Genomic DNA, 57,671 nt, shown 5'->3' with positions numbered 1-57,671 from the left:
CAACCGCAGCGCCGGACCGGCCGCCCCGCCCGGCAGGGTGAGCGGCTGGATCGAGGACGAGCTGCTGTCCAACGGGGTCTTCCAGGTCGCCTGTTCGCTCGGCCGCGCGGTCCCGGCGACGATCCCCTCGATCGCCAGGCTCTCCAGCCGGGCGCTGTCGGCCCGGACCTACACCGACATCCCGTACAAGGTGTTCACCAGCCCGCGCCGGGTGCGGTTCGTGGAGATGGAGTACGCCGTTCCGCGCGAGCAGGCGGTGACGGTGCTTCGGGAGCTGAAGGCCATGGTCGAGCGGTCACCGCTGAAGATCAGCTTCCCGGTGGAGGTGCGCACCGCTCCGGCCGACGACATGGCCCTGTCGACCGCCTCGGGCCGGGACAGCGCCTACATCGCCGTGCACCTCTACAAGGGCACGCCCCACCGGTCGTACTTCACGGCGGTCGAGCGGATCATGACCGCGCACGCCGGCCGGCCGCACTGGGGCAAGATCCACACCCGTGACGCGGCCTACCTGGCGGAGGTCTACCCGCGCTTCGGCGAGTTCACCGCGCTGCGCGACCGGCTGGACCCGGACCGCCTCTTCGGCAACGACTACCTGCGGCGCGTGCTCGGCGACTGAGTCCGCCCGGTCCCCGGTCCCCGGTACGCCGTCGGCCCCGGCCTCTCCCGTGCGGAGGAGGCCGGGGCCGATGTGCTGTGCGCGGAGAGCCGGTGGGTCACTCGGCGCCGGTGCCGGGCGGGGCCTGCTCGCCCTGCCCCGGGGCGACACCCGTGCCGGTCGAGGGGGTGCCGGTTCCCGCGTCGCCGGAGGGCGACGGGGTGGGCTGCGCCGGGTCGGGCGCGGTCGGGCCGCCGGTCGCCGACGGCGTCGGCGTGGGGGTGGATCCGGTGCCCGGGTTCTCGCCGCCCGTGCCCGTACCGGGGTCGGCGCTCCCGCCGTCGCCGTCGCCCGGGACCGTGGCGGGGGCGGAGCCGGTGCCGCCGTCGGGGTCGGGGCGCCGTTCGCCGTCCTCCCCGTCCCGGCCGGTGTCCCCGGAGGGCGTGGGGTCGGCGGGGCCGGAGTCCCGGTCGCCGTCGTCGCCGCCGCGGACCACGGAGCTGAGGGTGGTGCCCTGGCCGCCGCTGAGGTCGTTGCCCGAGATCATCTCGAAGGCGGTGATCCCGGCCATGGAGACGGCGAAGACCGCGGCGGCCGCGAGCGCGGGGCGCTTCCAGCCGCGCATCCGGGTGCCGTGGGTGACGCCGTCGCTGAACGCGTCGTCGGGAACGACCCGGTCCGCCGCCCCGGCCGCCGGGAGGACGCGCGTACGGTCGTCGGCCCCCGAGGGCGTCTCCGTGCGGTCGCCGATCTGCCGCAGCGGCCGCGTGCGGTCGTCGGTCCCCGGACCTCCGGGGGGTCCGGGCGGCGGGACGCGGAGCATCCGGGTCCGCGCGTCGCCGAGGTCCAGCATCTGCGTCCGGTCGGTGTCGACCGGCTTCAGCAGCTGCGTGCTCTCCGCGTCCGGGATCACCTCCGGGACCGTGCCCGGGTCGACCGTGGGCAGCACCGTGGTGGCGTCCTCGGCCGGCTCCGGCTCGGACCGCCTGGCGGCGCCCCGGTGCCCGGCGGGTGTCGTCTCCTTGGTGCGCACCGTCACCTGGCGGCCCTCCGGGTGGGTCACCTGGACCGTCACCTCGCGGATCTGCTCGCCGGTGCGGCGGAAGAAGTGCTGGAAGACCGAGCCGCCGCAGGTGGCGACGACGCTCATCACCCCCGCTCCCGCGATCGTGCCGTACACGCCCAACTGCGAGGCCAGCACGGCCGCCGCGACGGCCGCCACGGCACTCCCGGCGACCTGCGGGAGACTCAGATCTATGCGCCTTTCCTTGGGTTCTGTGTCACTTTCCGGCTTCTGAACCATTACCAGCCCCTGCTTGACATCTCTCCCACCATGCAACAGGAAGGGACAAATGAGCGAAGTGGATAGTTCCATTTCCGGAGATTGTGTGAAGCACAACACGCATCAGGGGCATTTCGCGGAGAACTGGGTACCTCAACTCCCGCACCGCGCGAGAACTTCGGCGGCGCGCCGGTCCACCCCGGTGGCCCGAATGGAGTACTGTGACGAGCCCTGGGGCGGACTCCGACGTGGGAATCCGCGGCCACCGGAGGGTCCGGCGGCGGCACTCGAACCGGCGGAGTCAAGGCATCACACGGATGCCCACTGCACAGAGCGGCCAAATCGGTCACTTTGGGTCGCAATGGGTAACCGTGTCATGGTGGTGCACCAGGACCAGCGCCCGACACGCCGGGCAACTTGGCAAGGTTGTGGCAGGCTGCACCCGGGCAGGTCACACTCGACTAGCGGAAGCAGCGACGCACGTGACGTCGGCAGGCACCACCCGGGAGGTCCCCATGCCCGAACTGCGTGTCGTGGCCGTCTCCAACGACGGCACACGACTGGTGCTCAAGGCTGCGGACAGCACGGAGTACACGCTTCCGATCGATGAGCGGCTGCGCGCCGCCGTGCGCAACGACCGCGCCCGGCTCGGCCAGATCGAGATCGAGGTGGAGAGCCACCTCCGGCCCCGCGACATCCAGGCCCGCATACGGGCCGGTGCCTCCGCTGAGGAGGTCGCCCAGTTCGCGGGCATCCCCGTCGACCGTGTACGCCGCTTCGAGGGCCCCGTGCTCGCGGAGCGCGCCTTCATGGCCGAACGGGCCCGGAAGACTCCTGTGCGCCGTCCCGGCGAGAACACCGGCCCCCAACTCGGCGAGGCGGTGCAGGAGCGCCTCCTGATGCGCGGCGCCGACAAGGAGACCGTCCAGTGGGACTCCTGGCGCCGCGACGACGGCACCTGGGAGGTCCTGCTCGTCTACCGGGTCGCGGGTGAGCCGCACTCGGCGAGCTGGACGTACGACCCGCCCCGACGGCTCGTCCAGGCCGTGGACGACGAGGCGCGTTCCCTGATCGGCGAGACCGACGACGTCGCCGCGCCCGAGCCCAGCTTCCCCTTCGTGCCCCGGATCGCCCGGCTGCCCCGCGACCGGCCGCTGGACCGGAGCCTCGACCGGCAGATCGACCGCGACCGGCCGCTGGACCGGGCCCTGGACCGGCAGATCGAGCGGCCCGCCCCGGCCGCCGCCGAACCCGAGGAGTACGTCAGCAGTGCCTCGGCCGGTGAGCGCGACTCGCTGACCAGCCTGTTGGAGGCGGTGCCGAGCTTCCGCGGGGACATGGTCGTCCCCGAGCGGCCCTCCCAGCCCGAGCCGCCCGCGCTCGAACCGGCGGAGGAGGCGGAGGCGGACGAGCCCCCGGCCGCCGCCTCGGCCGGGGCGGGGTCCGCGTACGCGGATGTGCTGATGCCCCGGGCGGTGGCCGGTCACCGCGACCGGCTGACCGGAACGACGGACCGTCAGGCGGAGGCGGACGGCGTCCGGCCGGGCCGCCGGGCCGCCGTGCCGAGCTGGGACGAGATCGTCTTCGGCACCCGGCGCAAGAAGCAGGACTGACCGGGAATGACCACCGGTGGCAGCGGGGTCCGTACGCGAGCGCGTACGGACCCCGCTGTCTTACCGTCGGCCCCGCACCGGCCCCAGGGCGCGGTGGGGGCCGCGGGACTACCGGGGCTCGGGCCCCGTGGCCACCGGCCGGGAGGGGTCCGAGGACCACTCGGACCAGGAGCCGGGATACAGGACGCCCGTGAAGCCCGCGATCTCCAGGGCCAGCACCTCGTGCGCGCCGGAGACCCCGGATCCGCAGTAGACGCCCACGCCTCCGGGGCTCTCCGCCGCCCCCAGCCCGGCGAAGCGGGCGGCGAGCCGCTCGGCCGGCAGATAGCGCCCGTCCTCGTCGACGTTCTGCGTGGTCGGCGCCGAGACCGCCCCGGGGATGTGGCCGCCGACGCGGTCGATCGGCTCCACGTCGCCCCGGTAGCGCTCCGCCGCGCGCGCGTCCAGCAGCAGACCCGAGCGGGCGAAGGCCGCCGCGCTTTCCGCGTCCAGTGTGGGCAGGGCCCCCGGCTTCGGCCGGAAATCGCCCTCGGCGGGGTCCGGGATCTCGGTGGAGAGGCCGCCCGTCCAGGCGGCGAGACCGCCGTCCAGGACCCGTACGTCGCCGTGCCCCGTCCAGCGCAGCAGCCACCAGGCGCGCGCCGCGGCCCAGCCCTGGCCGCCGTCGTACACCACGACCGGGGTGTCCTGGCCGACCCCGGCCCGGCGCATCACGGCCCCGAAGTCCTCCGGGTCCGGGAGGGGGTGGCGACCGCCGTCACCCGCCGGTCCCGCCAGTTCCGTGTCGAGGTCGACGTAGACCGCGCCGGGCAGGTGACCGGCCTCGTAGTCGGAACGGCCGTTCGGGCCGCCGAGCTGCCAGCGGACGTCCAGGAGCACCGGCGGTCGCGACCCGGCCGACTCGCTCGCGTATGCGGATGCGGTGATGATGGGCTTCATGGGTGCCATCTTCGCGCAGCGGCGCCGGCGCCCGTAACAGCATCGGAAGGGACGGCCGGCGGGAATCCGGCCGTCCTTCGTCGAGAACGAGGACGACGCGGCGCGGCCGGTGCGCCTCCCGCGCCGGGGGGTGCAAGCATCTGCACGGGGCACACGGACAGCGTCCCGATCCGGGACGGCGTCCCCGCCCCGTCCCCCGCACGGCCACCCATACGGTCCGAGGAGAGAAGACGATGACCGAGGCCCACGCCCGGCGCACGCCCGGAACACCTTGCTGGGTAAGTCTGATCGTGCACGGCCTGACCACGACCCAGGAGTTCTACGGAGCCCTGTTCGACTGGGAGTTCCGGCCGGGCCCCGACCAACTGGGCCCCTACGTCCGCGGGCTGCTGCACGGGGAGGAGGTCGCGGGGATCGGCCAGCTGCCGCCCGACCGCCATCTCCCGATCGCCTGGACCACCTACCTCGCCACGGACGACGCCGACGCCACCGCGGAGGCCGTCCGTTCCTGCGGCGGCACGGTGGCGGTCGGGCCGCTGGACGCCGGCGAGGCGGGGCGGCTCGCCATCGCCTCGGACCCGGGCGGTGCGGTGTTCGGGATCTGGCAGGGCTCGGAGCACATCGGCACGATGAAGGCGGGGGTGCCCGGCACCCCGGTCTGGAACGAGCTGGTGACCCGGGAGACGTCGATGGTCGCGAAGTTCTACCAGACCGTCTTCGGCTATGAGACGGAGGCGGTCGTCTCGGCCGACTTCGACTACCAGACACTCCACCTGGACGGCGTCGCGGTGGCGGCGCTGCACGGGGTCGGCCACGCGCTGCCGCGCGACCGGGGGCCGCACTGGATGACGTACTTCGAGGTCGCCGACACCGACCGGGCGGCGGCCCGGGTGGTGGAGCTGGGCGGGCGCGTCCTGCAACCGCCGCGCGAGGGGTCGAGCGGCCGGCTGGCCACGGTCGCGGACCCGGAGGGCGCCGTGTTCACGGTCATCCGGTCCGCCCCCGGGGGCGGACCGGCGGAGGGGTCGGCCTGAGGGCTGCCGCCCCGTATCGCCGCCGGGCGCTCAGGCGTCGGAGGCGACCGGCAGGACGTCCGGGGAGAGGCTGCTCGCGCGGGCCGCGGTCGCGGTCGTGCGACGGCGGTGGTGCCGGCGGCACAGCACCTCGTAACCGACCTCGCCCGCCTGCCGGTTGACATCGCCGACGACGACCTGGGCGCCCTCGACGACCATCTCCCCGTCCACGGTGCGCGCGTTGTGCGTGGCGCGGGCTCCGCACCAGCAGAGCGCCTCGACCTGGAGGGCCTCTATCCGGTCGGCCAGCTCGATCAGCCGCTGGGAGCCCGGGAACAGCTTGGTGCGGAAGTCCGTGGTGATGCCGAAAGCGAAGACGTCGAGCCCCAGGTCGTCGACGACGCGGGCCAGTTGGTCGATCTGGTCCGGGGCGAGGAACTGCGCCTCGTCCACGATCACGTAGTCGACCCGGCCGCCACGGCTGACCCGGCCGACGATGTGCGCGTACAGGTCCATGCCCTCCTCGGCCTCGACGGCGTCCGTCACCAGGCCGAGCCGGGAGGAGAGCTTGCCCTCCCCCGCGCGGTCGTCCCGGGTGAAGATCACGCCCTGGAGCCCGCGTGCCGAGCGGTTGTGACCGATCTGCAGGGCCAGCGTGCTCTTTCCGCAGTCCATGGTTCCGGAGAAGAACACCAGCTCGGGCATGAGGGGTCGAGCACCTTTCGGAGGGGGGTGGGCACGGCGGGAAGGGTTACGAGCGTACTTCGAGGAGGGGGACGAGCTGTTCCACGGGGGTCAGGGAGCCGTGCACGCCCGCCATCGCCGACTCGTGCGGCTCGTTGACGGAGGCCGTGATGATCACGTCGTCGTGGGCGGCGGCGACGACGTCGCCGATCCGGCCGTACACCCGTTCGTCGACCGTCGGCCCGAACCAGCCGGCCGCGATGGCCTCGTCGCGGCTCGCCACCCAGAACTGCTCGCCGAGCACTTCGCGCCAGACGGCCAGGACGTCGGCCCGGGCGCCCGGCACCGCGTAGACGTGCCGGGCGCGCCCCTCGCCGCCGAGGAGGGCGACGCCGGCGCTCAGCTCCCAGTCCTCGTCGAAGTCGATCCGGGACTGCTCGTCGAAGGGGATGTCGATCATGCCGTGGTCGGCGGTGATGTAGAGCGCCGAGCGCGGCGGGAGCTGCTCGGCGAGGCGCCGGGCGAGCCCGTCGACGTACATCAGCTGGCCGCGCCAGGCGTCCGAGTCGGTGCCGAAGCGGTGGCCCTTGCCGTCGACCTCGCTGTAGTACGTGTAGACGAGCGAGCGGTCGCCGGCGGCCAGGCGCTGGGCGGCGACGTCCATCCGGTCCTCGCCGGAGAGCCGGCCGAGGAAGGAGCCGCCGCTGAGCGCGACCTTGGTGAGCGGGGTCTGCTCGAACGTCGGCGCGGAGACCTGCGCCGTGTGCACGCCCGCCGCGTCGGCGAGCTGGAAGACCGTGGGGTACGGCTGCCAGACCTTCGGGGCGGTCCACGGCTTCCAGCGGAGCTGGTTCATCAGCTCGCCGGTCTCCGGGTTGCGCGCGGTGTAGCCGGGCAGGCCGTGCTCGCCGGGCGGCAGCCCCGTGCCGACGGAGGCGAGCGAGGTGGCGGTGGTGGAGGGGAAGCCCGCGGTGAGCGGGCGGCCGGTACCGCCGCGCGAGGTGGGGAGGAGCGAGTGCAGGAAGGGCGCCTCGTCCGGGTGCGCCTTGATCTGCTCCCAGCCGAGGCCGTCGATCAGGAAGACGCAGTTGCGGTCGGCCGGGGTCAGCTCGGGGATCGCGGCCGTGAAGCCGGGGACCTCCTGTCCGGCGACGAGCGTCGGCAGCAGGTCGGCGAGCGAACCGCTGCCGTACTCGGGGACGGGCGCGGTGTCGAGGGACAGCGGGACGGGGTCCTGCCAGACGGGCTGGGCCATCAGCGGCCACTCGCCGCGGTGGCGGCCGTGGCCTCGGAGAGCGACTGGGCGAAGGCGAGGGTCTGGCGCACGGCGTCGGGGCCGTCGCCGGCCTCGCTGACCCGCAGGCTCAGGTCGTCGGCGGTGGAGCTGCCGGTGTAGCCGTGGTCGGCCTCGCAGTTGGAGTCGCCGCAGGCGGCGGGCTCCAGATCGATCCGGGAGACGGCGCCCCAGCCGATGGTGAGGACGACCTCGCGAGGCAGGGTGCCCGGGACGTACTTCTCCGGGTTGGCCACGACGCGGCTGACCACGACGGAGGAGATCCGCCCGAGCTTCACCGACTCGGTGGAGGTGGTGGCGTACGGCGTCGGGGAGCTGGTGTCGGCGGCCTGCTCGTCGGTGTGGCTGACGATGAACCGGTGCTCGGTCAGCACGAGGACCGTGACATGACGGCGCACCTCGTTGGAGTCGAACGTGGTCTCCTGGTGCACCAGGTACGAAGCGACCGGTTCCCCGCCGACGGCGGCCTCCACCGCCTCGGCCACGAGGGCCGGGTAGTAGCCGCTGCGCTCGATCGCCGCGCGCAGCCCCTGGGTCGTCGTACCGGTCTTTGCCATGAGCACCATCCTACGGCGGACCGGTGGCTGCCGGGGACGCCCCGGCGGGCACCGGCGGCTCTCAGTAGTTCGGAAGGCGGCGGGGGCCGAGGTCGTTCCGGGCGGGTGGCGGGGCCAGCCGGACGCTCGCGCCGAGCACTGTCAGCCCGTGCGGGGCGACGACGACCGGTTCGAGGGCGACGGAGACCACCTCGGGGTGGTCGTCGACCAGCCGGGACAGCCGCAGCAGCAGTTCTTCGAGCGCTGCCGTGTCGACCGGGGCGGAACCCCGCCAGCCGAACAGGACCGGGGCCGCCCTGATGGACCGGATGAGCTCGGCGGCGTCCCGGTCGGTGGCGGGGACCAGCCGGTGCGCGGTGTCGCCGAGCAGTTCGGAGGGCGCGCCCGCGAGGCCGAAGGAGAGGACGGCCCCGGCGGCGGCGTCGATGGAGGCGCGGACGACGGTGTCCACTCCGCGCGGGGCCATCGCCTGGACGACGGGGAGCAGTTCGGCGGGCTTGCCGAGGAGGTCGGTCAGCTCCCCGTACGCCCGGCGCAGCGCCTCCTCGTCGGCGACGTCGAGGCGGACCCCGCCGAGGTCGGCGCGGTGGCGCAGGTGGGGCGCGGTGGTCTTGAGGGCGACCGGGTAGCCGAGCCGGGCCGCCGCGGCGACGGCCGCCTCGGGGTCCGGGGCGGGGAGGGTGGGGCGTACGTCGATGCCGTAGCGGCCGAGCAGTTCGCGGGCCTCGTCGTGGGTGAGCGGGCGGCCGCGCGGGTCGGGGGCGGTGGCGAGCTGTTCCTCGATCAGGGCGGCGGCCCCGGGCTCGTCGATGGTGTCGTCGAGGAACTCGGGGATCTTGCCGGGCACGGCCGCCTGGCGCCGCCACTGGGCGTACTTCACGGCCTCGGCGAGGGCCCGTACGGCGCGTTCGGCGGCGGGGTAGGCGGGGATGCGGCCGGGGGCGTGGTCCCTGGCGGTGTCCGGGGTGGGGCTCGCCGCCGGGGTGGTCTCGGAGGGGGTGGCCGCCCGGGTGGCCGGGTCGGCGCTCGGGGCCCGGGTGGTCTCGGGAGGGGTGGCCGCCCGGGTCCGGTCGGTGGCGGGCGTCACCGTGCGGGGGCGCGGGGCGGCGGTGCTGGAGGCGGCGGCCAGTGCCTCGGCGAGGCCGCCGATCTCGACGTGGACGACGGCCACCGGCTTGGCCGCGCCTGCGGCGACGGCCTTGTGCAGGGCGGTGGCCAGCACTTGTCCGTCACCGGTCTCGGCCTCTCCGTTCTCCCCCACCCACGGGATGGCGGTGACGATCACGGCGTCGCAGGTCCCGTCCGCCAGCGCCTCGGCCAGCGCGTCCCGGAAGTCCTGCGGGGAGGCCGCGGTGGTGAGGTCGATCGGCGGGCGTGGGCGCAGCCCCTCGGCCAGGCAGGCGTCGTACGTCAGCAGGCCGAGGGACTCGGAGTTGCCGAGGATGGCGACCCGGGGGCCGGCCGGGAGCGGCTGGCCCGCCAGCAGGATCCCGGCGTCGACCATCTCCGTCACCGTGTCGACCCGGATGACGCCCGCCTGGCGCATCAGCGCGGAGACCGTGGCGTCGGGGATGCGGCTGACCGGGACGGCGTGGCCGGGCGGGGTGGAGCCGCTGTGCCGGGCCCCCTTGACCACGACGACGGGCTTCACGGCGGCGGTGCGGCGGGCGAGGCGGGTGAACTTCCGGGGGTTGCCGAGCGATTCGAGGTAGAGCAGGGCGACATCGGTGTCCGGGTCCTCGAAGGAGTACTGGAGGAAGTCGTTGCCGGAGACGTCGGCCCGGTTTCCGGCCGAGATGAAGGAGGACAGGCCCGCGCCGCGCCGGTGGAGGCCGGAGAGCAGGGCGATGCCGATCGCGCCGGACTGGGTGAACAGGCCGATCCGGCCGCGGGCGGGCGACTCGGGGGCGAGGGAGGCGTTCAGCCGGACGGACTCGGCGGTGTTGATGATGCCGAAGGCGTTGGGGCCGATGATCCGCATGCCGTACGAGCGGGCCTGGCGGACCAGTTCGCGCTGGAGCTCGCGGCCCTCGGCGCCCCGCTCGGCGTAACCGGCGGAGAGGACGACCAGGCCCTGGACGCCGTGTTCGCCGCAGTCGGCGACGGCCTCGGGGACCCGGTGGGCGGGGACGGCGATGACCGCGAGGTCGACCTGCTCGTCGATCTCGCCGAGGGAGCGGTGGGCGGGTACCCCGTCGAGGGTCGCGAGGCCCTCGTCGAAGGCGCGGTTCACCGCGTACGTACGGCCCCTGTAGCCGGAGGCGAGGAGGTTGCGCAGGACCGTGCGGCCCACTCCGCCGGGGGTGCGGCCGGTGCCGATGACCGCGACGGAGCCGGGGGCGAGCAGGCGCTGCACCGAGCGGGCCTCGGCGCGCTGTTCGCGGCCGCGCTGGACGGCGAGGGACTTCTCGGTGGGTTCGAGGTCGAGGGTGAGGTGGACGGAGCCGTCCTCGAAGCTGCGGCGCTGGGTGTAGCCGCCGTCCCGGAACACCTTGATCATCTTGGTGTTGGCAGGGAGCACCTCGGCGGCGAAGCGCCGGATGCCGCGCTCCCGGGCGACCGCGGCGATGTGTTCGAGCAGGGCGGAGGCGACACCGCGTCCCTGGTGGGCGTCCTGGACGAGGAAGGCGACCTCGGCCTCGTCGGCGGGGGCGGAGGCGGGGCGGCCCTGGTCGTTGATGCGGTCGTAGCGGACGGTTCCGATGAACTCGCCGCCGATCGTGACGGCCAGTCCCACCCGGTCGACGTAGTCGTGATGGGTGAAGCGGTGCACGTCCCGGTCGGATAGGCGCGGATACGGGGCGAAGAACCGGTAGTACTTCGACTCGTCGGACACCTGCTCGTAGAAGCTGACCAGTCGCTCGGCGTCGTCCGTGGTGATCGGCCTGATGCGTGCGGTGCCACCGTCGCGGAGTACCACGTCCGCTTCCCAGTGGTCGGGGTACGCGTGATGCGGACTCTGCTCCGGGGTGGGCTCCATGGGCAAAGCCTACGGCGGGGAGCCCGGTAGCGGACAGGTCGGCGTCCGGGCAGTCTTGGGGGCCCGGACCGGGGCCGTCGGAGCACGGGAGCGGACAGGAGGCCGGGCACAGGACCGGACAGGAGGCCGGGCACAGCACCACGCACTGCATGAGAGACTGGTCTAGACAACCGTTGATATGTGAAGGGCAGAACCATGGCTGAGCGCCGCGTAAACGTCGGTTGGGCCGAGGGCCTGCACGCCCGCCCCGCTTCCATCTTCGTCCGTGCCGCCACGGCTTCCGGCGTCCCCGTGACGATCGCCAAGGCCGACGGCAACCCGGTGAACGCCGCCTCCATGCTGGCCGTGCTCGGTCTGGGCGCGCAGGGCGGCGAGGAGATCGTGCTCGCGTCCGAGGCCGACGACGCCGAGGCCGCGCTGGACCGCCTCGCGAAGCTGGTCGCCGAGGGCCTGGAAGAACTCCCCGAGACCGTCTGACCCGCGCGCCCCGGCCCTGCCGGGGGCGCCGGGTGCGAGAGCCGTGACCCCTCGGAGGGATCACGGCTCTTTCGTGTTCTCGGGAAAGCACCGCGCATCGAAATTCGGGCAGCGCGCCCCGGGGCCCATAATTACTTCTCTTTGTTTACGCCTCTTCTGTTAATAGCGGACGCCCGCAATGTTTACGTCATGTTGCGAAGTGCTCACACGTGGAGCGGGCGCGATACGCCGCCCCGGCGGATGCGGGCGGCGCAGCCGATGGGTCCCGGTGGCGCGTTCCGCGTACTGGGCGGTCAGCGCCCTGGCCCGCTCCGCGTCGCCGCGGGCGACGGCGTCCACGATCGCGCCGCGCTCGGCCCAGGAGTCGACCGGGCGGGCCGGCTGCTCGACCGCGTACATCCAGGCGATCTTGTGGCGGAGCTGGGTGAGCAGGGCGATGAGCCCGGGGCTGCCGGAGGCCTGGGCGAGGGTCTCGTGGAACCAGCCGGCCAGTGAGCGCAGATCGTCGCTCTCGCCGCGGCGGGCCCGCTCCTGCCCCAGCCTGACCAGGCCCCGGAGCACCTTCAGGTGGGCTTCCGTGCGGCGGTGCGCGGCGCGGGCCGCGCCCAGCGGCTCCAGGAGCATCCGCACCTCCAGGAGATCGGCCGCCTCTTGCGCGGTGGGCTCGGCGACGCAGGCGCCCGCATGTCTGCGGGTGACCACGAAGCCCTCGGACTCCAGTGTGCGCAGGGCCTCGCGGACCGGGACGCGGGAGACCCCGTAGCGACGGGCCAGCAACTCCTCGGTGAGGCGGCTGCCCCGCTCGTAGACACCGGAGACGATGTCGTCACGGATTGCCGTGCATACCGAATGCGCGGGAATGCGCATATCCGAACCTCCGCCTTGATCCCCGCGAAACGCGGCCGCCCGATGCCTGTTCCGCGACTCTATGGCAATCTGCCGGAATTTCCGATGGCAGGCCGGAATCCCTGGATATCTTCGGGCCGGAATTACCGAAGGCCCCGGCGGGTGCCGGGGCCTTCGGACGGGGTGGCGCGGGACGGCTCAGACGTTCAGGCCGTGGGAGCGCAGGTAGCCGACGGGGTCCATGTCGGAGCCGTAGTCGGGGGTGGTGCGGGCCTCGAAGTGCAGGTGCGGGCCGGTGGAGTTGCCGGTGGATCCGGAGAGGCCGATCTGCTGGCCGGAGGAGACGCTCTGGCCGACGGAGACACCGATCGAGGAGAGGTGACCGTACTGGGTGTACGTGCCGTCCGTCATCCGCAGCACGATGTTGTTGCCGTACGCGCCGCCCCAGCCGGCCTCGACGACCGTGCCGGCGCCGACGGCGACGACGGAGCTGCCGGAGGCTGCCTGGAAGTCCACGCCGGAGTGGCTGCCGGAGGACCAGAGCGCACCGCCGGTGTTGTAGCCGGTGGTGACGTGGGAGCCGGCGACCGGGAGGTGGAAGGCGTTCAGGCGGGCGCGCTCGGCGGCGCGGGCGGCGCGCGCCTTCTCCTCGCGGACCTCCTTGGCGCGGGCCTCGGCCTTGCGCTCCGCTTCCGCCTTCGCCTTCGCCTTCGCGGCCTTCTCCCGGGCCTCCGCGGCGGCCTTGGCCTTCGCCTTGGCGATCGCGTCGGCCTGCTGCTTCTGGGCGTGGGCCTGCGCGTCTATCTGCTCGGCGAGGGTGGCGTCGAGGGCGACGGCCTGGGTGAGGCCGGTGTCGGCGACCTGGGCGGCCTCGGCGTCCGCGGCGAGGGCCGGGGAGGCGAGCGAGCCGAGGACTCCGGTGGTGGCCAGAGCCGCGATGCCGGCGGCCCGGGCGCTGCGGCGCGTGAGACGGCTCGGGGCACGGTGCTTCCCGGTGGCACGGGTGAACGCCATGGAGGTGCTGATCCTTTCCTTCCTTCTCGCCTACCGGGTTAGCTGACGGGTTCGGAGCAGGAAGGTCTCCTACGGATCCCCGCGCCGGTTCGCGGCACGGGCCTCCGATTCACCCCAGGGACTGCGTGGGTCCCCGGCTCCCCAGGCTCGCGCCTGACGGGGACTCGGCGATGACTGCCCGGCGCCGCGGCTGCGGCATACGGGTGGCGGACAGCCGAGCCGACGCTAGGCGGGGCGACTTCCCATCACCAAACGGACCAGGGGATTTGTCGCACATCCCACAGGGCAGACAGGCAACCTCTCCAACAAAAGGGGCAATCGGAAGCAAGCGCCCAAAAAGGGAAGAACCCCGACGAACATCCCTTCGTCGGGGTTCTCTTCGCGGCGGTGCGCCGCGGGTGGCGCGTCAGCCGGTGACGACGGACACCTCTCCGATGCCGAGGGCCTTCACGGGCTCCTCGATCCGCGCGGCGTCCCCCACGACGACCGTGACCAGCCGGTCGACCGGGAAGGCGCTGACCACGGCGGCGGTCGCCTCCACGGTGCCCGTCTCGGCGAGCCGGGCGTAGAGCTGGGCCTGGTAGTCGTCGGGGAGGTGCTGCTCGACCTGGTCGGCCAGCGTGCTCGCGACGGAAGCGGCGGTCTCGAACTTCAGCGGGGCGACACCCACCAGGTTCTGCACGGCCGTCTCCCGCTCGGCATCGGTCAGCCCCTCGGCGGCCAGCGTGCGCAGGACCTTCCAGAGGTCGTCCAGCGCCGGTCCGGTGGACTCCGTGTCCACCGAGCCGCTGATCGCGAGCATGGCCGCGCCGCCCGAGTCGGGGCCGCTGGAGCGCAGCACCTGGGCGAAGGCCCGCACTCCGTAGGTGTAGCCCTTCTCCTCGCGCAGCACCCGGTCCAGCCGGGAGGTGAGGGTGCCGCCCAGGCAGTAGGTGCCGAGCACCTGGGCGGGCCACACGCGCTCGTGCCGGTCGGCGCCGATGCGGCCGATCAGCAGCTGCGTCTGGACCGCGCCGGGCCGGTCCACGATCACCACGCGGCCGGTGTCGTCCGCGGTGATGGGCGGCACCGGACGGGCCTGGCCGGCGTTGCCCGACCAGTCGCCGAGGGTCTCCGCCAGCAGCGCGTCCAGGTCGACGCCGGTCAGGTCGCCGACGATCACGGCCGTCGCGGTGGACGGCCGGACATGGGCGTCGAAGAAGGCGCGCACGGCGCTCTCGTCGATCCGCCGGACCGTCTCCTCGGTGCCCAGCCGCGGGCGGGACATCCGGGCGGTGGCCGGGAACAGCTCCTTGGAGAGCTGCTTGGCGGCCCGCCGGGACGGGTTGGCGTGCTCGTGCGGGATCTCGTCGAGGCGGTTGCCGACGAGGCGCTCGATCTCGCTCGCGTCGAAGGCCGGGGCCCGCAGCGCCTCGGCGACCAGCCCGAGGGCCTTGGCCAGCCGGGAGACCGGGACCTCCAGGGAGACCCGGACGCCGGGGTGGTCGGCGTGCGCGTCGAGCGTGGCGCCGCAGCGCTCGAGCTCGGCGGCGAACTCCTCGGCGCTGTGCTTGTCGGTGCCCTCGGAGAGCGCCCGCGACATGATCGTGGCCACGCCGTCCAGGCCCTCGGGCTCGGCCTCCAGCGGCGCGTCCAGGAAGATCTCCACCGCGACGACCTGCTGGCCGGGGCGGTGGCAGCGCAGCACGGTCAGCCCGTTGGGAAGGGCGCCTCGCTCGGGCGCCGGGAAGGCCCAGGGGCGGGCCGTGCCGGGCGTGGGCTGCGGGTGGTACTCCATGGCTACTCCAGTCACGGCGGCGTCGCTCACTTGTCCGCCCCCTCGTGCGCGTCGGTGCCCTCGGTGCCTGCCGTGCCCTCGTCGGCCTCGTCGGCCGGCTCGATGGGCTCGTACACCAGCACCGCCCGGTTGTCGGGGCGCAGGCTCGCCTCGGCCGCTGCGCGCACCTCCTCCGCGGTGACCTCCAGGACCCGGCCCACCGCCGTCAGGGCGAGCTGGGGGTCACCGAACAGGACCGCGTACCGGCACAGTTCGTCGGCGCGGCCGGCGACCGTGCCCAGGCGGTCGAGCCACTCGCGCTCCAACTGCGCCTGGGCCCGCTCCATTTCCTCGGGCGTCGGCCCCTCGGCGGCGAACCGGGCGAGCTCCTCGTCGACCGCGGCCTCGATCGTCTCCACCTCGACGCCGCCGGACGTCTTCACGTCCAGCCAGCCCAGCGAGGGCGCCCCGGCGAGCCGCAGCAGGCCGAAGCCCGCCGCCACCGCCGTACGGTCGCGGCGGACCAGGCGGTTGTGCAGCCGGGAGGACTCGCCGCCGCCCAGCACGGTGAGCGCCAGGTCGGCCGCGTCACAGGCACGGGTGCCGTCGTGGGGGAGGCGGTAGGCGGCCATCAGGGCGCGCGCCGGAACCTCCTCGTGGACCACCTCGCGCAGCTGCTCGCCGATGATCGCGGGCAGCGTCCCGTCGCGCGGCGGCTGCTTGCCGTCGTGGGAGGGGATGGAGCCGAAGTACTTCTCGATCCAGGCGAGGGTCTGCTCGGGGTCGATGTCGCCGACCACCGAGAGCACCGCGTTGTTCGGCGCGTAGTACGTACGGAAGAACGCGCGGGCGTCCTCCAGCGTGGCCGCGTCCAGGTCGGCCATGGAGCCGATCGGGGTGTGGTGGTACGGGTGGCCCTCGGGGTACGAGAGGGCGGTCAGCTTCTCGAACGCGGTGCCGTAGGGCACGTTGTCGTAGCGCTGGCGGCGTTCGTTCTTGACGACGTCGCGCTGGTTCTCCATGGACTCCTCGTCGAGCGCGGCGAGGAGGGAGCCCATCCGGTCGGCCTCCAGCCAGAGCGCCAGCTCCACCTGGTGGGTGGGCATGGTCTCGAAGTAATTGGTCCGCTCGAAGCTGGTGGTCCCGTTGAGGGAGCCGCCGGCCCCCTGGACGAGCTCGAAGTGACCGTTCCCCTTGACCTGGCCCGAGCCCTGGAACATCAGGTGCTCGAAGAGGTGAGCCAGACCGGTGCGTCCCTTGACCTCGTGGCGCGAGCCGACGTCGTACCAGAGGCAGACCGCGGCGACCGGGGTCAGATGGTCCTCGGAGAGCACCACACGCAGGCCGTTGGCCAGGCGGTGCTCGGTCGCTGTCAAGCCGCCGGAACCGGCCTGTGCGGTGGCCGTGTGACCCATGGGCATGTACGTCCCTTCGATCGCGATACTGGACTTCCTGCCAGACCTGCCACTCTAAGCAAGCGCACCGGCACCTGGCGAAGTTCCCGATCCTCGGATGTTTCCGTCGATGGTGTCCCGGGCGCTGCCCGGGTGGACCGGCGCGGCCCGCTTCTGCCGGGTCGAGGTCGGCGTTGTCAGTCCGGCGGTCCACAATGGACCGCGTCAGTAGCTCGTGTCGTACCGAACAAGCCCAGGTTGTCCGAACAGAATCCGTGAAGGAGTCGCAGCCGCGATGGCCCGCCGTAGCACGAAGACCCCGCCGCCGCCGGACGACTTCGAGGAGAAGATCCTCGACATCGACGTCGTCGACGAAATGCAGGGCTCCTTCCTCGAGTACGCGTACTCGGTGATCTACTCCAGGGCCCTGCCCGACGCCCGCGACGGCATGAAGCCGGTGCACCGGCGCATCGTGTCCCAGATGAACGAGATGGGGCTGCGCCCCGACCGCGGCTATGTGAAGTGCGCGCGCGTCGTCGGCGAGGTGATGGGCAAGCTGCACCCGCACGGCGACGCCTCGATCTACGACGCCCTGGTGCGCATGGCGCAGCCGTTCTCGATGCGCCTCCCCCTGGTCGACGGCCACGGCAACTTCGGCTCCCTGGGCAACGACGACCCGCCGGCCGCCATGCGGTACACCGAGTGCCGGATGGCCGACGCCACCTCGCTGATGACCGAGGCGATCGACGAGGACACCGTCGACTTCCAGTCCAACTACGACGGCCAGGAGCGCGAGCCGGTCGTCCTCCCCGCCGCCTATCCCAACCTCCTGGTCAACGGGGTCTCCGGGATCGCCGTGGGCATGGCCACCAACATGCCCCCGCACAACCTGGGCGAGGTCATCGCCGCCGCGCGGCACCTGATCAAGCACCCGGGCGCCGACGTCGAGACGCTGATGCGCTTCGTCCCGGGACCCGATCTGCCCACCGGCGGCCGCATCGTCGGGCTGGGCGGCATCAAGGACGCGTACACGGCGGGCCGCGGCTCGTTCAAGATCCGTGCCACCGTCGCCGTGGAGAACGTGACGGCCCGCCGCAAGGGCCTCGTCGTCACCGAACTGCCCTTCACCGTCGGCCCGGAGAAGGTGATCGCCAAGATCAAGGACCTGGTCTCGGCGAAGAAGCTCCAGGGCATCGCCGACGTCAAGGACCTCACCGACCGGGCGCACGGACTGCGGCTGGTCATCGAGGTGAAGAACGGCTTCGTGCCCGAAGCGGTGCTGGAGCAGCTCTACAAGCTGACGCCGATGGAGGAGTCCTTCGGCATCAACAACGTGGCGCTGGTCGACGGCCAGCCGCTCACGCTGGGCCTCAAGGAGCTGCTGGAGGTCTATCTCGACCACCGCTTCGAGGTGGTGCGCCGGCGCAGCGAGTTCCGCCGCACCAAGCGCCGCGACCGGCTGCACCTGGTCGAGGGCCTGCTCGTCGCCCTGCTCGACATCGACGAGGTCATCCGGATCATCCGGGACAGCGACAATTCCGCGCAGGCGAAGGAGCGCCTCATGGCGCACTTCTCGCTGAGCGAGATCCAGACGCAGTACATCCTGGACACCCCGCTGCGCCGGCTCACCCGGTTCGACCGGATCGAGCTGGAGAGCGAGCGGGACAAGCTCAGCGGCGAGATCGACGCGCTGACCGCGATCCTGGAGTCGGACGCGGAGCTGCGCAAGCTGGTCTCCTCGGAGCTGGCCGCCGTGGCGAAGAAGTTCGGCACGGACCGGCGCACGGTGCTGCTGGAGTCGGCCGGCGCGCAGATCGCGTCGGTGCCGCTGGAGGTGGCGGACGACCCGTGCCGGGTGCTGCTCTCCTCGACGGGCCTGCTGGCCCGTACGGCGAACGCGGAGCCGGTCGAGATCTCCGAGGACGCCCGGCGGACCAAGCACGACGTGATCGTGTCGGCGGTGGCGGCGACGGCGCGCGGCGACGTCGGGGCGGTGACCTCCACGGGCCGGATGCTGCGGCTCTCGGTGATCGATCTTCCGCAGTTGCCAAACACGCACGCGGAGCCGAATCTCTCGGGCGGGGCGCAGATCTCCGAGTTCCTCAGCCTGGAGGCGGACGAGGAGCTGGTCTGTCTCACCACCCTGGACGAGTCCTCGCCCGGTCTCGCGATCGGCACCCTCCAGGGCGTGGTGAAACGCGTCGTGCCGGACTACCCGCCCAACAAGGACGAGTTGGAGGTCATCTCCCTCAAGGACGGTGACCGCGTCGTGGGCGCGACCGAACTGCGCACGGGCGAGGAGGACCTGGTGTTCATCACCTCCGACGCCCAGTTGCTCCGCTATCCGGCGGCGTCGGTGCGCCCGCAGGGGCGGCCCGCCGGAGGCATGGCGGGCGTCAAGCTGGCGGCCGGCGCCGAGGTGCTGTCGTTCACGGCGGTGGACCCGGCTTCCGAGGCGATCGTGTTCACGGTGGCCGGCTCGCACGGCACGCTGGACGACTCGGTGCTGACGTCCAAGCTCACCCCGTTCGACCAGTATCCGCGCAAGGGGCGGGCCACCGGCGGGGTGCGCTGCCAGCGGTTCCTCAAGGGGGAGGACGTCCTGGTGTTCGCCTGGGCGGGCCCGACCCCGGCCCGGGCCGCGCAGAAGAACGGCACCCCGGCGAAGCTGCCCGCGCCGGACCCGAGGCGGGACGGCTCGGGCACGCCGCTGCTGGAGCCGGTGGCCGTGATCGCGGGACCGCCGCTGTAGGCGGCCCCGGCCGCACGGCGGGGAGCGGTCGCGGAAGGTGTCACGCCTCCGCGGCGGCTTCCCGTACGTCCCCGGGGTCCTCCAGTCCGTCCGCGAGGCCCTCCGGTCCGTCCGCGGGGTCCGGCTCCTGGTGTACGTACCGGAGCACGCCCCACATCGCGCGTTCGGTGACCGAGCTGTCGACGGGGTCGGCGGGCGTCCCGGGAGCGGGATCATCCGTGCGGCAGGCGGCGAGTCCGGCCAGCAGCGCCCCGGCGTCGATGCCCGCGCCGATCATGACGAGCTGGGTGAGCCGCTCGTCGCCGCGTGCCCACGGGCGGGGCACGAAGCGCAGGAAGCGGCCCACGGCGTGCAGCGCGTAGGCGTTGTCCCGGTCCCCCGCGCCGAAGTCCGCGAACCCCTTGATCCGGTAGAGCCCCTCGGGCCGGGAGTCGAGGAACTCCATGAAGCGGCGCGGGTCCAGTGGCACGTCCGAGGTGAAGTCGACGCTCTCGTACGCGGCGTGGAGGTGGTCGTCGTGCCTCTCGTGCCCGTCGGCCGTCTCCTCCCGCAGCAGGTCCTCGAAGGTGAGCTGGCGGACCTTGTCCTCGTGGTCCGGCCGCAGGGCCGGGTCGAAGAGGAGCTCGGGGTCGATCCGGCCGTGGACGGCGGAGATCACGGCGGCCGGGCCGCTCAGCTCCGCGACCATCGCCCGCAGCCGCTCCCGCTCCGCCTCCCCCACCCGGTCGGTCTTGTTCAGCACGACGAGGTCGGCGACGGCGAGATGGCGGTCGAGCTCCGGATGGCGTCGGCGGGTGCTGTCGAACTCCGCCGCGTCGACGACCTCGACGAGGCCCCCGTACAGGATGTGCGGGTTGTCGCTGGCCAGCAGCATGCGGACGAGTTCCTGGGGTTCGGCAAGTCCGCTCGCCTCGATGACGATCACGTCCAGTCGGGCGGACGGCCGGGTCAGCGTCTCCAGGAAGGTGTCGAGTTCGCTCGCGTCGACGGCGCAGCACAGGCAGCCGTTGCCCAGCGAGACGGTCGAGCCGACCTGCCCCGAGACGGTCATGGCGTCGATCTCGATGGCCCCGAAGTCGTTGACGATCACGCCGATCCGGGTGCCCGCGCGGTTGCGGAGCAGATGGTTCAGGAGCGTGGTCTTGCCGGAGCCGAGGAAGCCCGCCAGGACGACGACCGGGATCTGCGGGGTGCGGGGCAGGGTCAACGGGGGCCTTCCTGGGGCGTCGTCAGGGTGCCGGGACCGGCTGCGGCGGGGGTGCGCCGACGTAGCGGGCCGCCGGGCGGATGATCTTCGAGTCCTCCGCCTGTTCCAGGATATTGGCGCTCCAGCCGATCACCCGTGCCGCACAGAACGTGGGGGTGAACATCGCGCGCGGCAGCCCGCACAGCTCCATGACCACCCCGGCGTAGAACTCCACGTTGGTGTGCAGTTCCCGGCCCGGCTTGAGCTCGGCCAGGATGGACTCGACCTGCCGTTCCACCTCGACGGCGAAGTCGACGAGCGGTCCGCCGAAGCCCTGTGCGAGGGACTTGAGCATGCGGGAGCGCGGGTCCTCGGTGCGGTAGACGGGGTGGCCGAAGCCCATGATGCGGCGGCCCGAGAGGACCTGTTCGCGGATCCAGCCGTCGATGCGGTCCGGGGTGCCGATGGCGTCCAGGGTGTCCAGGGCGCGGCTGGGGGCCCCGCCGTGCAGCGGTCCGGAGAGCGCGCCGACCGCCGCGACCAGGCAGGCGGCCAGATCGGCTCCGGTGGAGGCGACGACCCGGGCGGTGAAGGTGGAGGCGTTGAAGCCGTGGTCGACGGTGGAGACGAGGTACTGCTCGACGGCCCTGGCGTGCTCGGGCTCCGGCTCCGCCCCGGTCAGCATGTACAGGTAGTTCGCGGCGTGCGGCAGGTCCTCCCGGGGCTCGACCGGCTGGAGCCCCTGGCCCAGGCGGTGGAGGGCGGTGAGGATCGTGGGGACGGCCGCGCAGACCGTGAGCGCGTCCTGGCGCCGCCGCTCGGTTCCGATGTCGTACACCGGGCGGAATCCGGCCGAGGCGCCCAGCAGGGACAGCGCGGTGCGCAGTCCGGCGAGGGGGCCGGAGACGGCGCCGGCCCGGGCGATGGCGGGCAGCGCGTCGCGCACCTCGGCGGGCAGGGTGCGCAGCGCGGCCGTGCGGGCGGCGAAGTCGGCGGCGGCCGCCCGGTCCGGCAGTTCGCCGTGGACCATCAGGTACCAGACGTCCTCGAAGCCGCGCGTCCGCGCGAGCTCGATCGCCGAGTACTGGCGATAGTGGTAGAAGCCCTCACGGCCGCGCACATCGCCGAGGGCGGTGTCGGTGACGACGACGCCGGCGAGACCGCGGGGGACGGCAGGGGTGGTGGTCATGGCTGGTCTCTTCTCTCTTTCCGACCCACGGAACATTGATTCGACTGTCTATGCTTGACTCGAATTCTGTCAATGTTGATTGAATCAATACATGAGTGGGCCTCTTGCCTCTTCTCATGGATTCAGGATGGATACGGTGGTCGGCATGACGGATCGATCAGCACCCGACGAGCAGGGGCCGCCCCGGCTCACCACCCGGGAGGCCGCCGAGCTGCTGGGCGTGAAGCCGGCGACGGTGTACGCCTACGTCAGCCGGGGCCAGCTGAGCAGCGCCCGGGCGCCCGGGGGGCGGGGCAGCACGTTCGACGCCGACGAGGTCGCAGCGCTGGCCCGGCGCTCGGGGCGCAGGGACGCCTCCCCGGCCGGGGGCGACCTGTCCTTCCGTACCGGCATCACCCTCATCGAGGACGACCGCTGCTTCTTCCGCGGGGTCGACGCGACGGAGCTGGCCGGGACCCACAGCTACGAGGAGGTCGCCGAGTGGCTGTGGACGGGGGAGCCGAGCCCCGGCGCCCGGTTCACCGCGACCGCCGCGACCCTCGCGGCGGCTCGTCGGACGGTCGGCGCGCTGCCCGCGCACAGCGGGTCGACGGACCGGCTGCGGGTGGCGGTGACCGCCGCTGCGGCGACGGATCCGCTGCGGTTCGACCTGTCGCCCGAGGCGGTGCTCGGCAGTGCCCGGAGCCTGATCCCGACGCTGGTGGGCGCCCTGCCGGCAGTGGGCGACCCGGCGGACGGCGACGGCTCCCTGGCGCGTGGACTCTGGTCACGGCTCACCGCGGAGCCGGCCGACGCCCCGTCCCTGGCCGTGCTGGACGCCGCCCTGACCCTCCTGATCGACCACGACCTGGCCGCCTCCACCCTGGCCGCTCGGGTCGCCGCCTCCGCTCGGGCCCACCCGTACGCCGTGGTCTCGGCGGGTCTCGGCGTGCTGGAGGGGCCGCTCCACGGGGCGGCCAGCGGGCTCGCGCACCGGATGCTCCGGGAGGCGGTGGACCGGGGCAGCGCGGTCCCCGTGGTCGCCGATCACCTGCGGACCGGGCGGCGGGTGCCGGGCCTGGGCCATCGGCTCTACCGGGGCGAGGACCCGCGGGCCACGGCCCTGTTCGCCCTGCTGGAGGACGTGCCGCAGGCCGCCGGGGCGCTGTCGGCGGCCCGCGAGGTGGTCGGGACGACGGCGCGGCACGCTCCGCTGCACGCCAACATCGACCTGGCCCTGGCCGTCCTGTCCGTCTCCCGGGGGATGCCGGCGGACGCGGGCGAGACGGTGTTCGCGGTGTCCCGCACGGCGGGCTGGATCGCCCACGCGCTGGAGGAGTACGGGGAGCGCCCCCTGCGCATCCGCCCCACCGGGCAGTACACGGGCCCCCGGCCGCCCCAGCCGCTGCCCGGCCCCGAAACGGGCTCCCAGGTCCGGACCAGAGGCTCGGGCAGCGCAAATTAGCTACGGATCACAGGGAATTCTCGCGCGGCGGCTGCGCGGTGGACCCGCGCACCACCAGCTCCGGCTCGAACAGCAGCTCGTCCGAGGGGACGGTCCGCCCGCCGATCTGCACCGAGAGCAGTTCCACGGCCGCCCGCCCCATGGCCTCGATGGGCTGGCGGACGGTGGTCAGGGGCGGCTCGGTGCAGTTCATGAAGGCCGAGTCGTCGTAGCCGACGACCGACACGTCGGCGGGCACCGAGAGACCGCGCCGGCGGGCGGCGCGCACCGCGCCCAGCGCGAGCGGGTCGCTCGCGCAGATGATGCCGGTGACGCCCCGGTCCAACAGCCGCATCGCGGCGGCCTGCCCGCCCTCCAGCGAGAACATCGCACGGGCCACCCACTCGTCGGGCACGGTCGTGCCCGCTTCCTCGGCGAGCACCCGGGCGGCGGCCAGCTTGCGCTGCGAGGGCACGTGGTCGGAGGGGCCGAGGACCAGACCGATGCGCTCGTGGCCGAGCGAGACGAGGTGCCGCCAGGCCTGCTCGACGGCGACGGAGTCGTCGCAGGAGACGCCCGGGAAGCCGAGGTGGGCGATGGCCGCGTTGATGAGCACGACGGGGATCTTGCGGTCGGCGAGCACCTGGTAGTGGTCGTGCGGGGCGTCGGCCTGGTGGTAGAGCCCGCCCGCGAAGACCACGCCGGAGACCTGCTGCTGGAGGAGCAGTTCGACGTAGTCGGCCTCGGAGACGCCGCCCTTGGTCTGGGTGCAGAGCACCGGGGTCAGCCCCTGCTGGGCGAGCGCGCCGCCGACCACCTCGGCGAACGCCGGGAAGATCGGGTTCTGCAGCTCGGGCAGGACGAGACCGACCAGCCGGGCCCGTTCACCGCGCAGCTGGGTCGGGCGCTCGTACCCGAGGACGTCCAGCGCGGAGAGGACGGCCTGCCGGGTGGCGTCGGAAACGCCCGGCTTGCCGTTCAGCACCCGGCTGACCGTCGCCTCGCTGACTCCCACTTTCTGGGCCACCTGAGCAAGTCGTCGCGTCATGAGCGCAAGATTAGCGCAAGAAGTGCAAGAAGATTGCGTTGAGGGAGAACTCCTCGGAGACGCTCCAGGAACGCTCACAGAGACAGCGCCGCGAAGCAAGGGGCGCGGACGGCAAAGGCCCGCGGAGTCCGTCCGGAACCCGTCGGAATTTCCGCCCCGGCCGCCCGGCGCTTACCGTCTCTACGATGAACGCCCCACCGACCCCCGGCAGGGGACCTCGCCGGTTCGGCTGGCCCCAGCGGGTCTTCTCCCAGGTCCTGCTGATGCAGCTGGCCATCATCACCGGTGTGACGGTCCTGGTGACCGGCCTGTTCCTGGCCCCCCTCAGCGACCAGCTGGACGACCAGGCGATGCGCCGCGCCCTCGCCATCGCCCAGAGCACCGCCGCCCAGCCGGGGATCGTGAAGGACCTGAGCAGCACGGACCCGTCGGCGCGGGGCCCGGTCCAGTCGGCCGCCGAACGGATCAGGCGGGCGACCGGAGCGGAGTACGTCGTCGTCATGAACCAGCGCGGGGTGCGCTGGTCGCACCCCGACACCCACCGGATCGGCGCGATCGTCTCCACCGACCCCGGCGAGGCGCTGGGCGGCCGCGAGGTGATGGAGATCGACAGCGGCACCCTCGGCCGCTCGGCACGGGGCAAGGTGCCGTTGTTCGGCCCGTCCGGCGACGTGATCGGCGCGGTGTCGGTGGGCATCTCCTACGACAGCGTCCGCGCCCGGCTCCTCGGGGCGATCCCGGGGCTGCTCGCGTACGCGGGCGGAGCCCTGGCCGTCGGGGCGCTCGCCGCGTACCTGATCTCCCGCCGCCTGCAACGGCAGACCCACGACCTGGCGTTCTCCGACATCTCCGCGCTGCTGACGGAGCGCGAGGCCATGCTGCACGGCATCCGCGAAGGGGTCGTCGCCCTGGACGGGACCGGCCGCGTCCGACTGCTGAACGACGAGGCGCAGCGGCTGCTGGGCGTGGGCCCGGAGGCCGCGGGCCGGACGCTGGAGGAGGTGCTGGGCGAGGGCCGGACCGCGGACGTGCTGGCCGGGCGGGTGGTCGGCGACGACCTGCTGGCGGTACGGGGCAACCGGGTGCTGCTGGCCAACCGGATGCCCACGGACGACGGCGGGGCCGTGGTGACCCTGCGCGACCGGACGGAGCTGGAGAACCTGGGCCGCGAGCTCGACTCCACCACCGGGCTGATCGACGCCCTGCGCGCCCAGGACCACGAGCACGCCAACCGGCTGCACACCCTGCTCGGGCTGCTGGAGCTGGAGATGCACGAGGACGCGATGGAGTTCGTCACGGAGGTGGTGGGCGTACACCGGGCGACGGCCGAGCAGGTCACCGAGAAGGTCCAGGACCCGCTGCTGGCCGCCCTCCTGGTGGGCAAGGCGACGGTCGCCGCCGAGCGCGGCGTGGCGCTGCGACTGGCTCCCGGCACCCTGCTCCCGGACCGGGTGGTCGATCCCCGGGGCCTGGTCACCGTCATGGGCAACCTCGTCGACAACGCCACGGACGCGGCGGCCGGATCGGAGCGGGCGCGGATCGAGGTCGGGCTGTGCGCGGAGGGACGTACGGTGATCCTGGAGGTGCGCGACAGCGGCCCCGGCGTTCCCCCGGAGCAGCACGCGTCCATCTTCACGGAGGGGTGGTCCACCAAGGAGGTCCCGGCGCACGGCAAGCGCGGTTTGGGGCTCGCCCTCGTCCGGAGGCTCGCGGAGCGTCAGGGAGGCAGAGTGACGGTGTCCGGAGCGGACGGAGGCGGTGCGGTGTTCACGGTCGTGCTGCCGGAGGCGCTGAGGGAGCCCGGGCCGCGGGCGCAGGCCGGACCCGACGCCCCGCCGTCCGCCGCCTGTCCGGCCACGACGGGAGAGCGGCCGTGATCCAGGTCCTGGTCGTGGACGACGACGTCCGGGTGGCGCAGATCAACGCGGCGTACGTCGCCAAGGTCCCCGGCTTCCGGGTGGTCGCGCAGGCCCACTCGGCGGCCGCGGCGCTGGAGACGGTCGAACGGGTCCCGGTGGACCTGGTCCTGCTGGACCACTACCTGCCCGACCGCAACGGCCTCGCCGTCGTACGGGAACTGCGCCGTCTGGGTCATCAGGTCGACGTGATCATGGTGACGGCGGCCCGGGACGTCGCGACCGTGCAGGACGCGATGCGGCACGGCGCGCTCCAGTACCTGGTGAAGCCGTTCACGTACGCGGGCCTGCGCTCGAAGCTGGAGGCGTACGCGGCGCTGCGGCAGGCGCTCGACGGGGGCGGGGAGGCCGAGCAGGCACAGGTGGACCGACTCTTCGGCGCGCTGTGGGCGGCGGACGAGCCGGCCCTCCCCAAGGGCCACTCCCCCACCACGGCCGAGCTCGTCCGAGGGGCCCTGCGCGGAGCCGACGGCCCGCTCTCCGCCCAGGAGATCGCGGACAGCGCGGGGATGAGCCGCCAGACGGCCCAGCGCTATCTGAAGCTGCTGGAACGCACCGGCAAGGTCCGGCTGACGCTGCGCTACGGGGAGACCGGGCGCCCGGAACACCGGTACGCCTGGGCGGCCGGCTGAGCCGCCTCAAGCCCGTACGCGCTCTGTCCTGGCGCCCGTCGGCCCGTACGAGCCTGCCCGGGCGCCCGCCGGCCCCGTACGCGCCCTGCCCGGGCGCCCGCTCCCCTCAGGCCGCCCCGGCCCCCGTCAGCGCCCGGACCTCGGCCTCGGCGTGCTTGGCCTCGTCGGGCGGCTCGGGCGAGGTGACCGTACCGAGCCAGCCGGCCAGGAAGCCCAGCGGAATGGAGACCAGCCCCGGGTTCTCCAGGGGGAAGACCTGGAAGTCGACGCCGGGGAACAGGGACGTGGGGCTGCCCGAGACCACGGGTGAGAGCAGCACCAGGACGACCGCCGGGAGGAGGCCGCCGTACACGGCCCAGACCGCTCCCCGGGTGGTGAAGCCGCGCCAGAACAGGGAGTAGAGCAGCGCGGGGAGGTTCGCCGAGGCAGCCACGGCGAAGGCCAGGCCCACCAGGAAGGCCACATTGAGGTCCTGGGCGAGCAGTCCGAGTCCGATCGCGACCGCGCCGGTTCCCGCGGCGGCGATACGCGCCACGGCGACCTCGCCGCGCTTCCGGCGCCCGGGGCGGCGGAGCGTGGCGTACAGGTCGTGGGCGACGGACGCGGACGAGGCCAGCGTGATGCCCGCGACGACGGCCAGGATGGTGGCGAAGGCGATGGCGGCGACCAGGGCGAAGAGAATCGTTCCGCCGGTGGAGCCCTCACCGCCGCCCAGACGGAGCGCCAGCAGCGGGACCGCGGTGTTGCCCGCCGCGTTCGAGGCGCGGACCTCGGCCGAGCCGACGAGGGCGGCGGCGCCGAATCCGAGCACGATCGTCATCAGGTAGAAGCCGCCGATCAGCCCGATGGACCAGACGACGGAGCGGCGCGCGGCGCGGGCGGTGGGCACGGTGTAGAAGCGCGACAGGATGTGCGGCAGCCCCGCCGTGCCGAGGACGAGGGCGACGCCCAGGCTGATGAAGTCGAGGCGCGAGGTCAGGTCCCCGCCGTAGCGCAGGCCGGGCGCGAGGAAGTCCTCGCCGTGGCCGCTGCGTTCGGCCGCCGTGCCGAGCAGGGTGTTGATGTTCCCGTGGAAGTGGACCAGGACGAGCACGGTCAGCGCGACGGCTCCCGCCATCAGCAGGACGGCCTTGACGATCTGGATCCAGGTGGTGGCGCGCATGCCGCCGAAGGACACGTAGACCACCATGAGCGCGCCGACCCCGACGACCGTCCAGGACCGGGCCGCGTCGCTCGTGCCGCCGAGCAGCAGGGCCACCAGGCTGCCCGCGCCGACCATCTGGGCGACCAGGTAGAGCACGGAGACGGTGACGGACGAGATACCGACGGCGGTACGCACCGGTCGCTCCGCCATCCGCGCCGCGACCACGTCGGCCAGGGTGAACCGGCCGCAGTTGCGGACGAGTTCGGCGACGAACAGCAGGACGACCAGCCAGGCGACGAGGAAGCCGACCGAGTAGAGCATGCCGTCGTAGCCGAAGAGGGCGATCAGCCCGGAGATCCCGAGGAAGGAGGCCGCCGACATGTAGTCGCCGGCGAGGGCGAATCCGTTCTCCATCGGCGAGAACAGCCGCCCGCCGGCGTAGAACTCCTCGGCGGAGCCCTTCCGGCCGCGGCCGACCCGGGTGGTGATGAACAGCGTCACCGCGATGAACGCGCTGAACAGCAGCAGGGCGAGTGTCTGGTGGTCGCCTCTCAACGTCCGGGCCCTCTCGTCGTCTCCGGGCCGAGGCCCCGGGTCATCTCCTGGGTGTCCCAGCGCAGATCGAGTGCGGCCCGGTCCCTGCGCAACCGCGCGTGGCGTGCGTACGCCCAGGTGAGCAGGAAGGTGGTGAGGAACTGGCCGAGACCCGCCACCATCGCGACGTTGACGGCTCCGGCGACCGGGCGGGCCATCAACTCGGGCGCGGTGGTGGCGGCGACGACGTAGGCGAGATACCAGAGGAGGAAGGCGAGGGCGGCGGGAGCCACGAAGCGGCGGTAGCGGCGGCGCACCTCGCGGAAGGCCGCGCTGCGGTGCACCTCCAGGTAGATGTCGGCCGCGCTGGGCTCGGGGCCCGGCCCCGCGACGGCGGGCGCGTCGAGGTCCCCGACGGGTGCGGCCGTGCCGTCCCGGCCGCACCCGTCGGGGACCGGTACGTCGTCCCACGGGTCGTCGAGCCGCACCCCCGCGGCCTCCGGCCCTGCTTCCTTCTCCACCCCACGACTCCCCTGATCCACGAACCTTTTCGGCCGCATGGCCAACCATGGGCGGTTCGGGAGGATCCCGGGCGCGCCATTCGCCCGGCTTCACCCCTTCAGGTGACAGAAGTCCCGTACGGCTGCGCGGACCGCGAGTCCTCGGCCCGGGAACGTACGCGGCCCCCGCTCCGGCGGTACGGGAGCGGGGGCCGGCGCGGCGCCGCGAGGCGGGCGGGGTCAGGCGTCGATGCGCGAGCGGTCCAGGGTGGCGGCGGAGCTGGTGATGAACTCCTTGCGGGGCGCGACCTCGTTGCCCATCAGCAGGTCGAAGACCTGCTCGGAGGATTCCAGGTCGCCGATGTTGATCCGCCGCAGCGTGCGGTGGCGCGGGTCCATCGTCGTCTCCGCCAGCTGGTCGGCGTCCATCTCGCCGAGACCCTTGTAGCGCTGGATCGATTCCTTGATCCGGACGTTCTTGCGCTGGAACTCCAGGAGGGTCTGGCGCAGTTCGTTGTCGGAGTAGGTGTAGACGTACTTGTCCTGGCCCTTCTTGGGCTGGACCAGCTCGATCCGGTGCAGCGGCGGGACGGCGGCGAAGACCCTGCCCGCCTCGACCATCGGGCGCATGTAGCGCTGGAAGAGGGTCAGCAGCAGGCAGCGGATGTGAGCGCCGTCGACATCGGCGTCCACCAGCAGGACGATCTTCCCGTAGCGCGCGGCGTCGATGTCGAAGGTCCGCCCGGACCCGGCTCCTATGACCTGGATGATCGCGCCGCACTCGGCGTTCTTCAGCATGTCCGAGACGGACGACTTCTGTACGTTGAGGATCTTCCCGCGGATCGGCAGCAGCGCCTGGAACTCGCTGTTCCGGGCCAGCTTGGCGGTGCCGAGCGCCGAGTCCCCCTCGACGATGAACAGCTCGCTGCGCTCGACGTCGTCGCTGCGGCAGTCGGCGAGCTTGGCGGGCAGCGAGGAGGACTCCAGGGCGGTCTTGCGGCGCTGGGCGTCCTTGTGCTGCCGGGCGGCGATCCGGGTGCGGGCGGCGGCGACGGCCTTCTCCAGCACCGCCCTGGCCTGGGCCTTGGCGTCCCGCTTCGTGGAGGTCAGGAACGCCTTGAGCTCCTTGGCGACCACACCGGCGACGATCCGGTTGGCCGCGGAGGTGCCGAGCACCTCCTTGGTCTGCCCCTCGAACTGCGGCTCGGCGAGCCGTACGGTGACGACGGCGGTGAGTCCTTCGAGGGCGTCGTCCTTGACGATGTCGTCCTCGGCGACCCGCAGCATCTTGGCGGAGCGCAGCGCCTCGTTCACCGTCTTGGTCAGGGAGCGCTCGAACCCGGTGACGTGGGTGCCGCCCTTGGGGGTGGCGATGATGTTCACGAACGACCGTACGGTCGTGTCGTAGCCGGTGCCCCAGCGCAGGGCGATGTCGACGGCCAGCTCGCGGGTGACCTCGGTGGCGGTCATGTGGCCGCGGTCGTCGAGGACGGGCACGGTCTCCTTGAACGTGCCGGTGCCGCTGAGGCGCTGGACGTCGCAGACGGCCTTGTCCTGCGCCAGGTACTCGCAGAACTCGCTGATGCCGCCGTCGAAGCGGAACGTCTCCTCGGTCTTGCCCTCGCCGTCCAGCCCCCGCTCGTCGCGGACGATGATCGTGAGGCCGGGGACCAGGAAGGCCGTCTGGCGGGCGCGCTGGTGGAGGGTGTCCAGGTTGAGCCTGGCGTCCTTGAGGAAGATCTGGCGGTCCGCCCAGTACCGCACCCGGGTACCGGTACGGGTCTTGGGGACGCGCTTGCCCTTGCGCAGGCCGTTGGCCGGGTCGAACGGGCTGTCCGGCCCCTGCTCGGTGAACATGCCGGGGACACCGCGCCGGAAGCTGATGGAGTGGGTCGCGCTGTTGCGGTCGACCTCGACGTCCAGGCGGGCGGAGAGGGCGTTGACCACGGAGGCGCCGACGCCGTGGAGACCGCCCGAGGCGGCGTAGGAGCCGCCGCCGAACTTGCCTCCGGCGTGCAGCTTGGTCATCACGACCTCGACGCCGGAGAGCCCCGTCTTGGGCTCGACGTCGACCGGGATGCCCCGGCCGTTGTCCCGGACCTCGACGGAGGCGTCGTCGTGGAGGATGACCTCGATCTGGTCGCAGTAGCCGCCGAGGGCTTCGTCGACGGAGTTGTCGATGATCTCCCAGAGGCAGTGCATCAGGCCACGGCTGTCGGTGGACCCGATGTACATGCCGGGCCGCTTGCGGACCGCCTCGAGCCCTTCGAGGACGAGAAGGTGCCGCGCGGTGTAGTTGGAGCTGTCCCGGTCGCCGCCTGCTCCGGTCAGCATCGCGGTGGACGGCACGGACGTTTCGGCGGTCACGCGGTTCGCTCCTCGCTGAATTTCATCGGGGGCCCCCGCGGGTGGAGGGCTGGCCTTCGGTTGCCGCTGAGAGCCTACAGAGGCCTGGTAGAGCGGTTGTAACGCCACCCTCGGGGAATCCTCATGCTAGTCGAGCTTCTTCCGGGCTCGCATGGATGTTCGATCATTCGTTGGAGTGACGTGCACATCACGTTCCCTTCGACGCATGAACCATTTAGGCTCCGGGCACGTCCTCATGAACAAACCGGCAAGCCGGCCGGCGGGACCGACCCCCTAGACAAGCAATGCGAAACCGTAGCGCTCCGCATACGGCACATTCGCCGCCAACCGGCAACAGACAGCCACACCGAGAAGAAGTTTCGAAGAAAAGCCACGAGCGGGAACGTTTTCGGCCTGGTTGGATGTTGACCCTGGTACGACAGCTCGTCGAGCTAGAGAAGAGGCGACGTGACTACTGTTCTGACCCCCGCGAGCCCGCTGACCGCAGCAGACCGCTGTGACCGTTGCGGCGCCCAGGCATATCTGCGCGTCGTCCTGATCAGCGGCGGTGAACTGCTCTTCTGCGCCCACCACGGGCGCAAGTTCGAGCCGGAACTCAAGAAGATCGCCGCGGAAATACAGGATGAGACGGATCGGCTCACCGCCGTGCAGACGGCTACCGCCGACGAGGAACAACACTGATACCTCGCATCCACGACGAGCCAGGGGCCGGTCCAGGACCGGCCGACGGGCGGCTCCCCCACCGGGGGGAGCCGCCCGTTCTCGTCGCGAGGCCACGGACGCCGTGCGGCCATCACCGCCGCCACGGACGCCGTGCGGGCGTCACCGCCCGCACGCGGCCCCTGACGCGGATCAGATGCGGCCCTCGGCCCACTCCAGTGCGGCGGAGACCCGGGTGTACACCCCCGGGCTGCCCGCGCGCCCGCAGCCGCTGCCCCAGGACACCAGGCCGATGAGCCGCCCACGGGCCACCAGCGGCCCGCCGCTGTCGCCCTGGCACGCGTCCCTGCCGCCCGCAGGATCGCCCGCGCAGAGCATCGCCGAGGCCTTGTAGGTGCCCTCCCGGCCGCCCGGGTAGGCCCGCGCGCAGTCGCTGTCGGGGAGGACCTGGACCGGCGCGGAGCGCAGCACGGAGGCGTAGGTGCCGCTCCCCGTCGTGTCGCCCCACCCGTAGACGGCCGCCGCGGTGCCGGCCCGGTAGGCGGTGTCCCCGCTCCTGGCCGTCGGGACGACCCCGCCCTCCGGCATCGCGCGCGCCAGCGTCAGCACCGCGAGGTCGCCGGCGTTGGAGGCGGGGTCGTACGCCGGGTTCACCCAGATGTCCCGGACCGGGATCTCCTGGCCGTCGGAGTCGCTCAGCCGCTCCCGGCCGGCGATCACCAGCAGGTCCCTCACCCGCTCCGCCGGTCCACCGAGCGCCTCGTCACTCAGACAGTGGGCGGCCGTCAGGATCTTCGTGGGCGCCACGGCGACGCCTCCGCAGAACTGTCCCGAGCGCGCCCCTCCGAACCGGTCCCGGCTCGACAGCGCCACCGCCCAGGGACTGTCCGCCACCGGGGCGGGCTGCCCGCCGACGATGACGCTGTCCGCGACCGCCGCGGAGGGCGCGGCGAGGGGCGCCGCGGTCGCGGCGGCGGTCAGGGCGAGCACCCCGGTCAGGGCGCGGACGAGGGAACGGGGCATGGAGGCTCCTGACGCTGAGGCGGTAACGGTCCACCCAGCGTGATCCAGCCGGTCACCGTCCGCCCCCGAGGACACGCCGGAGGGCCCGGATCCCCTCGGGGTTCCGGGCCCTCGGCCGGTGGATCTCCTCGATCTAGTCGAGGTAGTCGCGCAGCACCTGCGAGCGGGACGGGTGGCGGAGCTTCGACATCGTCTTCGACTCGATCTGACGGATGCGCTCACGCGTCACGCCGTAGACCTTGCCGATCTCGTCGAGCGTCTTCGGCTGGCCGTCGGTGAGACCGAAGCGCATCGAGACCACGCCCGCCTCACGCTCGGAGAGCGTGTCGAGCACGGAGTGGAGCTGCTCCTGGAGGAGCGTGAAGCTGACCGCGTCCGCCGGGACGACGGCCTCGGAGTCCTCGATCAGGTCACCGAACTCGCTGTCGCCGTCCTCACCGAGCGGGGTGTGCAGCGAGATCGGCTCGCGACCGTACTTCTGGACCTCGATGACCTTCTCGGGGGTCATGTCGAGTTCCTTGGCCAGCTCCTCCGGGGTGGGCTCGCGGCCCAGGTCCTGGAGCATCTGGCGCTGCACGCGCGCGAGCTTGTTGATGACCTCGACCATGTGCACCGGGATACGGATGGTGCGGGCCTGGTCGGCCATCGCGCGGGTGATCGCCTGACGGATCCACCAGGTGGCGTACGTGGAGAACTTGTAGCCCTTGGTGTAGTCGAACTTCTCGACCGCGCGGATCAGACCGAGGTTGCCCTCCTGGATCAGGTCCAGGAAGAGCATGCCGCGACCCGTGTAGCGCTTGGCCAGGGAGACCACCAGACGGAGGTTGGCCTCCAGGAGGTGGTTCTTGGCCCGGCGGCCGTCCTCGGCGATGATCTCCAGCTCGCGCTTGAGCTTCGGCGCGAGCTTGTCGGCGTTCGCCAGCTTGTCCTCGGCGAAGAGACCGGCCTCGATGCGCTTGGCGAGCTCGACCTCCTGCTCGGCGTTGAGGAGGGGAACCTTGCCGATCTGCTTCAGGTAGTCCTTGACCGGGTCGGCGGTGGCGCCGGCGACGGCGACCTGCTGCGCGGGCGCGTCGTCCTCGTCGTCGTCGGAGAGGACGAAGCCCTTGTTCTCGCCCTCGCCCTCCTCTTCCTCACCCTTGCCGGCCTTGACTTCCTCGGCCGCCTCGTCGCCGTCGAGGATCTCGTCGTCCTGCTTGCCGGACTTCTTGGCGGCGGTCTTCTTGGCCGTCGTCTTCTTGGCGGCTGCCTTCTTGGCCGTGGCCTTCTTGGCTGCCGTCTTCTTGGCGGGGGCGGCGGCGACGGCGTCGTCGGCCGCGTCCGCGCTCTCGACCGCCGGGGCGGCGGTGGCCGCGACGGTCCTGGTCACGGTCGTCTTCGCCGCGACGGTCTTGGTGGCGGTGCGCTTGACCGGGCTCTTCGCTGCGACGCTCTTGCGGGCGCGCTTCGGCGACTCCGCGGCACTGACCATCAGCGTCACACCCTCTTCCTCGAGGATCTGGTTGAGGCTGCGCAGAACGTTCTTCCACTGGGTTGGCGGAATCTGGTCAGCCTCGAAGGCCCGACGCACGTCATCGCCGGCGATCTGCCCATCAGCCTTTCCCCGCTCGATGAGCGCCATCACAGACTCGGACTCGGCGATCTCCGGCGGGAGCGTACGGGATGTGCTGGCCGACACGAACAACCTCTCGGAACGATGGAAACGGCTTCCGGCCCCGCCCTGGAGAGGGCTGGAACCGACGACCGTCGACTGGGGATGTCGCCGACGGCGCGGGTTTGGCCTCGGAACTGGACAGCACACCCGAGGGCTGCTGTATTCCTTCCGCGACGCTCACCTCTTAAGTCATCGCGCTGCTTCGAGGAGTGTTACGGCCAATCCGCGTGGCCCGAGTCACACCTCATACGTGACGAAATGGGCCGAAGGTGCCATCCCCCCACAATTATGCCGCCGGACCCGTGCGGCCCGGCGGCGCCGGACGCACGCACCGGGGCCCACGCACCCGGCCGCGCCCCGGTCAGTGCTCGCGCGGCGCGGGTACCACCCGCTCGACGTCGGGGTGGACGACGAGCAGTTGACGCATGGCCGCCTCGGCGGCCCCGGCGTCACCGGAGGCCAGAGCGTCGGCGATGCGCGCGTGGTGCGCGAGCGAGGTTTCGCCGGGACGGTCACAGCCGGTGACCGGGCCGCCGGAGACATGGAGGGCGGCCGAGACGATGCCGGAAAGGTGTTCGAGCATCCGATTGCCCGCCGCCTGGATGAGCAGGGCGTGGAACTCCGCGTCGGCACGGGAGAAGGTGATCGCGTCCCCCTGCCCCATCGCGTGGCCCATGATCTCCACCATGTCGCCGAGCCGCTGCTGGATGTCCTCCCGGCCGTGCCCGGCCGCGAGGCGGGCCGCGAGCGGTTCGATGGTCCAGCGGAGCTCGGCCAGCTCACGGCGCTGGTCGTCGCGCTGCGGACCGAAGGCCCGCCATTCGATGATGTCGGGATCCAGCAGGTTCCAGTCGGTGACCGGGCGGACCCTCGTCCCCACGTTGGGACGCGCGCTGACCAGCCCCTTGGCTTCGAGGACGCGCAGGGATTCGCGTACGACGGTGCGGGAGACCTCGAACCGCTGGCCGATCTCCTCGGGGACGAGGGGGCGGTCCGCGCCGAGGTCTCCGGAGACGATCATCTGGCCGAGCTGCTGGACGAGTTGGCCGTGGAGACCGCGCCCCCGGCTGGCGGACCCGCGTCGGCTCGCCCGTCCCAGCTCCGCATCGGAACCGCCCCAGGCCCGGGAAGCGGCACGCTCGCCGGCCGGCGCCTCCGCGTAGGGGTAGCGATCGAGTTCGCCCGAGCCGGCCAGGCCGGAATCGGCGGAGCGGGCGGCGGTCATCATGGTGTGCGCAAGGGTACTCACGCATCCTTTGTCGGCGCGGCTCACCCACCCCTTGAGGTCTTTGGTGAAAAGCACACGAAAGGGTGATCGGCGCTCGCTCCGCAATTGACGCCATATCCCTACAATTCGGTCATTTCTCAGGGAGTTGCGATCCCCTGCTCTCGATTCGGGGCGGCGTCGATCACCAACGCGCCTTACCTCGAAGGCTGGTGAACAGATACGCGCAGATCAGGGCCGACAACGACAGGGCGAGTGCGGTGCCGACGGGCTGCGCCACCACCCGCGCGACGGCCAGGACCCAGTGGTCCGCCTGCTGCGGCAGCTGCCACCCGGCCAGTTCGCGCAGCCGGCCCGGGAGCCCGGCGACCGAACGCGCGGACGGCGCCGCGAAGATCTTCTGCACCAGTGGAACGACGAGCACCGGAACGGCCAGCACCGCGGCGATCCCCGCCCCGGCCACCCTGAAGACACCGGCGGCCAACAGCCCCGCCCAGGCGCAGCCGACCGTCAGGCCGGCCCAACTCGCACCGAGCGCGAAGGCGTTCGCGGGAATCTCGATCAAGTCCGGCCCGTACACGAGGCGGAGGCTCTGCGCCCCGCACACCACGGCGAGGGTCGCGAGCAGCAGGGCGAAGCCCGCGGTCACGGTGAGCTTGGCCAGCAACAGGCCGAGCCGTCGGGGCACGGTGCCGCGCGCGGCGGCGAGTGCCGGATAACGGAACTCGTCCCCGAAGGACAGCGCCCCGAGCAGGCCCGCGCCGAGCGCGGCGGGAGGCAGCGGCAGCAGGGCGGGCCACGCGGCGAGCACACGGGGCAGCGCGGTGCCGTCGGTGCGGGCGAGCAGGACGGACATCGCGGCCGACACCACCAGAACGGCCGCCATGATCACGGTCGTCGTCCGGACGCCCAGGGAGCGTCGCAGTTCGTACCGGAGCGGGCGCAGGGGGCCGCGCGCGGGACGCACCCGGATCGGGGGCGGCAGCTCGGACGGCTCGGGGGCGGGCTCGCCCCGCTCCTCGCTCCCGGTCTCCGCCCGGGCGACGGGCCCGGTGTCCCCGATCTCGTCGGCGAGCCGGTGCACGGGGACGCCGTGCCGGTACGCCGTGTCGCCGATCTCCGCGCAGCTGCTGCCGTACACCGTCAGCCGGCCGCTCGCCTCCTCGACCACCTCCACCGAGCGGCGCTCGGCTCGCGCCTCCCGGCTGACCACGGCCGCCAGCCGGGCCGCGTGCGGGGTGCGGACGGCGACCCGGGCCCGCAGTCGGGTGCGGGCGAAGTCGGAGACGTCCTGGTCGGCCACGAGGCGCCCGCCGCCGATGGTGACGACGCGGTCGGCCGTGCGGGCCGCCTCCTTGGGGTCGCCGGTGGTGTAGAGGACCGTGCCGCCCTGGGCCGCGTGCGCGCGCAACAGCCCGTACAGCCAGCTGTTCTCCCGCGGGGACAGCCCGTCCGCCGGCTCGTCCAGGATCAGGGTGTGGGGATCCCCGAGCAGTGCGGAGGCGAGCCCGAGCCGCCGGTCCATCCCCACCGAGAGGGTGCCCAGACGTTGGTCCCCGAGTCCGGCGAGACCGACGACTTCGAGGACCTCGTCGGCCCTGGTCGCGGGCGCGCCCGCGGCCGCGCACAGCATCCGGAGCTGGCCCCGGGCGGTCCGGGCGGGATGGCCCGGTACGTCGCCGAGCAGGACGCCCACCTCCCGTGCCGGGTGGGCGATGCGGTGCAGTGGCCGCCCCCGGAAGTAGGCGACGCCCCGCCCCGCGTCCAGTTCGAGCATCAGCCGCAGGGCCGTGGTCCGGCCCGAGCGGGGAGCGCCGAGCAGGGCCGTGACCCGGCCGGAAGGAGCCTCGAAGGTCAGATCGTTCACGGCGGGCGGAGCGTCGCGACGGGGGGTGCTGGTGAGTCCGATGGCCTGGAGCATCGCTTATCTCGCGTCTCTCGCGGAAGGTGAGACCGCTCGGCGGCAGGGGGTACCGCAGCAACATAACGCGACATTTCAGACTTTTTGCGCAGGGGTGGGTCACCGGGTGTTCCGCGGGGCCGTCGCAGCGGAACGCCCGGTGGCTCAGACCTCGGGTCGCAGCATCGGCGGATTGAGCACCGTGGCCGCTCCGGCGCGGAACAACTGCGCGGGCCGGCCTCCCTGGCGCGTGGTCGTCCCGCCGGAGGGCACCAGGAATCCGGGCGTTCCGGTGACCTTGCGGTGGAAGTTGCGGGGGTCGAGGACCACGCCCCACACCGCTTCGTACACCCGGCGCAGCTCGCCGACCGTGAACTCCGGCGGGCAGAACGCGGTGGCCAACGAGGAGTACTCGATCTTGGAGCGGGCCCGCTCCACGCCGTCGGCCAGAATGCGCGCGTGGTCGAAGGCCAGTGCTGCCGCCTGCTCGCCCTCCCGTCCGGCACCGGGATGCAGCAGATCCTCCACCGGAGCCCAGCGCGCGCTGTTGGCGTCGCCGCCCGCCCGGGGCGCGGGGAGGTCCGGCGCGAGGGCGAGGTGGGCGACGCTGACCACCCGCATCCGGGGGTCGCGCGCCGGATCTCCGTACGTGGCCAACTGCTCCAGATGCGCCCCGTTGCCCACGGCCGGCTTCGCCGGGTCGTGGGCGCTGAGGCCGGTCTCCTCCACGAGTTCACGCGCCGCCGCGGATCCCAGGTCCTCGTCCATCCTGACGAAGCCACCGGGCAGCGCCCATCTGCCCTGGAACGGGGTCTCTCCGCGGCGGACGACCAGCGCGCAGAGCGCGTGACGGCGCACCGTGAGCACGACCAGGTCGACGGTGACAGCGAAGGGCGGGAAGGTCGACGGGTCGTAGGGCGGCATGCCGCGATCATAGTCGTCTGCCTGACGATAAACACTCCCTTCGGCATGCTCGTGATCAGTCGGGGCGCCACGCTCGTCCGTGCGCGGTGATCGGTCGGGCCGAGGCCCGGATCGCGGACGGCCGGCGGGCCGGGGCGGAGGCGCTCCGGCCGCTGCGCGGCGCGCACCCGGGTCACCTCCGCGCCCTGCTGCCGCGTCGCCCGTACCGCCGGGCCTCGCGCGACCGCCGCCCGGCCACCGAGCTCCAGGGACCGGCCGAAGCGGGTGACGGCCTCACCCGCCCCGCACCCGGGCGCCGGTGGGAGCGCCCCCGCGGACGGCCCCCGCCGGGCAGCGGGCGGGCCCTGCGGACGTGCGGCGATGTGCCGCCCCGGTCGGCGGCGGTGCCCGCCACCGCCTCCACGGCCCGGGCGTCGGGGCTCGCCCCGTTCGCGGCCTCGCGCAGGCAACGGCGCAGGGCCTCCGGGTCGAGCCCCTCATTGCAGGCCCGGTGCAGCAGCTGGGCGAACGTGTAGTCGGGATCGGCGCGCAGCGCCAGCGTCAGGGCGACCCGCGCGCCCGGCTCGTCGCCCGTGGACCAGGAGACCCAGCCCGCCAGGGTGAGCGGAGCGGCGGCGTGCTCCCCGTACGGTCCGACGCACCGCCGTGCCAGCGTCCGCCAGAGCCGCAGGGCCGCTTGCGCTTCCGCCCCCTCCATCCAGGCGGCGGCCTTGTCCCGGGTCTCCCGGTCCTGGAGCCCGAGGATGACGGCGGCGGCCTCGTCGGAACCGATCAGCTGGTCGTCCCCGGCGTCCGCGAGCGCGGGCGGCGCGGGCTGTGTCCCCTCGATGCGGTCCATGAGCGTGCGCGCCAGCCGGAGCGTCTCCGCCGCGACCTTCCCCCGGGCCCGCTCGTCGAGGAGCCTCGGGATCAGCGCCGGCGCCGCCCTGTCCAGGGCCTCCTCCTGCGCGGTCGCGGCTGCCGGGTCGCTCCAGGGCCGGAGCCGCGCCTCCATGTCGCGCAGCGTGCCCCGCACATGGACGCCCGCGTAGGCGGCGGCCGCGGCCATCACCGTGGTGCCGGGCATGGCCAGGGGATTTCCCTGGTCGGGGCAGCACCGGGGGTCGGGGCAGCAGTAGGACCAGTAGCGGCCGTCGGAGATGCAGAGCGCTTCGAGGACGGGAACGTCGCGTGCTCCGCACGCGGTGCGCAGGCGTTGCGCGAACGGCCTGAGGCGCTCCATCGTGAGCCTGCCGCCGGACCCGTCCGGAGAGTCCTGGCAGAGGAAGATCACGATCGCGTCGGGCCGGCCTTCGCGCCGCTCGCTCCCCGATACCAGGCAGTCCGCCAACTGGTCGGCGACCGGGCCCCATTCGCCGGGCGCCTGGGGAATTCCGAGGCGGAGCCGGCCGCCGAACCGGCCGCGGCCGCCGTGCAGGGCGACCATCACGACGCTGTCGTTGGGATAGAAGCCCATCAGATACGGGAGGGCGTCGGCGAGCTCGGCGGGGCCGCGCAGGGTGATCTGCTGCTCCGCGGCCGGGCCGGTGGATTCGTGGTGCTTGTTCATGCCTTGACGGTCCCTCAGTCCGCCCGGCCCCGCGACCCCTGTGGATAACGTTATCCACAGGGGTCGCGCCTGTCGTTCCGGGTTCACTACCGTGCTGTGCGCGGTCCCGTTCCACCGCTCGCCCGGACGTGCTCGCCGCTGGAGGTCGGCGTGCCCCGGGCCTCCGCCTTTCGAGCTCGCCTCCGGATCCGGAACTTCGAGGTCGCCCCCGGAGCCGGAGCGGGAACCGCCGGGTGATCGGCCTGTTCCGCTCCCGCCTACGGCGGCGGCTGACGGGTCCGCTTCCCAGGGGGCTCCGGCTATCCCGCCACGGCCAGGACCAGCGGGAGCACCTGCTCGGCGCCGGCCTGGCGGAGCAGGCGCGCGCTCACGGCGAGGGTCCAGCCCGAGTCCGTGGAGTCGTCGACGAGCAGGACCGGGCCAGGGGTCTCGGCCAGCGCGGCGGCGAGTGCGTCGGGCACCGTGAACGAGTCGGCCAGGGCGCGCAGCCGCTGGGCGGAGTTGCTGCGGTGTGCGGCGTGCTCGTCTGCGTACGGGGTGAGGGCCAGGCTGCCCAGGAGCGGCAGCCTCCCGACCCGGGCCACCCCCTCGGCCAGGGAGGTGACCAGCTGGGGGCGGCTGCGTGAGGGCACGACGACCACGCCCACGGGGCGCGCCACCGCGTCGGGAGATCCGTCGGCCCAGCCGCCCGGCGAGCGGGCCCAGTCCGCCAGCACCGTCACCACGGCGTTCAGCACGTCGTCCGGGACCGGCCCGTCCGCGGCCCGGTCCGACAGGAGCGGGCGCAGGCGGTTGCCCCAGCCGATGTCGGACAGCCTCCCCAGCGCACGTCCCGTCATCGCCTGCTGCCCCGCGGGGATGCGGCCCTTGAGGTCCATGCCGACCGAGGCCAGGCCCGTCGGCCACATCTTGCGGGGCTCGACCTCGACGCCCGGCCGGTCCAGCTCACCCGTCGCCGCCGACAGGGCCGAGGAGGAGACGGCCGGGTCCAGCCACGGACCGGCGCAGGTGTCGCAGCGACCGCACGGCACCGCCTTCTCGTCGTCGAGCTGCCGTTGCAGGAACTCCATGCGGCACCCGGTGGTCGCCACGTAGTCCCGCATCGCCTGCTGTTCCGCCGCCCGCTGCTTCGCGACCCACGCGTAGCGCTCGGCGTCGTACACCCAGGGCTGTCCCGTCGCGGTCCAGCCGCCCTTCACGCGCTGGACGGCGCCGTCCACGTCCAGGACCTTCAGCATCGTCTCCAGACGCGAGCGCCGCAGGTCCACCAACGGCTCCAGCGCCGGCAGCGACAGCGGGCGGCCCGCCTGTCCCAGCACGTCCAGGGTGCGCCGCACCTGCTCCTCGGGCGGGAAGCCCACCGAAGCGAAGTACGCCCAGATCGCCTCGTCCTCCTTGCCCGGGAGCAGCAGGACATCGGCATGGTCCACGCCGCGCCCCGCACGCCCCACCTGCTGGTAGTAGGCGATCGGCGACGAGGGTGATCCGAGGTGCACCACGAAGCCGAGGTCCGGCTTGTCGAAACCCATCCCGAGCGCGGACGTCGCCACCAGGGCCTTCACCCGGTTCGCCAGCAGGTCCTCCTCCGCCTGCAACCGGTCGGCGTTCTCCGTCTTCCCCGTGTACGAGGCCACCGGATAGCCGCGCTGCCGCAGGAACGCGGCGACCTCCTCCGCCGCCGCCACCGTCAGCGTGTAGATGATCCCCGAGCCCGGCAGGTCCCCCAGCCGCTCCCCGAGCCAGGCGAGCCGGTGCGCGGCGTTCGGCAGTTCCAGCACGCCGAGCCGCAGGCTCTCGCGGTCCAGCGGTCCGCGCAGCACCAACGCGTCCCCGCCCCCGGTGCCCAGTTGCTCCGCCACGTCCGCGGTCACCCGCGCGTTCGCCGTGGCGGTGGTGGCGAGCACCGGCACTCCCGCGGGCAGCTCGGCGAGCATCGTGCGCAGCCGACGGTAGTCCGGCCGGAAGTCGTGCCCCCAGTCGGAAATGCAGTGCGCCTCGTCGACCACCAGCAGGCCGGTCGTGGCCGCGAGTCTCGGCAGCACCTGATCACGGAAATCCACGGAATTGAGGCGCTCGGGGCTCACCAGGAGAACGTCGGTCTCGCCCCGCTCCACCTCCCCGTAGATCGTTTCCCATTCCTCGGGGTTGGCGGAGTTGATGGTGCGCGCCCGGATGCCCGCACGCGCCGCCGACTCGACCTGGTTGCGCATCAAGGCCAGCAGCGGCGAGATGATCACCGTCGGGCCCGCTCCGCGCCGACGCAGCAGCGCGGTGGCCACGAAGTACACCGCGGACTTCCCCCACCCGGTGCGCTGGACCACCAGCGCCCGACGGCGCTCCTCCACCAGGGCCGCCACCGCCTGCCACTGGTCCTCGCGCAGCCGCGCCGACCCCCCGGGCGCACCGACCAGCTCGGCGAGGATGGCGTCGGCTTCGGTGCGGAGCTCCAGGGTGTCCATGCCTCCATGCAACCCGATGGCACCGACAATCAGCGAATCCGCCCGCGGCGACGACGGTGTTTCTGCTGGTCCTCGCGATTCGGAGGTGACGGAGGGAGTCATCCCGGGCGGGTTTGGGCAGGGATATCAGTGTCATTCCGGCTGATTCCCGTCAGCCGCCGTAATTGCTCGTTGCCGCCTGCCGGTGGGCCAGGGAGAATTGGAAGCGCCCCCGCACAGTTCTGGTCGGGCCCGGAAGGGCTGTGCCGCGGCGCGCCCTCACCCGACCCTGCCCGCATCGTGGGCGCGTAGCGAAGGGAGGACCGTGACCTTCGGATTCGCCCCGTCCACAGCCACTTCGACGGCGTCCTCGGTTTCCGCAGACTCCGACAACCGCCTTGCCCGGATGCTCGAACCAGCGGAGTGGGCCTCGGCGGGCATACCCCTGCTCCGCAGTCCCCGGGAGGTCGTCAGCGGACTGCACTCCCGGCACCGGCCGATTCCGGCCACCGCCGTGGTCGCGGTCCTCGACCACGAGGAACGGCTCACGGCGAGCGCCTCGTTCACCCGCCGGGCGGCGGTGGCCGCGGACGGCTGGGAGTTCCGCAACGCCCTGCTGGCCCAGCTGCGACGGGTCATCCCGCACGATCTGCGCCGCCGTACGCCGGTCCGTACGGCCGTGCTTCTGTACTGCCGCGAGGGCGACGAACGCTGGACCGAGGAGGACGGCGCGTGGATGTGGGGCCTGCGGGACGCCTGCACCCTGCACGGGCTGCGCTGCGGCGCCTACATCACCCTCACCCGCGGGGGCTGGCAGGTGCTCGGCGAGGGACGGGGCGGGCGGCGGCCCAGCTCACTGTCCGAGCCGGCTCCGCTGGCCGACGCCGCCGTCGAGCACCGGACCACGCCGACGCGGTCGGGGGGCGGAGCCGCGGAGGCCCTGCGGCGCACCGCGGCCCGCTGACCGGGGCCGCCTGCCTGATCTGCCGGGCGGTCGCCCCTCGGCCACCGGTCGGTCCCGGCCCTGGCGGGGCGGGGCGACGGTGGTGTCCCGGCCGCCCCTGCGGGCGCCCGGGACACCGGTGGGGTGTGTTCAGACCCCGGCGCCGAGTGCGGAGTTGATCGTCTGCGGGTCACCGCAGACGATCAGCAGCGTGGCGGCGCGGTCACGTGCGACGGGCAGAGTGCGGGCCACGGTCCGGTCCGCGTCGTCGTTGACGGCGACGACGACCACGGGCCGGGACGCGGCCCGGTCCACCGCGGAGACGCCGGCGAAGAAGACGTCGTCGCCGGCGTCGTGCTGGGCCCAGTAGGCGGCTTCGCCGAAGGACAGCTCGTGGGCGGCCCACGGGTGCTGCTCACCGGTGGTCAGGACCAGGATGTCGCCCGGTGCGCGACCGGACTCCAGCAGCAGGTCGACGGCTTCCTCGGCCGCGTCGAGTGCTCCGGCCGCCGGGGCCGGGATCAGCTGGATCTGCGGCGCGGAACGATTCTCCGTCGGCGCCGGGCGGGCGGGAGCCGCGGGGACCGGCGCCGGTGCGGCGGGGGTGGGCTGGGCGCGCTGCGCCGGAGGCGCGGGGCGCGCGGGGCCGGGACCCGGACGGCCGGGACGCGGGGTGGCCGCGGAACGCGGACCGGGTACGGGACGGGGGGTCGGCGCGGTGCGGCCGGCGGCCGGAGTGACGCGGGGACCCTGGGCGCTCTCGGGAATCTGAGGCTCCTCGGAGATCAGAGGCATGAAGGTGGTCTGTGGCGGACGCCGATGTCGTCGGCGCCGGTAGGAGGGGCGCGTGCGCGCGATCAGAATTCGAAGCCGAGCTGGCCCCCGCTTTCGAGTGCGGCCGCCTCGGCGGAAAAACGGACCTTTTTCAGGTGCTGCCACCGGGGCAGCGCGTCCAGGTACGCCCAGGAGAGGCGGTGATGGGCCGTGGGCCCCCGCTCCTCCAGCGCGGCCCGGTGCACGGGCGAGGGATACCCCGCGTTGGCACCGAAATCGAAGTCGGCGCAGTCCTCGGACGCGGCGCCCAGCTCGGCCATCATCCGGTCACGGTGCACCTTGGCGATCACCGAGGCGGCCGCGACCGCGATACAGGACTGATCGCCCTTGATCACGGTGCGGACCTTCCAGGGAACGCCCAGATAGTCGTGCTTGCCGTCGAGTATCACCGCGTCGGGGCGCACCGGCAGCCCCTCCAGGGCGCGCACGGCGGCGAGCCGGAGGGCGGCGGTCATTCCGAGGTCGTCGATCTCCTGCGGGGAGGCGTCGCCCAGCGCGTAGGCGGTGACCCAGCTCCGCAGCACGGGATCGAGCTCCGCGCGCCGCCGGGGGGTCAACAGCTTGGAATCGGTGAGGCCTTCGGGCGGTCGGCGCAGTCCGGTGACCGCCGCGCACACGGTGACGGGTCCGGCCCACGCTCCGCGTCCGACCTCGTCGACACCGGCGACGGTCCTGGCACCGGTGGTAGCGCGAAGCGAGCGCTCGACGGTGTGCGTGGGTGGTTCGTACGGCATGGCGCCAGCCAGCGTACGCCGAGAGCCACGACAGCAACACCCCGGGGCGCCGTGCGTCCCGCGAAACGGTCGGCGAAGGCGGCTCCGGAGCTTGGCCGGCCCCCCGGCCGCATGGGCCCGGGCCCCCGAACCCGTGGGCGCGGAGGGCCCGTCGGCTCCGGGAGCCCGTCGGCTTCACGAACCCGTCCGCTTCACGGGCCCGTCGGCTCAGTACGGGTCGTAGCCGTCGTCGTCCGGCTCGTATCCGTCCCGGGTCCCTTCCCTGCCCGCGCCGTAGCAGTCACGCGCGTCGCCCTTCACCGGGCGCTTCTCCAGGATCTCCCTCGCCCGCGCCTCCCCCCAGCTGGTCGCGTACCAGGGAGTGTCGGCGCGGAGCACGTCGTTCTGGATGACCCGCAGCGCACAGGAGCGTTCCGGTTCGGGCAGTCGGTCCAGAGCCGGTACGGCGTCGGCGGACAGGTCCTTGACGTAGTCGATGTCGATGGCGGTCGACCGGCTGTCCTCGAAGCGCTGGACGTTCTGCTCGGCGATCAGCCCGTCCGGGGAGAGCAGCCCGAAGGCCAGGACGCCGGCCGCCGCGCTCACCGCGATGGCCCGGGGCAGGAACCGGGCCCCGAAGACCCCGGCCGCCAGGATCAGGATCAGCACCACCCCGAGCCAGAGTTCCATCGCGGCCACGGATATCCGGAGCCGGGTCAGGCCGTACTCGTCGACGTACAGGTCCATGCGGCGCAGCGCGGAGGCGACCACGACGAGGGTGAGCACGCAGAGGGGGCCCAGGACCGCCCGCACCAGGGTGCGGTCCCCGGTGCCGCCGCGCGGTGCCCAGCGCAGGGCCAGGGCGATCACGAGAAGGGTGAGCAGCGTGGCCCACAAGAGCTGCCAGAAGCCCTGGCGGGCGTACTCGGCGTGGCTGAGCCCGGTCACGTCCCGCACCTTGTCGTAGCCGCCGAGGAGCACGACGAGCTGAAGAATGACGAACGCGGCGAAGAGGAGATCGAGGACGATCAGCGGAAGGGCCCATTCGGCCCGCCCCCGGGGCTTTCCGGGCCGCACCGTGATCCCGTCCCAGCGCACCGGGGCGGCCGCGGCGTGCGCGGCGGCCAGCGCGCCGGCCAGCCCGAGCGCGAAGAGGAAGATCCGCCAGGGCCCCTCGCCGACCGAGGCGTCGGGCACGAGGCCGCCCAGCAGTTCGGCGAACGCGGCGTCCGCGCCGGCGAAGAGGGTTCCGAACACCACCAGCAGCACGAGGGCCACCAGCGTGGTGCGCAGGGCGGCGCCCCAGCGCGCCCGGGAGCCCTCGGCCCGTGCGCGGACCCCCCGAACACCCCAGATGATGCCGGGGACGACCGAGTCGAACAGTCCCAGCGAGCCGATCAGCACCCCCGGCCAGGTGCGGCTTCCGTGCAGCGCGAGCGAGCCGAGCGCGAAGGCGGACACCACGGCGAGGAAGGTGGGCCAGCCCGCGTCGCGGAGTGCCGGCACCGCGAGCAGCGCGAGCCCTCCCACCGCCCAGGCAGCGGTCCAGGGCCGGAGCCGGCGGCCCGCCGCCCGGGCGGCGAAGAACGCGGCCAGGGCGGCGGGCACGGCCACGATCAGGAGGTTCACCCCGAGTCCGTCGCCCAGGAAGATCGCGCTCAGCAGGGCGGTGGCCAGGACGGAGCCCAGCACGGCGGGTCGGATCAGGGACGGTGGGGGCGGCCTGAGCCGGGCCGTCGCACCGTCGCCCGGGGCGGCGGGCGCTCCGGCGCCGTGCTGCCAGGGGTTGCCCGGCACGCCGGCCTTCGGAGCCCCCTGAGCGCGTTGGCGCGGGGTGCCGGAGGCCCGGGCGGGGGCGGGATCCCGCACCGCGGAGGGCGGCGGGGCATCGGTGGCCGGCTCGCCGGCGGACCGCGCCGGGGTCGTGTCCGGCCGGCCGGCCGCGGGTGGTCCGGCGGCCTCGGAGGAGGACGACGGTTCCGGTGGCCCGGACGCGCCGGCTTCCTTCGGGTTCTCGGGCGGTCTGGACGCCTCGGACGGCTGATCGGACATGGGACCCCTCCCCCCACCGGGTCCACGCGCGGCCCTGGGCCTCTGCCTGTCCCGGCGTCTCATTCGGCGCACGACCCTCAAGATCAATGAGGGGCGGCGTGGCCGAAAGAGTAGTCCCGAACTCGCGTTCGCAGAGACGCGGAGTGCTCCTGTGTCAGGACCGTGACAGAGGGCCGCGGCCGCCTTCCGGGGAGAGCCGGGGCGGCAGCGGGACGGTCAGGGCAGGAACGGCGTCAGCCACGCCGGGGGCTCCTCCGTCCGTGCCAGCCAGTCGGCCGGTGGCGCTCCGGCGCCGCCCGACGCGACGACACCGCCGACGATGGCGCAGGTCGTGTCGACGTCACCGCCCGCCTGGGCCGTGGCCCAGAACGCCTGCTCGTAGTCCCCGAGGCTCCTGGCGGCCGACCAGAGCGCGAACGGCACGGTGTCGTGGGCGCTGGTCCGGCGGCCGTTGCCGAGCACCGCGGCGACCGTCCCGGCGTCCTGGTAGTCCAGCATGTCGCGGGCCCGGCGCAGCCCCGCGCCCACCGCGCTGCGGGGCACGAGCGTGATGACCCCGTCGAGGAGGTCCTCGGGGCTCGGCGGCCCGCCCGGGGCGGCGGCGAGGGAAGCCGCGGCGGCCACGGCCATGGCGCCGACGACGGCCTCGCGGTGCTGATGCGTGGGGTACGAGGAGATCTCCGCCTGGTGCGTGGCCTGTTCCGGATCGTCCGCGTACCAGGCGCCGAGCGGGGCGATGCGCATCGCCGACCCGTTGCCCCAGGAGCCCTGGCCCTGGAAAAGCGCCGAGGACAGCTCCCGCCAGTCGCCGCCCTCGCGGACGAGCCTGAGGAGCCGGTTGACGGCGGGGCCGTAGCCCCGGTCGAAGTCGTGGTGCTCGGCGAAGGAGCGGGCGAGCGCGTCCTGGTCGACCCGGCCGTGGGCGCTGAGCACGGCCAGGACCGAGCAGGCCATCTCGGTGTCGTCGGTCCACTGCCAGGGCCCGGGCGGCAGCGCCCGTTGTTTCAGCAGGGGGTAGTTGGCCGGAACGAAGAACTGGGAGCCCAGGGCGTCTCCCACGGACAGCCCACGCAGGCTGGCCAGGGCGCGTTCGAGGCGCCGCGCGGAAGCAGAATCAGCGGTCATCGCCCTGCCACTCTATCCGGTACGCCCGTACGGCTGAGGGGTCCGCCAGCTCTGAAACGGCCGGTCGAGGGTGTAGCGGCCGTTCTCGCCCAGCAGCAGGGTCCGCGTCTCGCCGTTGCCCGGGTTGGACAGCGACTCGAACTCCGCGACCGACCAGTGGAGCCACCGCATGCAGAACAGCCGCATCGTCAGCCCGTGGGTGACCAGCAGGACGTTCTCCGGGTGGTCCGGCTCCTCGAAGCTCCTGTGCAGGCTCTCCAGGAATGCTCCGACCCGGTCGTATACGTCGGCCCCGGACTCTCCCTGGGCGAAGCGGTAGAAGAAGTGCCCGTAGGCGTCCCGGTAGGCCTTCTGCAGGCGTACGTCGTCGCGGTCCTGCCAGTTGCCCCAGTCCTGCTCGCGCAGCCGGGGCTCCTCCCGTACGCGTACGCGCGCCGGGTCGAGGTCAAAGGCCCGGAACGTCTCATGGGTGCGGCGGTACGGCGAGATGTAGACGCTCACCCGTTCCTCGCCGAACAGCTCGCGCAGCCTCTGTCCGGTCTCCCGGGCCTGCCGCAGACCCGTGGGGGTGAGCCGGAGCGCGTGGTCGGGCTCCCGCTCGTACACCGTGTCGTCGGCGTTGCCCTCGGACTCACCGTGCCGGACGAGGACAATGCGCTGCGGTCGTGCCATGTCCCGACCATAGATCGGGTCGGGCCGGCACGGGTGGTCGGGGCCCGTGGGGCCGGGTCACACCGTCCAGGAGGGTTCCAGCTCCACGACGTCTCCCGTCAGGGCGATCACGTCGGTCTCGGTCCCCGCCCGGGCCGCCAGCCGCTCGGCCCCCGCCGCGCGGTACTTGCCGCGCTCGGCGCTCGACTTCCACAGGGACAGCGCCAGGAACTCGTTCCCGGGCGCCTCGCCGAACACGCCGCGCAGCATCCCCGGCGATCCGGCCATGGCGGGGTTCCACACCTGCTGCTGCATCAGCACGAAGTGCTCGGCGCGCTCCTCGTGCACCCGGCTGTGCGCGACCCTGACGACGTCCGCCTCCGCGAAGTGCGGCTCGAAGCCCGTCTTCACGTCGAAGCGGCGCTCGAAAAGCGTGACCTGCATGTCGCGGAACATTCCGGACTGTCCGGCCGCCAGCCGGTCGTGCCCGCGGGCCATGAAGGAGTCGTAGAAGACGCGGTTCTCCCAGAAAGCGAAGACGTGGGCGACGTCGGGGCGCGTTCGGCTCCACCCGCCGCTCTGTCCTCTGAACCCCGGCTCGCCGAGCAGCCCCGCCCACTTCCGCTGTCCCCGTTCGAAACCATGACGGTCCACCACGGAGCAGCGAATCCACTTCACCAGCACCGCGCCATCGTACGGCGCGGAGCGTGGCACGCGTCACTGTCCCGAGGAGTGCGTTCCCCTCGGTCCGTGGCGGAGCGAGCAAGGGGCTTCACCTCCGCTCGCGCACCGGGGCGTGGTTGCCGGTGGCCGCCGCAACGCCCGTGCCGGGGCCGGGCAGTGGCCCGAATCCGCCGCCCGCGGCCGGAGCAGTTGGTTCCGCGGCCGGTTCCGGACATGATCGGGTGAATCGTGTATCAGGTGATGGGAACGGCCTGCGGGCCGTCGGCGGGGAGGGAAGTCCCTTGAGCACTCCGAACAAGGACATCGAGAAGGTCGAAGTGCGGGTCAAGTGGGACCCCAGCCCGCACGGGGCGGCGGCGAACGACCTCGACATCATCGCGGCGACCTACCCGGCCGACGAGCCGTACGGCGCCCCCGCCTACCTGGTCCACTTCGACAGCCGCTCGCCGGACGGCACCATCACCCTGAACCGGGACAGCCGGACGGGCCAGGGTTTCGGCTTCGACGAGGTGATGACCATCGAGCTGAACCGGCTGGCGGAGCGGTACGGGCGGGTGGTGGTCGGTGTCGCCATCCAGCAGCGCGACGGTCACAAGACGTTCGGCGCCATAGGGAGCACGGCGATGGAGATCGTGGAGGGCTACACGAAGCTGGCCGAGAGCGACTTCTCCGACGTGGCGTGGGCGAGCGCCGCGGTGGTCGGGGAGTTCACCCGCGACGGTGCGGGGCTCTGGGGCTTCCGGTCGGCCGTACGCGGTTACGACGGCGACCCCGACGCGTTCGCCGCGGCGATGGGGAGCCGTACCGCGCAGGGGTGACATCGGCCAGTTCCGGACAACCCGGGACGGCACACCGAAGGGGACCGGCCGGTGGCCGGTCCCCTTCGTGAGCCGCGGGTCGGTCAGTCCCTACGCGGTTCCGCTTCCGGTCAGCTGCAACCGCTCGTCGAGCCGCAGCCCTCGCAGATGTAGCAGGAGCCGGCGCGCTGCATCTTCGTACCGCAGGAGAAGCAGAGCGGGGCGTCGGCGCTGATGCCGAGCTGCATCTCGACCAGTTCGGCCGAGGTGTGAGCCGTCTTCGGCGCGGGCTTCACGGCGGACTCCTCGGGAGCCTCCACCACCTTCAGGGGCTCGGCGCGGACCGGGGCCGACTGGGCCAGGCTGTCCGCGTCCGCTCCGTCCGCCTCGAACGTCGGCTCGTAGCTTCCGGTGTCCAGGTGGCGCTGGCGCTCCTCGGCGGAGTGGATGCCGAGGGCCGAGCGGGTCTCGAAGGGCAGGAAGTCGAGCGCCAGGCGGCGGAAGATGTAGTCGACGATCGACTGCGCCATCCGCACGTCCGGGTCGTCCGTCATACCGGCCGGCTCGAAGCGCATGTTGGTGAACTTCGAGACGTAGGTCTCCAGCGGGACGCCGTACTGCAGACCCACCGAGACGGCGATGGAGAAGGCGTCCATCATGCCCGCGAGGGTGGAGCCCTGCTTGGACATCTTCAGGAAGACCTCGCCGAGACCGTCGTCCGGGTAGGAGTTGGCGGTCATGTAGCCCTCGGCGCCGCCCACCGTGAAGGAGGTGGTGATGCCGGGACGGCCCTTGGGGAGGCGCTTGCGGACCGGGCGGTACTCGACGACCTTCTCGACCGCCGTGCGGATGGTCTCCTCGGCCTTCGCGGTGACCTCTTCCTTCTCCTTGTCCTTGGACTTGGCGGAGAGGGGCTGGCCGACCTTGCAGTTGTCGCGGTAGATCGCGAGCGCCTTGACGCCCATCTTCCACGCCTCGAAGTAGACCTCCTCGACGTCCTCGACGGTGGCGCTCTCGGGGAGGTTCACCGTCTTGGAGAGCGCGCCGGAGATCCACGGCTGGATGGCCGCCATCATCCGGACGTGGCCCATCGCCGAGATGGAGCGCTCGCCCATCGCGCAGTCGAAGACCTCGTAGTGCTCGGTCTTCAGGGCGGGGGCGTCGACCACGTTGCCGTTCTCGGCGATGTGGGCGACGATCGCCTCGATCTGCTCCGGCTGGTAGCCGAGGCGGCGCAGCGCCTGCGGCACGGTGCCGTTGACGATCTGCATCGAGCCGCCGCCGACCAGCTTCTTGAACTTGACCAGGGCGAGGTCGGGCTCCAGACCGGTGGTGTCGCAGGACATCGCGAGACCGATGGTGCCGGTGGGCGCGATGACCGAGGCCTGCGCGTTGCGGAAGCCGTTCTTGGCGCCGAGCCGGATCACGTCCTGCCAGGCCTCCGTCGCGGCGGCCCAGACCGGGGAGTCGAGGTCGTCGACGTGGACGGCCTTGGCGTTGGCGTCGGCGTGCTGCTTCATGACGCGCTGGTGCGGCTCGGCGTTGCGGGCGTAGCCGTCGTACGGGCCGACGACCGCGGCCAGCTCCGCGGAGCGGCGGTAGGAGGTGCCGGTCATCAGCGAGGTGATGGCTCCGGCGAGCGCGCGGCCGCCGTCGCTGTCGTACGCGTGACCGGTCGCCATCAGCAGGGCGCCGAGGTTGGCGTAGCCGATGCCCAGCTGGCGGAAGGCGCGGGTGTTCTCGCCGATCTTCTGCGTGGGGAAGTCAGCGAAGCAGATCGAGATGTCCATCGCGGTGATGACCAGCTCGACGACCTTGGCGAAGCGCTCGGACTCGAAGGACTGGTTGCCCAGGCCGTCGTCCTTGAGGAACTTCATCAGGTTCAGCGAGGCGAGGTTGCACGAGGTGTTGTCCAGGTGCATGTACTCGCTGCACGGGTTCGAGCCGTTGATCCGGCCGGACTCCGGGCAGGTGTGCCAGGCGTTGATGGTGTCGTCGTACTGGATGCCGGGGTCGGCGCAGGCCCAGGCGGCCTCGGCCATCTTGCGGAAGAGGGACTTGGCCTCGACCTCTTCGATGACGTCGCCGGTCATCCGGGCGCGCAGCCCGAACTTGCCGCCCGTCTCGACGGCCTTCATGAACTCGTCGTTCACCCGGACCGAGTTGTTGGCGTTCTGGTACTGGACGGACGTGATGTCGTCGCCGCCCAGGTCCATGTCGAAGCCCGCGTCACGGAGGGCGCGGATCTTCTCCTCCTCCTTGACCTTGGTCTCGATGAAGTTCTCGATGTCGGGGTGGTCGACGTCGAGAATGACCATCTTGGCCGCGCGGCGGGTGGCGCCGCCCGACTTGATCGTTCCGGCGGAGGCGTCGGCGCCGCGCATGAACGAGACCGGGCCGGAGGCGTTGCCGCCGGAGGAGAGGAGCTCCTTGGAGGAGCGGATACGGGAGAGGTTCAGGCCGGCGCCGGAGCCGCCCTTGAAGATCATGCCCTCTTCCTTGTACCAGTCGAGGATCGACTCCATGGAGTCGTCGACGGCCAGGATGAAGCAGGCGGAGACCTGCTGCGGCTGGGGCGTGCCGACGTTGAACCAGACCGGGGAGTTGAAGCTGAAGACCTGGTGCAGGAGGGCGTACGCCAGCTCGTGCTCGAAGATCTCCGCGTCCGCGGGAGAGGCGAAGTAGCTGTGGTCCTCGCCGGCCTTCCGGTACGTCTTCACGATCCGGTCGATCAGCTGCTTGAGGCCGGTCTCGCGCTGCGGCGTGCCGACGGCCCCGCGGAAGTACTTGCTGGTGACGATGTTGACCGCGTTCACCGACCAGAAGTCGGGGAACTCGACGCCACGCTGCTCGAAGTTGATCGAGCCGTCGCGCCAATTGGTCATGACGACGTCACGGCGCTCCCACGCCACCTCGTCGTACGGGTGCACGCCGGGGTTGGTGTGGATGCGCTCGATACGCAGACCCTTGCTCGCCTTGGCGCCCTTGGTGCGGGAACCTCGTGCCGGGCCGCTCGCCGTCTCTGTCATGCCGCCTCCCATATGTGGGCGAAAACGCCCTGAAGTGCCCAGATCTTCCCAGGCACAATGTGTGTCCGATGCTCCGGGAGCCGCACTCGGCAGCCGGAAGCACATCTCATGTCGCCCTGCCGCCCGTCCGCAGTCATGACGTCTGCGGGCACGGGCGCCCCGGGCGGGTACCGCTCAGTCGGCGGCGATGGCGGGCGCGGGGACCTCAAGGGTCTCTCCGCTCCCGCGGTCCTCTGCGGAAGGCCGCTGCGCACGCAGTTCCACGATGGCGGCCTCGAAGTCTTCCAGGGAATCGAACGCCCGGTAGACGGACGCGAAGCGCAGGTACGCGACGAGGTCGAGTTCCTGCAGCGGGCCGAGGATGGCCAGCCCCACGTCGTGGGTGGTCAGCTCGGCGCTGCCGGTGGCGCGCACCGCCTCCTCGACCCGCTGGCCGAGCTTGGCGAGGGCGTCCTCCGTGACGGGTCGCCCCTGGCATGCCTTGCGGACGCCGGAGATGACCTTGGTGCGACTGAAGGGCTCGGTCACGCCACTGCGCTTGACCACCATCAGTGAGCAGGTCTCCACCGTGGTGAAACGGCGGGAACAGTCGGGGCACTGGCGGCGGCGACGGATCGACGTCCCGTCGTCGGTGGTGCGACTGTCGACGACCCTGCTGTCGGGGTGCCTGCAGAAGGGGCAGTGCATGGCTCCCAACCCTCCCTCACACGCACGACTGAATAGCCTCTTCAGGGCCTTGTCCGGGCCCTTGGAAGCAGTCCCCAGCATAGGCGATGACCACGGTGCGGTTGAACCGCGACCACAACTTCTGGGCGACTGGAGCAATCCAACCACTAGATCTAGGGTTGGGTCGCTTTTCCGGCCCCATCGCGTGTCGCGCGCCGGACCCCGCTCGGAGGCCGCCCGGGGGGAGCGTGGGCCACGGACGAGGGTACGGGAGACACGGGGCCGCCGAGCCGCCGGGGCTCCGGCGCGCGGGTCCGGATGAAAGACTCGGCCCGGCACCGCGACGGGCCTCCACGAGGCGGTCGCGCGACCTCTATTCTGTTGCTCATACACCTGTCGGCAGCAGTGCGGCACCCCTTTATTCGTTTTTCACTCGAACGTGTGTTTGGCGCAACCTTTCGAAAGCTACTACCGTTGTCCAGCTAGGGAGAACATTCGAAAGGGGCCGACGTGACCACCACCGCAGACAGTGCCACCATCACCGCCCGGGACCACCGCTCCCAGAGCCGACTTGAGCCGGTGCATGCCATGAATGACTCAGTCACGAACACGGACGGGCCCGACCCCGCGCGCCCGGGTCGTTCCATGCCCGGCAGGCCCCCCGGCATCCGGGCGGACAGCTCGGGACTGACGGACCGGCAACGGCGGGTCATCGAGGTCATCCGCGACTCCGTGCAGCGGCGGGGTTACCCGCCCTCCATGCGGGAGATCGGTCAGGCGGTGGGCCTGTCCAGCACATCGTCGGTCGCCCATCAGCTGATGGCGCTGGAGCGCAAGGGCTTCCTCCGCCGGGACCCGCACCGGCCCCGCGCCTACGAGGTGCGCGGATCGGACCAGCCCAGCACCCAGCCGACCGACACGACGGGCAAGCCCGCCGCCTCCTACGTACCGCTGGTGGGCCGGATCGCCGCCGGTGGACCGATCCTCGCCGAGGAGTCCGTCGAGGACGTCTTCCCGCTCCCCCGCCAGCTCGTCGGCGACGGTGAGCTGTTCGTCCTCAAGGTCGTCGGCGACTCGATGATCGAGGCCGCGATCTGCGACGGCGACTGGGTCACCGTCCGTCGCCAGCCCGTCGCGGAGAACGGGGACATCGTCGCCGCCATGCTCGACGGCGAGGCGACCGTCAAGCGCTTCCGCCGGGAGGACGGTCACGTATGGCTGCTCCCTCACAACGCCGCGTACCAGCCGATCCCCGGCGACGAGGCGACCATCCTCGGCAAGGTCGTGGCGGTGCTGCGCCGGGTCTGAGGTACGCGTCGGTCACGGCACGCCCGCCCCGGGATCCCTACCTAGGACGTCGATCATGGCGTCGGTCCCGGGGCTTTGCCTTGCCCGACCGCCCGGAGGAAGCCGGCAGCCGGGCGGCCCCCGGCGGATCAGGCCCCGTCCGCCTTGGCCTGCGCGTCGATGGCGGACAGTGAGCGACGCGCCTGGTTCCGGTCGGTGGTGTACCAGAAGTCCGGCAGCGAGGCGCGCAGATAGCTTCCGTACCGCGCGTTCGCGAGCCTCGGGTCCAGCACGGCGACGACGCCCTTGTCGCCCGTGGCCCGGACCAGCCGGCCCGCGCCCTGGGCCATCAGCAGCGCGGCGTGCGTCGCCGCCACCGCCATGAAGCCGTTGCCCCCCGCTTCCTCGACCGCCTTCTGCCGCGCGCTCATCAACGGATCGTCGGGCCGGGGGAACGGAATCCGGTCCATGACCACCAGCTGGCAGCTGGCTCCGGGGACGTCCACGCCCTGCCAGAGCGACAGGGTGCCGAAGAGGCAGGTCTCCGGATCGGCGGCGAAGTTCTTGATCAGCTCGCCGAGCGTCTCCTCGCCCTGGAGCAGGATCGGCCTGTCCATCCGCCCCCGCAGCTCCTCGGCCGCCGCCTTGGCTCCCCGCATGGAGGAGAACAGCCCCAGCGTGCGACCGCCTGCCGCCTCCACCAGCTCGGTGAGCTCGTCCAGCATGTCCGTACGCGACCCCTCGCGCCCCGGGGTGTTCAGATGGCGGGCGACATAGAGGATGCCCTGCTTCGGGTAGTCGAACGGGGAGCCGACGTCCAGCCCCTTCCACTGGGGGACGTCCTCGCCCGCCGTGCCCTCGGGGGCCAGCCCGAGGGAGGCGCCCACCCCGTTGAAGTCCCCGCCGAGCTTGAGGGTGGCCGAGGTCAGCACCACGGATCGCTCGGCGAAGAGCTTCTCGCGCAGCAGCCCGGAGACGGAGAGCGGGGCGACCCGGACGGAGGCTCCGAACCGGTCGTGCTGCTCGTACCAGACGACGTCGTACTCGGAGCCCTGGGTGATGCGCTCGGCGACCCCGTGGATCGACTCGACCGAGGCCAGAGCCTGCTTGCGGACGGCGTTCTCGTCCTCGACCGACTTGTCCCGGGTGGCGCCGATGGCGGAGATCACCGTGCGTGCCGCGTCGCGCAGCGCCATCAGGGCGTACCCGAGGTCCTCGGGCACCTCCTCCAACCGCCCCGGGAGCGCCACCTCCATGACCCGTTCGAAACCCTCGGCGGCGGTCTGGAGGGAGTCGGCGGCCTTCTCGTTGACCAGCTTCGCCGCCCGGCGGACCGCGCGGTTGACCTGGGCCGGGGTCAGCTCGCCGGTGGCGACGCCGGTGACCCGGGAGACCAGCTCATGGGCCTCGTCGACGATCAGCACCTCGTGCGACGGCAGCACCGGCGCGCCCTCGATCGCGTCGATCGCGAGCAGCGCGTGGTTGGTCACGACGACGTCCGCGAGCTTCGCGCGCTCGCGGGCCGCCTCCGCGAAGCACTCGGCGCCGTACGCGCACTTCGTCGCGCCGAGGCACTCCCGCGAGGAGACCGAGACCTGCCCCCAGGCCCGGTCCGAGACGCCGGGGGTCAGGTCGTCCCGGTCGCCCGTCTCCGTCTCGTCCGACCAGTCCCGCAGCCGCAGCAGGTCCTGGCCGAGCTTGCTGGACGGGGCCGCCGCCTCGAACTGGTCGAACAGCCCCTCCTCCTCGTCCTGCGGAACCCCTTCGTGGAGCCGGTGCAGGCACAGGTAGTTCGACCGGCCCTTGAGCATGGCGAACTGCGGGCGGCGGCGCAGCAGCGGGTGCAGGGACTCGACCGTGCGCGGGAGGTCCCGCTCCACCAGCTGCCGCTGGAGGGCGAGGGTGGCCGTGGCGACGACGACCCGCTCCCCGTGCGCCAGCGCCGGCACCAGGTAGCCGAGCGACTTGCCCGTACCGGTGCCGGCCTGGACGAGCAGGTGGGATTGGTCGTCGACGGCCTCGGCGACGGCCTCGGCCATGGTGACCTGGCCGGGCCTTTCCGTACCGCCGACGGCGGTGACGGCGGCGTGCAGGAGCTCGGGGAGGGATGGCTTTCTCATAGCCCGACCAGCCTACGGCGCACCACTGACATCAGCGATCACTCCCGGACGCGGGCGGAGGGGTGCAACGGGTTGGGGACCGTGCCGTGGATCGCCGCGTGCGGACGGCTGGCGCGGTCCCGGTAGCCGTCGACGAGCAGGCGGTTGCGGTTGAGGCAGAGGCGCTCGATCTCGGGGGTGAGCATGTCGAACAGCGCGAACCTCTCCCTCAGCTCCGGGAAGCGCGCGTGGTGGCGGACTATCTCCGCCCGGACGAGTG

General features: G+C 72.5%; 45 protein-coding genes and 1 riboswitch (2 of these 46 cut by a window edge). Of the genes, 12 read left to right on the top strand and 33 right to left on the bottom strand.

The features are described 5' to 3' along the window. Nucleotides 1–619, top strand: partial view of a D-arabinono-1,4-lactone oxidase gene (locus tag DTB53_RS27595; RefSeq protein ID WP_003965740.1) — the 3' portion only. Its footprint begins 704 nt before the window's first position; the window shows 619 of its 1,323 coding nt (coding positions 705–1,323); the start codon falls outside the window, past its left edge; it ends in the stop codon at nt 617–619. A gap of 97 nt (nt 620–716) precedes the next feature. On the opposite strand, the gene DTB53_RS27590 is transcribed toward DTB53_RS27595, so the two are convergent. Continuing rightward, a complete protein-coding gene (locus DTB53_RS27590) occupies nt 717–1,901 on the bottom strand; it encodes a hypothetical protein (protein ID WP_012378709.1) in 1,185 nt (394 codons plus the stop codon). A 494-nt stretch (nt 1,902–2,395) separates the two neighbouring features. On the opposite strand from DTB53_RS27590, the gene sepH reads away from it, so the two are divergent. Then, on the top strand, nt 2,396–3,493 hold the full coding sequence (gene sepH / locus DTB53_RS27585; protein ID WP_012378710.1) for a septation protein SepH: 1,098 nt from the start codon (nt 2,396–2,398) through the stop codon (nt 3,491–3,493). 108 nt (nt 3,494–3,601) lie between these two features. Here sepH and DTB53_RS27580 read toward each other — a convergent pair whose 3' ends face one another. Further along, nucleotides 3,602–4,432, bottom strand: coding sequence for a sulfurtransferase (locus DTB53_RS27580; protein WP_003965743.1), 831 nt, complete (start codon nt 4,430–4,432; stop codon nt 3,602–3,604). A gap of 233 nt (nt 4,433–4,665) precedes the next feature. Here DTB53_RS27580 and DTB53_RS27575 point away from each other — a divergent pair, with 233 nt between their 5' ends. Continuing rightward, on the top strand, nt 4,666–5,466 hold the full coding sequence (locus DTB53_RS27575; RefSeq protein ID WP_003965744.1) for a VOC family protein: 801 nt from the start codon (nt 4,666–4,668) through the stop codon (nt 5,464–5,466). A 30-nt stretch (nt 5,467–5,496) separates the two neighbouring features. Here the strand turns inward: DTB53_RS27575 and DTB53_RS27570 are convergent, their stop codons facing one another. From DTB53_RS27570 to DTB53_RS27555, 4 genes are all read right to left on the bottom strand, one after another. Continuing rightward, entirely contained in the window at nt 5,497–6,150 is a 654-nt protein-coding gene (locus DTB53_RS27570) for a thymidine kinase (RefSeq protein WP_003965745.1), read from the bottom strand. Between the two features lie 46 nt (nt 6,151–6,196). Next, nucleotides 6,197–7,384 carry an alkaline phosphatase family protein gene (locus DTB53_RS27565; RefSeq protein ID WP_003965746.1) on the bottom strand — a complete coding sequence of 396 codons (1,188 nt, stop codon included), beginning with the start codon at nt 7,382–7,384 and terminating at the stop codon, nt 6,197–6,199. Continuing rightward, nucleotides 7,384–7,980 (bottom strand): DUF5998 family protein, encoded by a 597-nt coding sequence (locus tag DTB53_RS27560; protein WP_003965747.1) that lies wholly within the window; start codon nt 7,978–7,980, stop codon nt 7,384–7,386. The genes DTB53_RS27565 and DTB53_RS27560 overlap by 1 nt, the downstream gene beginning before the upstream one ends. Nucleotides 7,981–8,041: 61 nt before the next feature. Next, a complete protein-coding gene (locus tag DTB53_RS27555; RefSeq protein ID WP_003965749.1) occupies nt 8,042–10,960 on the bottom strand; it encodes a bifunctional acetate--CoA ligase family protein/GNAT family N-acetyltransferase in 2,919 nt (972 codons plus the stop codon). Between the two features lie 195 nt (nt 10,961–11,155). On the opposite strand from DTB53_RS27555, the gene DTB53_RS27550 reads away from it, so the two are divergent. After that, the gene (locus DTB53_RS27550; protein ID WP_012378711.1) at nt 11,156–11,437 is read left to right on the top strand and encodes an HPr family phosphocarrier protein; all 282 of its coding nucleotides are present in this window, start codon (nt 11,156–11,158) and stop codon (nt 11,435–11,437) included. A gap of 159 nt (nt 11,438–11,596) precedes the next feature. Here the strand turns inward: DTB53_RS27550 and DTB53_RS27545 are convergent, their stop codons facing one another. The 4 genes from DTB53_RS27545 to DTB53_RS27530 all read right to left on the bottom strand — a co-directional run bounded on the left by DTB53_RS27545 (nt 11,597) and on the right by DTB53_RS27530 (nt 16,474). After that, complete coding sequence (locus DTB53_RS27545; protein ID WP_003965751.1) at nt 11,597–12,304, bottom strand: GntR family transcriptional regulator; 708 nt, start codon at nt 12,302–12,304, stop codon at nt 11,597–11,599. A 177-nt stretch (nt 12,305–12,481) separates the two neighbouring features. Continuing rightward, nucleotides 12,482–13,297: a M23 family metallopeptidase gene (locus tag DTB53_RS27540; protein WP_012378712.1), complete on the bottom strand. Its 816-nt coding sequence runs from the start codon at nt 13,295–13,297 to the stop codon at nt 12,482–12,484. Nucleotides 13,298–13,310: 13 nt separating this feature from the next. Continuing rightward, nucleotides 13,311–13,477, bottom strand: a riboswitch (cyclic di-AMP (ydaO/yuaA leader). Nucleotides 13,478–13,703: 226 nt separating this feature from the next. Continuing rightward, complete coding sequence (locus DTB53_RS27535) at nt 13,704–15,074, bottom strand: M16 family metallopeptidase (RefSeq protein WP_042495924.1); 1,371 nt, start codon at nt 15,072–15,074, stop codon at nt 13,704–13,706. A gap of 26 nt (nt 15,075–15,100) precedes the next feature. After that, nucleotides 15,101–16,474, bottom strand: a complete 1,374-nt coding sequence (locus DTB53_RS27530) for a M16 family metallopeptidase (protein WP_003965755.1) — start codon at nt 16,472–16,474, stop codon at nt 15,101–15,103. 268 nt (nt 16,475–16,742) lie between these two features. Here DTB53_RS27530 and DTB53_RS27525 point away from each other — a divergent pair, with 268 nt between their 5' ends. Further along, complete coding sequence (locus DTB53_RS27525; protein WP_012378714.1) at nt 16,743–19,199, top strand: DNA gyrase/topoisomerase IV subunit A; 2,457 nt, start codon at nt 16,743–16,745, stop codon at nt 19,197–19,199. Nucleotides 19,200–19,239: 40 nt separating this feature from the next. Here the strand turns inward: DTB53_RS27525 and DTB53_RS27520 are convergent, their stop codons facing one another. Then, complete coding sequence (locus DTB53_RS27520; RefSeq protein WP_012378715.1) at nt 19,240–20,406, bottom strand: CobW family GTP-binding protein; 1,167 nt, start codon at nt 20,404–20,406, stop codon at nt 19,240–19,242. 22 nt (nt 20,407–20,428) lie between these two features. Beyond that, the gene (locus tag DTB53_RS27515; RefSeq protein ID WP_003965759.1) at nt 20,429–21,574 is read right to left on the bottom strand and encodes a citrate synthase/methylcitrate synthase; all 1,146 of its coding nucleotides are present in this window, start codon (nt 21,572–21,574) and stop codon (nt 20,429–20,431) included. 145 nt (nt 21,575–21,719) lie between these two features. Between DTB53_RS27515 and DTB53_RS27510 the strand changes: the two genes are divergently transcribed. After that, a complete protein-coding gene (locus DTB53_RS27510; protein ID WP_012378716.1) occupies nt 21,720–23,018 on the top strand; it encodes a citrate synthase in 1,299 nt (432 codons plus the stop codon). A gap of 7 nt (nt 23,019–23,025) precedes the next feature. On the opposite strand, the gene DTB53_RS27505 is transcribed toward DTB53_RS27510, so the two are convergent. After that, complete coding sequence (locus DTB53_RS27505) at nt 23,026–24,045, bottom strand: LacI family DNA-binding transcriptional regulator (protein ID WP_012378717.1); 1,020 nt, start codon at nt 24,043–24,045, stop codon at nt 23,026–23,028. Nucleotides 24,046–24,230: 185 nt separating this feature from the next. On the opposite strand from DTB53_RS27505, the gene DTB53_RS27500 reads away from it, so the two are divergent. Both DTB53_RS27500 and DTB53_RS27495 read left to right on the top strand, forming a co-directional pair. Next, complete coding sequence (locus DTB53_RS27500) at nt 24,231–25,922, top strand: ATP-binding protein (protein WP_003965762.1); 1,692 nt, start codon at nt 24,231–24,233, stop codon at nt 25,920–25,922. Next, nucleotides 25,919–26,593 (top strand): response regulator, encoded by a 675-nt coding sequence (locus tag DTB53_RS27495; RefSeq protein WP_003965763.1) that lies wholly within the window; start codon nt 25,919–25,921, stop codon nt 26,591–26,593. Before DTB53_RS27500 ends, DTB53_RS27495 begins: the two co-directional genes overlap by 4 nt. A 106-nt stretch (nt 26,594–26,699) precedes the next feature. Here the strand turns inward: DTB53_RS27495 and DTB53_RS27490 are convergent, their stop codons facing one another. From DTB53_RS27490 to DTB53_RS27480, 3 genes are all read right to left on the bottom strand, one after another. After that, nucleotides 26,700–28,292 (bottom strand): monocarboxylic acid transporter, encoded by a 1,593-nt coding sequence (locus tag DTB53_RS27490; protein WP_012378718.1) that lies wholly within the window; start codon nt 28,290–28,292, stop codon nt 26,700–26,702. Then, nucleotides 28,289–28,759, bottom strand: coding sequence for a DUF485 domain-containing protein (locus DTB53_RS27485; RefSeq protein ID WP_030703551.1), 471 nt, complete (start codon nt 28,757–28,759; stop codon nt 28,289–28,291). Before DTB53_RS27485 ends, DTB53_RS27490 begins: the two co-directional genes overlap by 4 nt. A gap of 252 nt (nt 28,760–29,011) precedes the next feature. After that, the gene (locus DTB53_RS27480; RefSeq protein WP_012378720.1) at nt 29,012–31,138 is read right to left on the bottom strand and encodes a DNA gyrase/topoisomerase IV subunit B; all 2,127 of its coding nucleotides are present in this window, start codon (nt 31,136–31,138) and stop codon (nt 29,012–29,014) included. Nucleotides 31,139–31,585: 447 nt separating this feature from the next. Here DTB53_RS27480 and DTB53_RS27475 point away from each other — a divergent pair, with 447 nt between their 5' ends. Further along, a complete protein-coding gene (locus DTB53_RS27475) occupies nt 31,586–31,819 on the top strand; it encodes a DUF7455 domain-containing protein (RefSeq protein ID WP_003965767.1) in 234 nt (77 codons plus the stop codon). Between the two features lie 171 nt (nt 31,820–31,990). On the opposite strand, the gene DTB53_RS27470 is transcribed toward DTB53_RS27475, so the two are convergent. From DTB53_RS27470 to DTB53_RS27440, 7 genes are all read right to left on the bottom strand, one after another. Then, nucleotides 31,991–32,821 carry a S1 family peptidase gene (locus DTB53_RS27470; RefSeq protein ID WP_012378721.1) on the bottom strand — a complete coding sequence of 277 codons (831 nt, stop codon included), beginning with the start codon at nt 32,819–32,821 and terminating at the stop codon, nt 31,991–31,993. Nucleotides 32,822–32,954: 133 nt separating this feature from the next. Next, nucleotides 32,955–34,499, bottom strand: a complete 1,545-nt coding sequence (locus DTB53_RS27465) for an RNA polymerase sigma factor (RefSeq protein WP_003965769.1) — start codon at nt 34,497–34,499, stop codon at nt 32,955–32,957. Nucleotides 34,500–34,836: 337 nt separating this feature from the next. Beyond that, on the bottom strand, nt 34,837–35,724 hold the full coding sequence (locus DTB53_RS27460) for a FadR/GntR family transcriptional regulator (RefSeq protein WP_012378722.1): 888 nt from the start codon (nt 35,722–35,724) through the stop codon (nt 34,837–34,839). A 160-nt stretch (nt 35,725–35,884) separates the two neighbouring features. After that, on the bottom strand, nt 35,885–37,621 hold the full coding sequence (locus tag DTB53_RS27455) for an ATP-binding cassette domain-containing protein (protein WP_012378723.1): 1,737 nt from the start codon (nt 37,619–37,621) through the stop codon (nt 35,885–35,887). Nucleotides 37,622–37,765: 144 nt separating this feature from the next. After that, nucleotides 37,766–38,524: an NUDIX hydrolase gene (locus tag DTB53_RS27450; RefSeq protein WP_003965773.1), complete on the bottom strand. Its 759-nt coding sequence runs from the start codon at nt 38,522–38,524 to the stop codon at nt 37,766–37,768. Between the two features lie 172 nt (nt 38,525–38,696). Continuing rightward, on the bottom strand, nt 38,697–40,073 hold the full coding sequence (locus DTB53_RS27445) for a DUF4192 domain-containing protein (protein WP_012378724.1): 1,377 nt from the start codon (nt 40,071–40,073) through the stop codon (nt 38,697–38,699). 299 nt (nt 40,074–40,372) lie between these two features. Then, nucleotides 40,373–42,532: a RecQ family ATP-dependent DNA helicase gene (locus tag DTB53_RS27440; protein ID WP_003965775.1), complete on the bottom strand. Its 2,160-nt coding sequence runs from the start codon at nt 42,530–42,532 to the stop codon at nt 40,373–40,375. A 304-nt stretch (nt 42,533–42,836) separates the two neighbouring features. Here DTB53_RS27440 and DTB53_RS27435 point away from each other — a divergent pair, with 304 nt between their 5' ends. Further along, nucleotides 42,837–43,475: a hypothetical protein gene (locus tag DTB53_RS27435; protein WP_003965776.1), complete on the top strand. Its 639-nt coding sequence runs from the start codon at nt 42,837–42,839 to the stop codon at nt 43,473–43,475. A gap of 129 nt (nt 43,476–43,604) precedes the next feature. Here DTB53_RS27435 and DTB53_RS27430 read toward each other — a convergent pair whose 3' ends face one another. The 6 genes from DTB53_RS27430 to DTB53_RS27405 all read right to left on the bottom strand — a co-directional run bounded on the left by DTB53_RS27430 (nt 43,605) and on the right by DTB53_RS27405 (nt 49,513). Further along, complete coding sequence (locus DTB53_RS27430) at nt 43,605–44,249, bottom strand: hypothetical protein (protein ID WP_003965777.1); 645 nt, start codon at nt 44,247–44,249, stop codon at nt 43,605–43,607. A gap of 62 nt (nt 44,250–44,311) precedes the next feature. Beyond that, nucleotides 44,312–45,022, bottom strand: coding sequence for a ribonuclease HII (gene rnhB / locus DTB53_RS27425; RefSeq protein ID WP_012378725.1), 711 nt, complete (start codon nt 45,020–45,022; stop codon nt 44,312–44,314). 207 nt (nt 45,023–45,229) lie between these two features. Beyond that, nucleotides 45,230–47,053: a DUF4153 domain-containing protein gene (locus tag DTB53_RS27420; protein WP_042495931.1), complete on the bottom strand. Its 1,824-nt coding sequence runs from the start codon at nt 47,051–47,053 to the stop codon at nt 45,230–45,232. Between the two features lie 216 nt (nt 47,054–47,269). After that, complete coding sequence (locus DTB53_RS27415) at nt 47,270–48,178, bottom strand: ADP-ribosylglycohydrolase family protein (RefSeq protein ID WP_012378727.1); 909 nt, start codon at nt 48,176–48,178, stop codon at nt 47,270–47,272. Nucleotides 48,179–48,190: 12 nt separating this feature from the next. Continuing rightward, nucleotides 48,191–48,850, bottom strand: a complete 660-nt coding sequence (locus tag DTB53_RS27410) for a histidine phosphatase family protein (RefSeq protein WP_003965783.1) — start codon at nt 48,848–48,850, stop codon at nt 48,191–48,193. Between the two features lie 57 nt (nt 48,851–48,907). Continuing rightward, nucleotides 48,908–49,513, bottom strand: coding sequence for a YdbC family protein (locus DTB53_RS27405; protein ID WP_012378728.1), 606 nt, complete (start codon nt 49,511–49,513; stop codon nt 48,908–48,910). A 251-nt stretch (nt 49,514–49,764) separates the two neighbouring features. Here DTB53_RS27405 and DTB53_RS27400 point away from each other — a divergent pair, with 251 nt between their 5' ends. Further along, nucleotides 49,765–50,331: a TerD family protein gene (locus DTB53_RS27400; RefSeq protein WP_256091218.1), complete on the top strand. Its 567-nt coding sequence runs from the start codon at nt 49,765–49,767 to the stop codon at nt 50,329–50,331. A 110-nt stretch (nt 50,332–50,441) separates the two neighbouring features. Here DTB53_RS27400 and DTB53_RS27395 read toward each other — a convergent pair whose 3' ends face one another. Both DTB53_RS27395 and nrdR read right to left on the bottom strand, forming a co-directional pair. Next, complete coding sequence (locus DTB53_RS27395; protein WP_003965788.1) at nt 50,442–53,339, bottom strand: vitamin B12-dependent ribonucleotide reductase; 2,898 nt, start codon at nt 53,337–53,339, stop codon at nt 50,442–50,444. A gap of 174 nt (nt 53,340–53,513) precedes the next feature. After that, complete coding sequence (gene nrdR, locus DTB53_RS27390; protein ID WP_003965790.1) at nt 53,514–54,026, bottom strand: transcriptional regulator NrdR; 513 nt, start codon at nt 54,024–54,026, stop codon at nt 53,514–53,516. A 489-nt stretch (nt 54,027–54,515) separates the two neighbouring features. On the opposite strand from nrdR, the gene lexA reads away from it, so the two are divergent. After that, complete coding sequence (lexA, locus tag DTB53_RS27385; protein ID WP_003965791.1) at nt 54,516–55,313, top strand: transcriptional repressor LexA; 798 nt, start codon at nt 54,516–54,518, stop codon at nt 55,311–55,313. 128 nt (nt 55,314–55,441) lie between these two features. On the opposite strand, the gene DTB53_RS27380 is transcribed toward lexA, so the two are convergent. Together DTB53_RS27380 and DTB53_RS27375 are read right to left on the bottom strand one after the other, a co-directional pair. Next, a complete protein-coding gene (locus tag DTB53_RS27380; protein WP_012378730.1) occupies nt 55,442–57,412 on the bottom strand; it encodes an ATP-dependent DNA helicase in 1,971 nt (656 codons plus the stop codon). 38 nt (nt 57,413–57,450) lie between these two features. Continuing rightward, nucleotides 57,451–57,671, bottom strand: partial view of an IucA/IucC family protein gene (locus tag DTB53_RS27375; protein ID WP_012378731.1) — the end only. The gene runs 1,687 nt beyond the window's last position; 221 of the gene's 1,908 nt are visible here — the last part of the coding sequence; its start codon lies beyond the right edge, outside the window; the stop codon is at nt 57,451–57,453.

Origin of the sequence: Streptomyces griseus, from assembly GCF_900460065.1 — a bacterium.
GTDB lineage: Bacteria > Actinomycetota > Actinomycetes > Streptomycetales > Streptomycetaceae > Streptomyces > Streptomyces griseus.
The sequence above is the reverse complement of the archived record's forward strand: the minus strand, read 5'-3'. Positions and strand labels throughout refer to the sequence as shown.

Coding starts and splice junctions, on each gene's coding strand:
- DTB53_RS27575 (WP_003965744.1), top strand. CDS start 4,666: ATGACCGAGGCCCACGCCCGGCGCACGCCCGGAACACCTTGCTGGGTA.
- rnhB (WP_012378725.1), bottom strand. CDS start 45,022: ATGCCGTACGAACCACCCACGCACACCGTCGAGCGCTCGCTTCGCGCT.
- DTB53_RS27545 (WP_003965751.1), bottom strand. CDS start 12,304: ATGCGCATTCCCGCGCATTCGGTATGCACGGCAATCCGTGACGACATC.
- sepH (WP_012378710.1), top strand. CDS start 2,396: ATGCCCGAACTGCGTGTCGTGGCCGTCTCCAACGACGGCACACGACTG.
- DTB53_RS27515 (WP_003965759.1), bottom strand. CDS start 21,574: ATGACCACCACCCCTGCCGTCCCCCGCGGTCTCGCCGGCGTCGTCGTC.
- DTB53_RS27510 (WP_012378716.1), top strand. CDS start 21,720: ATGACGGATCGATCAGCACCCGACGAGCAGGGGCCGCCCCGGCTCACC.
- DTB53_RS27525 (WP_012378714.1), top strand. CDS start 16,743: ATGGCCCGCCGTAGCACGAAGACCCCGCCGCCGCCGGACGACTTCGAG.
- DTB53_RS27535 (WP_042495924.1), bottom strand. CDS start 15,074: ATGGAGTACCACCCGCAGCCCACGCCCGGCACGGCCCGCCCCTGGGCC.
- DTB53_RS27505 (WP_012378717.1), bottom strand. CDS start 24,045: ATGACGCGACGACTTGCTCAGGTGGCCCAGAAAGTGGGAGTCAGCGAG.
- DTB53_RS27590 (WP_012378709.1), bottom strand. CDS start 1,901: ATGGTTCAGAAGCCGGAAAGTGACACAGAACCCAAGGAAAGGCGCATA.
- DTB53_RS27430 (WP_003965777.1), bottom strand. CDS start 44,249: ATGCCTCTGATCTCCGAGGAGCCTCAGATTCCCGAGAGCGCCCAGGGT.
- DTB53_RS27410 (WP_003965783.1), bottom strand. CDS start 48,850: ATGGCACGACCGCAGCGCATTGTCCTCGTCCGGCACGGTGAGTCCGAG.
- DTB53_RS27500 (WP_003965762.1), top strand. CDS start 24,231: ATGAACGCCCCACCGACCCCCGGCAGGGGACCTCGCCGGTTCGGCTGG.
- DTB53_RS27440 (WP_003965775.1), bottom strand. CDS start 42,532: ATGGACACCCTGGAGCTCCGCACCGAAGCCGACGCCATCCTCGCCGAG.
- DTB53_RS27550 (WP_012378711.1), top strand. CDS start 11,156: ATGGCTGAGCGCCGCGTAAACGTCGGTTGGGCCGAGGGCCTGCACGCC.
- DTB53_RS27415 (WP_012378727.1), bottom strand. CDS start 48,178: ATGACCGCTGATTCTGCTTCCGCGCGGCGCCTCGAACGCGCCCTGGCC.
- DTB53_RS27455 (WP_012378723.1), bottom strand. CDS start 37,621: ATGCTCCAGGCCATCGGACTCACCAGCACCCCCCGTCGCGACGCTCCG.
- DTB53_RS27395 (WP_003965788.1), bottom strand. CDS start 53,339: ATGACAGAGACGGCGAGCGGCCCGGCACGAGGTTCCCGCACCAAGGGC.
- DTB53_RS27540 (WP_012378712.1), bottom strand. CDS start 13,297: ATGGCGTTCACCCGTGCCACCGGGAAGCACCGTGCCCCGAGCCGTCTC.
- DTB53_RS27530 (WP_003965755.1), bottom strand. CDS start 16,474: ATGCCCATGGGTCACACGGCCACCGCACAGGCCGGTTCCGGCGGCTTG.
- DTB53_RS27380 (WP_012378730.1), bottom strand. CDS start 57,412: ATGAGAAAGCCATCCCTCCCCGAGCTCCTGCACGCCGCCGTCACCGCC.
- DTB53_RS27565 (WP_003965746.1), bottom strand. CDS start 7,384: ATGGCCCAGCCCGTCTGGCAGGACCCCGTCCCGCTGTCCCTCGACACC.
- DTB53_RS27580 (WP_003965743.1), bottom strand. CDS start 4,432: ATGAAGCCCATCATCACCGCATCCGCATACGCGAGCGAGTCGGCCGGG.
- DTB53_RS27445 (WP_012378724.1), bottom strand. CDS start 40,073: ATGAACAAGCACCACGAATCCACCGGCCCGGCCGCGGAGCAGCAGATC.
- DTB53_RS27570 (WP_003965745.1), bottom strand. CDS start 6,150: ATGCCCGAGCTGGTGTTCTTCTCCGGAACCATGGACTGCGGAAAGAGC.
- DTB53_RS27450 (WP_003965773.1), bottom strand. CDS start 38,524: ATGCCGCCCTACGACCCGTCGACCTTCCCGCCCTTCGCTGTCACCGTC.
- DTB53_RS27470 (WP_012378721.1), bottom strand. CDS start 32,821: ATGCCCCGTTCCCTCGTCCGCGCCCTGACCGGGGTGCTCGCCCTGACC.
- DTB53_RS27555 (WP_003965749.1), bottom strand. CDS start 10,960: ATGGAGCCCACCCCGGAGCAGAGTCCGCATCACGCGTACCCCGACCAC.
- DTB53_RS27420 (WP_042495931.1), bottom strand. CDS start 47,053: ATGTCCGATCAGCCGTCCGAGGCGTCCAGACCGCCCGAGAACCCGAAG.
- DTB53_RS27560 (WP_003965747.1), bottom strand. CDS start 7,980: ATGGCAAAGACCGGTACGACGACCCAGGGGCTGCGCGCGGCGATCGAG.
- nrdR (WP_003965790.1), bottom strand. CDS start 54,026: ATGCACTGCCCCTTCTGCAGGCACCCCGACAGCAGGGTCGTCGACAGT.